43 protein-coding genes and 2 pseudogenes (2 of these 45 cut by a window edge) are annotated in these 57,671 nt (G+C 62.2%); 10 read left to right on the top strand and 35 right to left on the bottom strand.

Annotation, left to right across the window (positions count from 1 at the left end; genetic code table 11):
- Both hemE and J3P94_RS25295 read left to right on the top strand, forming a co-directional pair.
- Positions 1-879: the 3' portion of a uroporphyrinogen decarboxylase gene (gene hemE / locus J3P94_RS25300; protein ID WP_434570145.1), read on the top strand. Its footprint begins 189 nt before the window's first position; the window shows 879 of its 1,068 coding nt (coding positions 190-1,068); its start codon lies off the left edge, out of view; its stop codon occupies positions 877-879.
- Positions 880-1,159: 280 nt separating this feature from the next.
- On the top strand, positions 1,160-1,774 hold the full coding sequence (locus J3P94_RS25295) for a cytochrome b (RefSeq protein ID WP_434570143.1): 615 nt from the start codon (positions 1,160-1,162) through the stop codon (positions 1,772-1,774).
- Positions 1,775-1,800: 26 nt separating this feature from the next.
- Here the strand turns inward: J3P94_RS25295 and J3P94_RS25290 are convergent, their stop codons facing one another.
- Entirely contained in the window at positions 1,801-3,078 is a 1,278-nt protein-coding gene (locus J3P94_RS25290; protein ID WP_434570141.1) for an MFS transporter, read from the bottom strand.
- Positions 3,079-3,201: 123 nt separating this feature from the next.
- On the opposite strand from J3P94_RS25290, the gene J3P94_RS25285 reads away from it, so the two are divergent.
- Entirely contained in the window at positions 3,202-4,092 is an 891-nt protein-coding gene (locus tag J3P94_RS25285) for a LysR substrate-binding domain-containing protein (protein WP_434570140.1), read from the top strand.
- A gap of 89 nt (positions 4,093-4,181) precedes the next feature.
- On the opposite strand, the gene J3P94_RS25280 is transcribed toward J3P94_RS25285, so the two are convergent.
- From J3P94_RS25280 to J3P94_RS25180, 21 genes are all read right to left on the bottom strand, one after another.
- Positions 4,182-10,175 carry a M3 family metallopeptidase gene (locus J3P94_RS25280; RefSeq protein WP_434570138.1) on the bottom strand — a complete coding sequence of 1,998 codons (5,994 nt, stop codon included), beginning with the start codon at positions 10,173-10,175 and terminating at the stop codon, positions 4,182-4,184.
- 343 nt (positions 10,176-10,518) lie between these two features.
- Entirely contained in the window at positions 10,519-11,745 is a 1,227-nt protein-coding gene (locus J3P94_RS25275; RefSeq protein WP_434570136.1) for a beta-ketoacyl-ACP synthase, read from the bottom strand.
- Positions 11,745-12,473 (bottom strand): 3-oxoacyl-ACP reductase FabG, encoded by a 729-nt coding sequence (fabG, locus tag J3P94_RS25270; RefSeq protein WP_434570135.1) that lies wholly within the window; start codon positions 12,471-12,473, stop codon positions 11,745-11,747. Before fabG ends, J3P94_RS25275 begins: the two co-directional genes overlap by 1 nt.
- Positions 12,470-12,937, bottom strand: coding sequence for a hotdog family protein (locus tag J3P94_RS25265; protein ID WP_434570133.1), 468 nt, complete (start codon positions 12,935-12,937; stop codon positions 12,470-12,472). Before J3P94_RS25265 ends, fabG begins: the two co-directional genes overlap by 4 nt.
- Positions 12,934-14,130 (bottom strand): beta-ketoacyl-[acyl-carrier-protein] synthase family protein, encoded by a 1,197-nt coding sequence (locus J3P94_RS25260; RefSeq protein ID WP_434570131.1) that lies wholly within the window; start codon positions 14,128-14,130, stop codon positions 12,934-12,936. Before J3P94_RS25260 ends, J3P94_RS25265 begins: the two co-directional genes overlap by 4 nt.
- Positions 14,127-14,609, bottom strand: a complete 483-nt coding sequence (locus J3P94_RS25255; RefSeq protein ID WP_434570129.1) for a DUF3261 domain-containing protein — start codon at positions 14,607-14,609, stop codon at positions 14,127-14,129. Before J3P94_RS25255 ends, J3P94_RS25260 begins: the two co-directional genes overlap by 4 nt.
- Positions 14,606-15,334: a class I SAM-dependent methyltransferase gene (locus J3P94_RS25250; protein WP_434570127.1), complete on the bottom strand. Its 729-nt coding sequence runs from the start codon at positions 15,332-15,334 to the stop codon at positions 14,606-14,608. Before J3P94_RS25250 ends, J3P94_RS25255 begins: the two co-directional genes overlap by 4 nt.
- Before the next feature lie 10 nt (positions 15,335-15,344).
- A complete protein-coding gene (locus J3P94_RS25245; RefSeq protein WP_434570125.1) occupies positions 15,345-16,592 on the bottom strand; it encodes an NAD(P)/FAD-dependent oxidoreductase in 1,248 nt (415 codons plus the stop codon).
- Positions 16,579-17,736 carry a sodium:proton antiporter gene (locus J3P94_RS25240; RefSeq protein WP_434570124.1) on the bottom strand — a complete coding sequence of 386 codons (1,158 nt, stop codon included), beginning with the start codon at positions 17,734-17,736 and terminating at the stop codon, positions 16,579-16,581. The genes J3P94_RS25245 and J3P94_RS25240 overlap by 14 nt, the downstream gene beginning before the upstream one ends.
- The gene (locus tag J3P94_RS25235) at positions 17,733-20,072 is read right to left on the bottom strand and encodes an MMPL family transporter (protein WP_434570122.1); all 2,340 of its coding nucleotides are present in this window, start codon (positions 20,070-20,072) and stop codon (positions 17,733-17,735) included. Before J3P94_RS25235 ends, J3P94_RS25240 begins: the two co-directional genes overlap by 4 nt.
- Positions 20,056-20,649, bottom strand: a complete 594-nt coding sequence (locus J3P94_RS25230; RefSeq protein ID WP_434570120.1) for an outer membrane lipoprotein carrier protein LolA — start codon at positions 20,647-20,649, stop codon at positions 20,056-20,058. The genes J3P94_RS25235 and J3P94_RS25230 overlap by 17 nt, the downstream gene beginning before the upstream one ends.
- A complete protein-coding gene (locus tag J3P94_RS25225; protein ID WP_434570118.1) occupies positions 20,646-21,071 on the bottom strand; it encodes an acyl-CoA thioesterase in 426 nt (141 codons plus the stop codon). The genes J3P94_RS25230 and J3P94_RS25225 overlap by 4 nt, the downstream gene beginning before the upstream one ends.
- The gene (locus J3P94_RS25220; RefSeq protein ID WP_434570116.1) at positions 21,064-22,608 is read right to left on the bottom strand and encodes an HAL/PAL/TAL family ammonia-lyase; all 1,545 of its coding nucleotides are present in this window, start codon (positions 22,606-22,608) and stop codon (positions 21,064-21,066) included. The genes J3P94_RS25225 and J3P94_RS25220 overlap by 8 nt, the downstream gene beginning before the upstream one ends.
- A complete protein-coding gene (locus J3P94_RS25215) occupies positions 22,589-23,527 on the bottom strand; it encodes a glycosyl transferase (protein WP_434570114.1) in 939 nt (312 codons plus the stop codon). The genes J3P94_RS25220 and J3P94_RS25215 overlap by 20 nt, the downstream gene beginning before the upstream one ends.
- A complete protein-coding gene (locus tag J3P94_RS25210) occupies positions 23,524-24,258 on the bottom strand; it encodes a glycosyltransferase family 2 protein (protein WP_434570112.1) in 735 nt (244 codons plus the stop codon). The genes J3P94_RS25215 and J3P94_RS25210 overlap by 4 nt, the downstream gene beginning before the upstream one ends.
- A 143-nt stretch (positions 24,259-24,401) precedes the next feature.
- A complete protein-coding gene (locus tag J3P94_RS25205) occupies positions 24,402-26,084 on the bottom strand; it encodes an AMP-binding protein (RefSeq protein WP_434570110.1) in 1,683 nt (560 codons plus the stop codon).
- Positions 26,081-26,626, bottom strand: coding sequence for a hypothetical protein (locus J3P94_RS25200; RefSeq protein ID WP_434570108.1), 546 nt, complete (start codon positions 26,624-26,626; stop codon positions 26,081-26,083). Before J3P94_RS25200 ends, J3P94_RS25205 begins: the two co-directional genes overlap by 4 nt.
- On the bottom strand, positions 26,623-26,877 hold the full coding sequence (locus tag J3P94_RS25195) for an acyl carrier protein (protein WP_434570106.1): 255 nt from the start codon (positions 26,875-26,877) through the stop codon (positions 26,623-26,625). The genes J3P94_RS25200 and J3P94_RS25195 overlap by 4 nt, the downstream gene beginning before the upstream one ends.
- Before the next feature lie 9 nt (positions 26,878-26,886).
- Complete coding sequence (locus tag J3P94_RS25190; RefSeq protein ID WP_434570104.1) at positions 26,887-27,144, bottom strand: phosphopantetheine-binding protein; 258 nt, start codon at positions 27,142-27,144, stop codon at positions 26,887-26,889.
- Complete coding sequence (locus tag J3P94_RS25185) at positions 27,125-27,934, bottom strand: lysophospholipid acyltransferase family protein (RefSeq protein WP_434570102.1); 810 nt, start codon at positions 27,932-27,934, stop codon at positions 27,125-27,127. Before J3P94_RS25185 ends, J3P94_RS25190 begins: the two co-directional genes overlap by 20 nt.
- Positions 27,910-28,629: a beta-ketoacyl synthase chain length factor gene (locus J3P94_RS25180; protein ID WP_434570100.1), complete on the bottom strand. Its 720-nt coding sequence runs from the start codon at positions 28,627-28,629 to the stop codon at positions 27,910-27,912. The genes J3P94_RS25185 and J3P94_RS25180 overlap by 25 nt, the downstream gene beginning before the upstream one ends.
- Before the next feature lie 358 nt (positions 28,630-28,987).
- Between J3P94_RS25180 and J3P94_RS25175 the strand changes: the two genes are divergently transcribed.
- Positions 28,988-29,758, top strand: coding sequence for a ParA family protein (locus J3P94_RS25175; protein ID WP_434570098.1), 771 nt, complete (start codon positions 28,988-28,990; stop codon positions 29,756-29,758).
- Between the two features lie 125 nt (positions 29,759-29,883).
- Here J3P94_RS25175 and trxC read toward each other — a convergent pair whose 3' ends face one another.
- Both trxC and ycaC read right to left on the bottom strand, forming a co-directional pair.
- Complete coding sequence (gene trxC, locus J3P94_RS25170; RefSeq protein ID WP_434570096.1) at positions 29,884-30,306, bottom strand: thioredoxin TrxC; 423 nt, start codon at positions 30,304-30,306, stop codon at positions 29,884-29,886.
- Positions 30,307-30,470: 164 nt separating this feature from the next.
- Entirely contained in the window at positions 30,471-31,097 is a 627-nt protein-coding gene (gene ycaC / locus J3P94_RS25165; RefSeq protein WP_018603387.1) for an isochorismate family cysteine hydrolase YcaC, read from the bottom strand.
- Between the two features lie 285 nt (positions 31,098-31,382).
- Between ycaC and J3P94_RS25160 the strand changes: the two genes are divergently transcribed.
- On the top strand, positions 31,383-31,652 hold the full coding sequence (locus J3P94_RS25160) for a hypothetical protein (protein WP_434570094.1): 270 nt from the start codon (positions 31,383-31,385) through the stop codon (positions 31,650-31,652).
- A 295-nt stretch (positions 31,653-31,947) separates the two neighbouring features.
- Here the strand turns inward: J3P94_RS25160 and selO are convergent, their stop codons facing one another.
- The 5 genes and pseudogenes from selO to J3P94_RS25135 all read right to left on the bottom strand — a co-directional run.
- A complete protein-coding gene (gene selO / locus J3P94_RS25155) occupies positions 31,948-33,411 on the bottom strand; it encodes a protein adenylyltransferase SelO (RefSeq protein WP_434570092.1) in 1,464 nt (487 codons plus the stop codon).
- 37 nt (positions 33,412-33,448) lie between these two features.
- Positions 33,449-36,811 carry a mechanosensitive channel MscK gene (mscK, locus tag J3P94_RS25150; protein ID WP_434570090.1) on the bottom strand — a complete coding sequence of 1,121 codons (3,363 nt, stop codon included), beginning with the start codon at positions 36,809-36,811 and terminating at the stop codon, positions 33,449-33,451.
- 34 nt (positions 36,812-36,845) lie between these two features.
- Positions 36,846-38,588, bottom strand: a complete 1,743-nt coding sequence (locus tag J3P94_RS25145; protein WP_434570088.1) for a potassium/proton antiporter — start codon at positions 38,586-38,588, stop codon at positions 36,846-36,848.
- A 283-nt stretch (positions 38,589-38,871) separates the two neighbouring features.
- Positions 38,872-39,471 (bottom strand): annotated as a pseudogene (locus J3P94_RS25140) (methyl-accepting chemotaxis protein); the annotation flags it as partial.
- Positions 39,472-39,774: 303 nt separating this feature from the next.
- Positions 39,775-40,431 (bottom strand): annotated as a pseudogene (locus tag J3P94_RS25135) (MCP four helix bundle domain-containing protein); the annotation flags it as partial.
- Between the two features lie 323 nt (positions 40,432-40,754).
- Between J3P94_RS25135 and J3P94_RS25130 the strand changes: the two are divergent.
- Both J3P94_RS25130 and J3P94_RS25125 read left to right on the top strand, forming a co-directional pair.
- The gene (locus tag J3P94_RS25130; protein WP_305497293.1) at positions 40,755-40,985 is read left to right on the top strand and encodes a hypothetical protein; all 231 of its coding nucleotides are present in this window, start codon (positions 40,755-40,757) and stop codon (positions 40,983-40,985) included.
- Complete coding sequence (locus tag J3P94_RS25125) at positions 40,982-41,284, top strand: cell division protein ZapA (protein ID WP_305497292.1); 303 nt, start codon at positions 40,982-40,984, stop codon at positions 41,282-41,284. The genes J3P94_RS25130 and J3P94_RS25125 overlap by 4 nt, the downstream gene beginning before the upstream one ends.
- A gap of 216 nt (positions 41,285-41,500) precedes the next feature.
- Here J3P94_RS25125 and J3P94_RS25120 read toward each other — a convergent pair whose 3' ends face one another.
- Complete coding sequence (locus J3P94_RS25120; protein WP_434570085.1) at positions 41,501-43,303, bottom strand: acyl-CoA dehydrogenase; 1,803 nt, start codon at positions 43,301-43,303, stop codon at positions 41,501-41,503.
- Positions 43,304-43,548: 245 nt separating this feature from the next.
- Positions 43,549-47,502, bottom strand: coding sequence for a trifunctional transcriptional regulator/proline dehydrogenase/L-glutamate gamma-semialdehyde dehydrogenase (putA, locus tag J3P94_RS25115; protein ID WP_434570083.1), 3,954 nt, complete (start codon positions 47,500-47,502; stop codon positions 43,549-43,551).
- Positions 47,503-47,964: 462 nt separating this feature from the next.
- Between putA and putP the strand changes: the two genes are divergently transcribed.
- The 3 genes from putP to J3P94_RS25100 all read left to right on the top strand — a co-directional run bounded on the left by putP (position 47,965) and on the right by J3P94_RS25100 (position 52,739).
- Entirely contained in the window at positions 47,965-49,449 is a 1,485-nt protein-coding gene (gene putP / locus J3P94_RS25110) for a sodium/proline symporter PutP (protein ID WP_434570081.1), read from the top strand.
- Positions 49,450-49,738: 289 nt separating this feature from the next.
- On the top strand, positions 49,739-51,763 hold the full coding sequence (locus J3P94_RS25105; protein ID WP_434570079.1) for a type VI secretion system tip protein VgrG: 2,025 nt from the start codon (positions 49,739-49,741) through the stop codon (positions 51,761-51,763).
- A 136-nt stretch (positions 51,764-51,899) separates the two neighbouring features.
- Positions 51,900-52,739, top strand: coding sequence for a 23S rRNA (adenine(2030)-N(6))-methyltransferase RlmJ (locus tag J3P94_RS25100; RefSeq protein WP_434570077.1), 840 nt, complete (start codon positions 51,900-51,902; stop codon positions 52,737-52,739).
- A 76-nt stretch (positions 52,740-52,815) separates the two neighbouring features.
- Here the strand turns inward: J3P94_RS25100 and J3P94_RS25095 are convergent, their stop codons facing one another.
- The 4 genes from J3P94_RS25095 to J3P94_RS25080 form a co-directional block, all read right to left on the bottom strand.
- Positions 52,816-52,995, bottom strand: a complete 180-nt coding sequence (locus J3P94_RS25095) for a nucleoid-structuring protein H-NS (RefSeq protein WP_434574340.1) — start codon at positions 52,993-52,995, stop codon at positions 52,816-52,818.
- A 269-nt stretch (positions 52,996-53,264) separates the two neighbouring features.
- Positions 53,265-53,912, bottom strand: coding sequence for a peptide-methionine (S)-S-oxide reductase MsrA (msrA, locus tag J3P94_RS25090; protein ID WP_434574299.1), 648 nt, complete (start codon positions 53,910-53,912; stop codon positions 53,265-53,267).
- Positions 53,913-53,996: 84 nt separating this feature from the next.
- Positions 53,997-56,690 carry a putative bifunctional diguanylate cyclase/phosphodiesterase gene (locus J3P94_RS25085; RefSeq protein WP_434570075.1) on the bottom strand — a complete coding sequence of 898 codons (2,694 nt, stop codon included), beginning with the start codon at positions 56,688-56,690 and terminating at the stop codon, positions 53,997-53,999.
- Positions 56,691-56,884: 194 nt separating this feature from the next.
- A protein-coding gene (locus tag J3P94_RS25080; RefSeq protein ID WP_434570073.1) for an alkaline phosphatase D family protein crosses the window boundary here: on the bottom strand, positions 56,885-57,671 show its 3' portion. It continues 605 nt past the right edge of the window; 787 of the gene's 1,392 nt are visible here — the last part of the coding sequence; its start codon lies beyond the right edge, outside the window; it ends in the stop codon at positions 56,885-56,887.

The following is a 57,671-nucleotide window of genomic DNA, read 5'->3' as shown; positions in this document are numbered from 1 at the left end:
CTGGACCGCTACCCGCAGCTGGACGCGGCGATTCTGTTCTCCGACATCCTCACTATCCCTGACGCCATGGGCCAGGGCTTGTACTTCGAGACTGGCGAAGGCCCGCGCTTCAGGAAAGTCGTCAGCAGCCTGGCCGACATCGAGGCGTTGCCGATTCCCGATCCGCAGAAAGACCTCGGCTATGTCATGGACGCCGTCAGCACCATTCGCCGCGAACTGAACGGCCGCGTGCCGCTGATCGGTTTCTCCGGCAGCCCATGGACGCTCGCGACCTATATGGTCGAAGGTGGCTCGTCGAAAGACTTCCGCAAGACCAAGGCCATGCTCTACGACAACCCCGAGGCCATGCATTTGCTGCTGGACAAGCTGGCGCAGTCGGTCACGTCCTACCTCAACGGCCAGATCCTGGCCGGTGCGCAAGCGGTGCAGATCTTCGACACCTGGGGCGGCAACCTGTCGGCGGCGGCGTACCAGGAGTTTTCCCTGGCCTACATGCGCAAGATCGTCAGCGGCCTGATTCGCGAACACGAAGGTCGCAAAGTCCCGGTGATCCTTTTCACCAAGAACGGCGGGCTGTGGCTGGAAAGCATCGCCGATGCCGGCGCCGACGCCCTGGGCCTGGACTGGACCTGTGACATCGGCAATGCCCGCGAGCGCGTCGGTAACAGAGTCGCGCTGCAAGGCAACATGGATCCGACCGTGCTGTATGCCAAGCCAGAAGCCATCCGTGCCGAAGTCGGGCGCATCCTCGCCAGTTATGGCAAGGGCAGCGGGCACGTGTTCAATCTCGGTCACGGGATCACCCCGGAAGTCGACCCGGAACACGCCGGGGCCTTCCTGCGGGCGGTGCATGAGTTGTCGGCGCAATATCACGGGTAATTATCGCGGCATCCTGAAACCTGTCCGGACTTGTGCCGGGCAGGTTTTTTATGCCGATTGTGTTTAAGTTTCCTCACAACTTTTTCAAAGGTTAAGGGTTTCTATTTTTTAACGAAGTTCAAACAAGGAAAAATCCTTTAGCTAGTGCAGATTTTTCCTACAGAGAAAACGTCAATGTCTCTGTAAGGTTTCGCCTCCCGTGATAGGACGCGTAGAACAATCTACGCGACTCCAAGAACGACTTGATTGTCGTTCTTCTTGACGAGTGGTCTGAAACTTTATGAAAACCAGAATTTTAAAGGGAAGCGCGATCGCAGGATTTGATTCTTCGTTGCCCTTGTTTCCCGAATGCCCGCAGAAAAGCCCTCCGAGCTATTCCAAACCGCGGATACTACTGCACTGGATATCGGCCTTCATTATCCTGTGGACGCTGGTATCCGGTTTTTATGTGGCCTATGTCCCGGTGCCCGTCTTGATCAAACAATGGGTTGGGTCGCTTAATGTTTCACTTACAACGGTATTGATTCCGTTGTTTACCTGGCGACTCTGGTTGTTTTTCTCCAACCTTGAAATCCGGGCTGCGGCATCGTCCATCAATAAAAGCCTGGCGCTGGCGGTACATGCAGTGATCTACCTGGTCACCAGCGTCGTGCTGGTCACCGGCGTGCTGATGATGACAACGCCGATCAGCCTGTTCGGGCTCGTCCAGATCCCCCAGCCGCTGGATTACGAGCGACTGAACGACCTGGCGTTTACCCTCCACATTCTGTCCTGCCTGGCGCTTGCGCTGCTCGTCGCATTGCATATTTGCGCAGTGGTCTGGCATGAGTCTTCTGGCCGCAGGGTGCTACGGCGGATGACATTCAAGAAATCTGTAGGCGTGCTCATTCAGTGAGCGCAGGTGGTATTGCGTCAGTGAAGCTAGCCCTGGACGTTGCCGGGGAGCGGCGGCAGCTTCGCCAGTTTCACGGCTACCAGCAATGCCACCAAGAGCAGTGCGCCGATGAACAACCCGGTTCCGTTCCATCCTCCCAGGTGCCACGCGACCCCGCCTGCCGTACCGGCAATACTCGAACCGGCGTAATAGCTGAACAGGTACAACGACGAAGCCTGCCCCTTGGCCTTGAGGGCGCGGCGGCCGATCCAGCTGCTGGCCACCGAGTGCGCGCCGAAGAAGCCGAAGGTGAACACCAGCATGCCGATGATCACCAGCCAGAGCGGCGTGAACAGCGTCAACAGCAGGCCCGCCAGCATCAACGCGATGGTCGCCCAGAGCATTTTCCGCCGACCGAGCTTGTCAGCCATGGCCCCGACCTTGGCCGAACTGTAGATGCCGGACAGGTACACGACCGACAGCAACCCGACGAATGCCTGGTCCATATGGTAAGGCGCGGCCAGCAGGCGGTAGCCGATGTAGTTGAACAGCGTGACGAACGCCCCCATCAGTACGAAGGCTTCAAGAAACAGCAGGGGTAGCCCGGCGTCGCGAAAGTGCAGGGTGAAACCGTCCAGCAGGCTGCGTGGATGCAACGAGCGTGGGCGGAAGTTGCGCGATTCGGGAAGGATCCGCCAGAACACCGCCGCCGCAACCAGGGCCAGGCCACCGATCACCAGCATCGCGGTATGCCAGCTGACAAAGTCGATCAATACGCCGGTGATCAGCCGCCCGCACATGCCGCCGATGGCGTTGCCGGCGATGTACAGCCCCATCGCCAGCCCGATGTGCCTGGGATGGATTTCTTCGCTCAGGTAGGTCATCGCCACGGCCGCCAATCCGCTTAACGACAGCCCCACCAAGGCGCGCAAGACCAGCACGCCTTGCCAGGTGGGCATCATCGCGCTGGCGATCGTGCAAAGCGCCGCTGCGAACAGCGCAGCGACCATCACCGATTTGCGGCCGATGCGGTCGGAAATCGGACCGGTGATCAACAGGCCGACGGCAAGCAGGCCGGTCGCCACCGACAGGATCAAGCTGCTCTGGGCGGCGTTGATGGAAAATTCCGCCGACAGCAGCGGCATCATCGGTTGCACGCAATACAACAGCGCGAAGGTTGCAAAACCGCCGCAAAACAACGCCAGCACCGTACGCATGAACAACGGCGTGCCTTTTTCGATATAGATATCTTTCAGCTCGGCAGCGGCATCATCCTGGGGGCGCGGCGGGATTTCATGGGCCAGTGGAGCGGCAGCGGTTTTCACGATGGACCTCGGAGGGGAGCACGGCCTGGCAGGCAATGAAAAAAGCATATAGCCGGCTAATGTTTCTATCCAATATATTGTTCGACCTGTTTAAGACGTTGTAAGACTTATTGAGTAAGGTCCATGGAACTGCGTCATCTGCGTTACTTCATCGCCGTCGCCGAAGAGCTGCACTTCGGCCGCGCCGCCTTGGTGCTTGGGATCTCCCAGCCGCCACTGAGCCAACAGATCCAGGCGCTGGAGCAAGAGATTGGTGCACGCCTGTTCGAGCGCACCAACCGTCGCGTCGAACTGAGCGAGGCCGGAAGGCTGTTTCTCGAAGAGGCGCGCCGGGTCCTGGCCCAGGTCGACAAGGCTGCCGACGTAGCCCGCCGCGCCCAGTTGGGGGAATTGGGCGAGCTGAAAATCGGCTTCACCTCCTCAGCCCCCTTCAATTCCACCATTCCCCAGGCGATCTTCACCTTTCGCCAGCGCTTTCCCGCAGTCCACCTGAACCTGCGGGAAATGAGCAGCACCCAAGTGGCCGATGCGTTGCTCGACGAGGCCATCGACGTGGGCATCATGCGTCCGCTGCCACTTCCCGACGCCTTGAGCGAAATCGAACTCAGCCGCGAACCCTTGGTGGCTGTGCTCAGCTCCAAGCACGCGTTAGCCCAGGGCAGTGACGAAGGCCTGTTTCTCGCTTCGCTGGCCGAGGAACCGTTCGTGTTTTTCCCCCGCAGCTACGGCAGCGGTCTCTACGCCCAACTCCTGACGCTGGCCCGCGATGCCGGTTTCAGCCCGCACTTCGCCCAGGAAGCGGGCGAAGCCATGACCATCATCGGCCTGGTAGCGGCGGGGCTGGGCGTCTCGGTCTTGCCGGCGTCTTACCAGCGCATGCGTATCGACGGCGTGGTCTACCGGTCATTGCTCGACCCGGCGGCGGTCTCGGCGGTGTGGCTGGTCCAGCGCAAGGACCAGCGTTCGCCGATGGCAAAGGCGTTTGTGGCGCTGTTGACGGGCGCTCCGCAGTGATCCGGCTCTCAAGCCCCGCGCAAAAAGCCGGGCTGTGGGTAAAGGGCGCAGAGTAGCGCCTTTTACATTGGCGCCGCGTCTGGTTCGCCTCAATCTCCCCAGACGATTGCCTGTCGATTGGTGTGGTAGCTATAGAATCCCTGGAGCTCCCAAGTGTCCCCCTTGCGTTCAAACGCGGCGCGCCATGCGCCTCTGCCGCTACCAGGGTCCAACTGGGCCATGTCATACCAATAGAACTGGTTGATGCGCTTTGTGGTTGTTCTGCCGGTGCGGATGTCATCCATTATTTCGTTGATTTTTGCTCTGGCTGGTTCAGGGAAATTGTCATAGGAGAGTTGTGTTTCAGCCAGCGGGCCAATTTTCACCGTGAATCTATCTGTTCCGACAGGTACTTCAGGTTCTACGGGGGCTTGGATTTCGGCAGGCGTCGGGTGGGGTATCTTTTTTGAAGGGAGCCTCGTAACGATCTCTATCTCCGGTGCTGCGAAATATTTAAGACTTGACTCAAAGCTTTGGATTTCCTGCGCATTGATCAGGAAATTTTTCTTCTGGGATTTGCCCTTGTTGTAAACAAGATAACTCAAACGGTTGCTTCTGATTTCTGTCAGCAATCCAGGCGTATCGGTGGCTTTCATTCCATCCCTGATATGTTCGCGTATGATCTTCGCATATTCATTGGCGCCTTCGGGCGTATCAATGTATTTATCTGCCGCTGGGATATCCCCATTAAATTTCGCTCTCAGGGCATTCCTGGCTTGTTCCTCAGCTGTCTTATTCCTCTCCGAAACACGGTCCTGTATACCTTTCAGCGCGTTCATTTTTTGTCCTGCCGCGATCACGATAAATTTCGCGCCGGTCAAGCGATCCGATATCACCGAGAAAATTGTCTTGAACTTTATGTCGGTGGGATGGAGCTCCTTACGAAACCGTAGCAAGGAATCGAATATTTTTATTTTTTGCGAGGTGCTCAATTCGGTGCCCGTTATGTTTTGTTCGAAGTGGCGGGCGAAAGAGTCCACTGCCTTCCACGCTGAAAGTTTGTCGCGCAGGGCTAGTAGTGCGTTTTTGTGCGGTGCGGAAGGTATCGTGCCCTGATTCAGGTCATGGAGGAGAGAGCGATAGGCGGTGATGTGGCTGACGCCAACATCGTCCATGCTCTCCCTGAGGATGCGCTCCGTCAGTTCGGTAGGCATGGAATGGGCCGTATCCCTCCTGTCCCTGTACATGTCCGAGGTGGGGTTGGGGTGGCCCGCCAAGGCGCCTTCCACAAGAGCGTTGTGAGGAGTGTCCGGTGTTTTCAGCAGGCTTAGGATGGGACCTCCTCCGCGTAGTCGATCCCGTTCCTTGGCCTGCCACTGTCCGTCCACCCATTTCACGTTTCGCTGGTCTGCGCGGTTGGCCGGTGCATAGACAATCCTTTCACCGCCTTGCATCGCTGTTTTGTAGTAATCCCTGCCTTGCTTCAGATAACCCTGCCCGCCTGCATCCCTGAACAGGTCTCGGCCCTCAGGTATCAGCCCTTTTCCGTCCATCCCTTTCAGGCGTAACGGTTTTAGCTCCGAGGCCGGCATGGGCGGCAGTGTCGACAGGGGGCGGGTCTTGCGCCGCCGTTTGCTGGCGCGACTCATGATCAGGTCTTCGCCACCCTCCGCCAGCACGTCTCGCAGCCCACTGATGAAATCACCTGCCCATTGGTCGAGGCTGCCGTTTTCATCCTTTATGGCCGCCACCGCAGCGCCCCCGGCCATCACCGGCAGGATCGCGCGTCCCAACATTCCACCCAGCCGGCTCGCGGGAAACATCGACAGCATGCCCGTCAACAAGGAGATGCCTTCGCGGCGTCCCTCCTGGGCCGCTGTGCTGTCGCGTTCGGCGTTGGATACCGTCAGCGCATCCACAGCCTTGAGTGCGTGGGATACCTGCGTTTCATGCAGCGCTTCGAGTAGATGTGTGCCCACGACAGGAAAAGAGGCGCCTGAGGAAAAGCTGTCGACCGCCTTGGACTTGATAAACGAGAGAATGGATTGCGTGACATGCTTGATTTTTTCGTTCGTCGTGAGATTCGGATCGGTCGGCGCCATGCTGGCGACCTGAGCGGCCTGTTCCGCCAGCGGCAATCTGGAAATCAGCCAGTGGGTCATTTCTGGCGTACGGGTAAGCGCTCTCGCTACGGCTCGCGTCAAGTCCCGGCTTGCCCCGGCATGTACCTCGCGGAACACCTTGCCGTCCGGTGCCTGCGGGGTGTACAGCGTCAGTGACGGTCGGCTCGCCGGTGTCTTGACGCCGAACGCCAGCACATCGTTGAGTACGCTGTCGCCCCATTGAATTTGACACACCTGCGTTTCATGACCGTTGATCTTGCGGCGTCCCGCAGGCGTGGGGCTGTCGAGCACCGCTAATACCAGATTCAGCCCGGTATTGTGCCGATCGTAGGTCAGGTCGCCCGAGATATGGGCAGTCCACACCTGGGTCCGGAGCGCCTTGCCTTTCAAGGCCATCCAGTCGGCCTTCCGCTCGTTGGCCTTGAGCTGTAAAGCGGCGGGCAGGCGGGCGCCCACGTCAGCGCTGGCGATGAGATCCTTGATCTGGGCAAAGCTGAGCGGCCCGGCTTCACTGTGATGAAGGGCGTCGCGTTCATCGGGCATCAGGTTGGACATCGCCCATTTCGCCAGCGAGCGGCGGTCTTCGAAAAAACTCTTCACGGGGTCCAATACGATCCCGGACTCAAACGGCGATGTACCGTGTGGGGTGCGCGGATCGACTATCTGCTTTCGGATGCTCAAAAATATCTGGTCAGGGTCCGCAACCAGGTTTTTTTCGCGAATGAGACGGGCAAGCTCGGTGCGGGTCCAGTTCTCGATGGCTTCAGAAGTTGCCAGGGCCACCGGATCAGGCGGCAACAAGATCATGTCCTCCACGGTTTGCCGCCAGTCCTGCGTCGCCGCCCACCAGGCCAGGCGATCAGCACCGCTGACGTACCGGTAGCCGTGCAGCCAGTCATTGAGTTTTATCCGGGCACAGCGCAATTGGTAGGCGTCCATGGTCCACGTCAGGTCCAGGCTCTCTCCGAGGCCAACTGCCTGGTCGAGACGTTGCACCCATGTATCGAGCGGTTCTTGCGCCGCGTATTGCAGCACCTCCAGCACTGCCTGTTTCTGCTCCTCTCGCAGAGCGTTGGCCTGGCGGACGACGAAATTTTCCGGCAGGGGGGCAAGATGTACCTCCCCCTGTGCTTCACCGTTTTGCTGAAGGAGAGCAGTCAGCGCGACCAGGCTGTCGACGGCCTCCAGGGGCTCTCCCGGGCGCCACAGCGCAGCTGCGGCCAAGTCATCGCTGCCCGGTTGCGTCAGTATCACTGCATCGCGTACCGGTAGGCTGCCTTCCCATTCCGGCGGGGTGTATTGCACGGCGTATACACCCGGACGAATGCGTTCGAGCATTTCCTCTCGCGATGCTGCGTCCGGCGCCGATAGCGCGTAGTCCGTTATCGCCTTGTGCAACCGTGGGGTGAGTGTTGCGTCCAGCAGATGCAAATCCGCTTGCGTCATCAGTTGCCCACCGAGTTCATCCGCGAGCCAGTCGATGACATTGCGACCCGCACTGAAATCGGCCGGTTGTTCCCAAAACCTGTCCAATGCCTGCTTCAATTGCGATTCATACGCAATCGGGGCCGAGCCGAGCATCCGCTCGATGGCCGTCTTCGCGTCAGTGCTGTTAAGCCCGGCCGGTACTGTCGCGGTGGTGTCCGGCTCATGGACGATATCAACTTCCCCAAGATCCAGAAAAAGCTCACGAAGATTGGCCCGCCCGGTGGCCGCACGCCAGAAAAGTGCGTTGAGGGTCATGGCCGGCCCTTGTCGGGGCCGTACCCACAGGTCTTGCACGCTGAAGGTCTCGGCCAGGGTAGGGAAAGTGCTGGCGAACCAGTCGTTCAGATGTTGTTTCGCGATGGCCGACGGCACTGGAACGGCGTCGTTCAAGCGAATCATCCGTTGCTGGGCGACATCCAGCTGATGAATCAGCGAGGCACTTGGGTCCGGGGCGCTGTCGGCCTGTTCTGACTCGTCTGCAACTGGAGCAACCAGGCTGTCGACGGGATGCCCGAGGAACCCTTCCAGCGACTGGGTTAACCGACGGGTATCACCGTGGGTAAAAAATGCCTCTCGAAAAGCGCGGCCAGTTTCGCTATCGAACTCGCCGTTGGCCACAAACTGCCCATAGGCGGTCCTCGCGAGCTCATTCGCCCAGAAATAGGCGTAGGTCGCGGCCGCATAACGCGAAGCGTTGGTCACCCAACTGTTGAATGGGCGCGCGCCGACAGGCCATTGCAACTGTCCGACCTCAGTATTCAACGCGTCAAATATTTCTTGAGTGCTGCGCCCGTCGCCAGAGGTCCGGTGCACTTCGAGATCAAACAATACCTGGAGAAAATCATTTGCCGCAGCCCAACTGGTTTGCGTGCTGGTAGCCGTCAGCAGCCGATCCGCTTGTTCGGCAGGTAGTGGCTCGCCTGTTTGGTAATGGCTTGATACCCAGACCAGGAATTGTCGGGAAAAACTCCACTGCTCAAATACCTGGGCGGCAAACTCGGTTGCATCGAGGGCGAGGCCGTTCAATCCGGAAATATCCCGGTGCTGTGCGCGCGTCAAGAGTAGTTGCAGGCAGTGGCCGAGCTCATGCAGGAGGGTTTTTAGTTGTTCATGATCGAGCAAGGAGGGCATCTCTCCGACGCCCGGTGTGAGGTTGCCCTGCAGCACGGCGATGGGTAGCCGGGGCCGCCCTTCGGCGGTCACTCTGCGATTACGAAGTGTGCGCATCTGGCCCAGCACGCCGCTTGGTTCATGTCGATAAGGATCGACGTAAAGATAACCGATGGCCTGCCCATGCTCCTTGAGCTCGAAAAGGCGAACATCGTCATGCCAGGTATCAAAATGCGGGCGCTCGAGCAGTTCGACGCCAAACAGTTGCTGGATGAATTGACAGAGGCGGTTCAGCACGCCTTCCAATGGAAAGTACTCGCGCAGTTGCTGCTGCGAAGCGCCCTCCTGTCGGCGTATTTTTTCGGCCAGGTATTCATAGTCCCAAGGTTGCGGCTCAGCGATACCGTGCTGTAACGCCAATGCCTTGAGTTCCTCTGCTTCAGACGCAAAGAGGCTTCGATACCCATCAAGCGAGTCACGTAGGAACGCCAACACTTGATCGGTGGACTGCGCCATCTGCCGGTCAACGACCAACTCAGCGAAATTCCCATACCCGAGTATTCCGGCTTTTTCGTGACGAGCCTCCAGCAGTGCCCTAAGCACATCATCGTTGCCCGGCTGCGCGGCGAACGGTTCCTGGCCCGTCGCCCGCGCGTGGTAGGCGAGCCACATTGCTTGGCGCAGGGGACGATGTTCGGCATGGAGCATCACCATGCGGTACTGCTCATCGTCCAGGCGGACCTGCCAGCCCTGAAGGTTTTTCGCCCGGGCGTCGTTCGCCATCGATTGCTTCAGCGAATCGGGCACACCGGCCAGTAGCGATTCGTCCTCGATGTGCTTGCTCCAGGCTTCGCCGGCCTGTTCCACCCGCAACAGGAACTCACGTTCAAGTCGGCTGATGTAGACATTCAACTCGGCCAGGCGTTGTTGTGGGGCTTGTGCAAGGTGAATCCCGGCTAACCGGAACTCCTCCAGTATTTTGTCCAGCACTCTGCGCCGAGGACTGTCGAACAGCCTCGCCATCCGGCTATCGGCAAGCCTTCGGTACAGCTGGAACAGTTCCTTGTTTCCCCAGAGCAATGCCTTGAAGTCCGTGGCGAGCTCGATGCAGCGTGTCACTGCATCCCTCCATTCCTGCTGAGCGTTCACTGAGCCGAGGATGTCGATCACTTCCATAGTGCCCTCGAGCCGTGCCTTGACGGCATCCATCGCCAGCACCAAGTCATCCCAGGTGGGTAAAAGTGTTTGGCTGGCAATGATTTCGGCAATGGTCAAGTGGCTTTCGGCAATTATCTTTTCAATGGCCGGTACCAAATGTCTGACGCGAATGGTTGAGAAGGGCGGCAGATCATAGGTAGACAGCAAGGGATTGTTCGGCGGCATGGTCGCTTCCTGAGGAGTTTTCGGAAGCAAACGCTATGGGAGGCGCGGCAGGAGGGGGCGGTACATGATTACCGCACGCCGGAGGGGGAAGGCGTGTATGGGGCCTGGCCGATGGCGCTCAACTGCTGGTCGAGCGGGCGTGGGCTATCTGGAAGCCTCACGAGCAGGCTCACTGGATCACCTCGCAACCCAGCACAGCAAGACGCCGACCGCCAAGGCTTAACCCATTCCCAGATGGAGTTCGAAGGGCTTCAGGGCTGCTGCGCAGCCCGGCGGGAGCAAGCTCCCTCGCCACGGGAAAGCACTGAGATCAATTGCACGGATGGCGTTGACGATGACTGCTTCAACGCCAGCGCCGGAAAATCAGCGAGGTGTTGACCCCGCCGAAGGCGAAGTTGTTGTTCATCACGTACTCGTTGCTCATGCTGCGGAACTCGTTGCGCAGGTAATCGAGACGGCCGCATTCGGGGTCGACCTCGTCGAGGTTGAAGGTGTGCACGTAGCGGTCGCGGTTGAGCATTTCGATGCTGAACCAGGATTCCAGGGCTCCGCAGGCGCCCAGGGTGTGGCCGAGGAAGCTTTTTTGCGAACTGATGGGCATGTGTTCGCCAAACAGGCTGCTGGTGGCCAGGGTTTCGGCAATGTCGCCCTGCTCGGTGGCGGTGCCGTGGCCGTTGACGTAGCCAATGGCGGACGGCTCCAGGCCAGCATCTTCCAAGGCCAGTTCCATGGCGCGCCGCATGGTGCTCAATTCGGGACGGGTGGCGTGCTGGCCGTCGGCATTGCTGCCGAAGCCGACGATCTCGGCGTGGATCCGCGCGCCACGAGCCAGCGCGTGCTCAAGTTCTTCGAGCACCAGCATTCCGGCGCCCTCGCCGATCACCAAGCCATCGCGGCCCTTGTCGTAGGGTCGCGGGCTGGTTTGTGGGGCATCGTTTTTCAGGCTGGTGGCGTAGAGCGCATCGAAGACCATTGCTTCGGTCGGGCACAGTTCCTCGGCGCCGCCGGCGAGCATCAACGGCAGGCGGCCGAACTTGATCGCCTCGTAGGCATAGCCGATGCCATGGCTGCCGCTGGTGCAGGCGCTGGACGTGGGAATCAGGCGCCCGGTCAGCCCGAAGAAAATGCTGATATTGGCCGCCGTGGTGTGCGGCATCATCCGCACGTAGGAGTTGGCGTTCAAACCTTCGGCGACGCTGTTGAGCAGCATGTTGCCGAAGGCCTTGATCTCATCGGTGCTTCCCGTGGAGGAGCCGCACGACACACCCATGCGTCCATCCTTGATCGACGGGTCGTCCAACAGTCCGGCGTCGGCCAGGGCTTGTTCCGCCGAGCCCACCGCCAGGCGGGAAACCCGGCCCATGCTGCGCAGTTGCTTGCGGGTCCAGTGGGCCGGGACCTGAAAGTCGTCCACGGGCCCGGCCAGGCGGGTGTTCAATTCGCTGAAGCGGTCCCACTCGTGCATGCGCCGGATGCCGCTGCGGTTGGCGGCGAAGTTGGCCGCGATGGTCTCCCAATCGCTGCCCAGGGAGGTGATGCCGGCCATGCCGGTGACGACGACGCGCTTCATCAGCACAGGCCTCCGTTGACGGCCAGGACCTGCCGGGTGATATAGCCGGCTTCGGCGGACATCAGGAAATTCACCGCGCTGGCCACTTCTTCAGGCGTGCCCATGCGCTGGGCTGGGATCATTTTCATCAGTTCTTCCACGGGGACGTTTTCATCGAGCATGGCGGTATCGATCAACCCCGGCGCGACGCAGTTGACGGTGATCTTGCGCTTGCCCAGCTCGATTGCCAACGCCTTGGCCGCACCGATCAGGCCCGCCTTCGAGGCGCTGTAGTTGACCTGGCCACGGTTGCCGATCAGGCCGGACACCGATGTGATGCAAACGATTCGTCCGGCGGCGCGGCGGCGAATCATCGGCATCATCACCGGGTGGAGCACGTTGTAGAAACCGTCGAGATTGGTGCGCATCACGCTGTCCCAGTCGTCCTCGCTCAGGGCGGGGAACGCGCCGTCGCGGGTCAGGCCGGCGTTGAGCACCACGCCGTAGTAGGCGCCGTGGGTTTCCACGTCGGCCTCGAGGATGGTCTTGCAGGCGGCGCGATCGGAGACGTCGAATTGCAGCACCCGGGCATTGCGGCCCAAGGCCTGGATTTGCACCTGGACGGCTTCGGCCTCGGCGCGACCGCTGCGGCAGTGCAAGACGATGTCGTGGCCGGCCTGGGCCAGGCGCAGGGCGATGGCGCGGCCGATGCCACGGCTGGAGCCGGTGACCAGTACGGATTCAGTCATGGCTGGTTTCCTGTTGCGGACGGTTCATTGAGGTACTGGGCGGCATGGGGCGGGCGGAACACGTTCAACCGTGCGCTGGCATGGATGCCCGGCGCGCGGATGTGGCATTCGAACACACCCATGCCGTTGTCGTCTTCCAGCGATCGGATGCCGTGCAAGATCAGCTCGGTGCCGAGGGGGAAATATTCGACGTTGCATTCGAACTTGCGGGTACCGAGCAAAAAGCCCAGCTCCACGGCATCGCCGCGTTGGCGTGCGTGGCAACCGGCAAACGCCGCGACGCTCTGGGCCATCAGCTCGATGCCGACCCAGGCCGGCAGCGCGCCGTCGTCGCGGTTGAACAGACCGCCGGGCCTGACGGTGGCGAGGGTGTGGATCTGCTCGTCATCAAAGGACAGGATCCGGTCGATGAGAATCATGTCGCCGGCGTGGGGCAGCAGTTCGGCGAGCGGCCAGTCAATCATTGCGCGTCTCCGATAATCAGGCTGACGTTGTTGCCGCCGAAAGCAAACGAGTTGCTCATCAGGCGACGGGGCAGGTCCGGATGCAAGCGGGTGTCGGACGTTACCCAGTCCAATGCCGGCAACTCGGGGTCGGCCTGGCCGTCCCAGACGTGCGGCGGCAGGGCCTGTGCGGTATTTTCACCGGACAGGGCCAACCAGCAGAACGCAGCCTCCAATGCACCCGCCGCGCCGAGGGTGTGGCCGGTCATCGGCTTGGTCGACGAGCAGGACACGCCCGCCGGGAACAGGCCGGCCACCGCGTGGCTTTCCATGGCGTCGTTATGTTGCGTGGCGGTGCCATGCAGGTTCAGGTAGTCGATCTGGCTGGCGTCCAGGCCGGCGCAGCGCAAGGCTTTTTCCATGGCCTGGCGGGCACCCCGGCCGCTGGGTTCCGGCGCAGAGATGTGGTGCGCATCGGAACTGGCGCCGTCGCCGAGCAGGGCAATCGAGTGCCCATCCGACGGCGTCTTGCTCATGAGAAACAGCACCGCCGCTTCGCCGATGTTGATGCCGCTGCGGTTCACCGAGAACGGATTGCAGCGCTCGCCGGAGACCGCTTCCAGTGCTGAAAAGCCGTTGAGGGTCAGCTTGCACAAACTGTCCACGCCACCGCAAAGCACCGCGTCGCACAATCCCAGGTCGAGCAGGCGGCGAGCGCTCATCAGGGCCCGAGCGCTGGAGGTGCAAGCGGTCGAGATCACGTAGGACGGGCCGCTCAGGCCAAGCCAGTCGGAGAGAAAGTTGGCGGGCGCGCTGAGTTCCTGCTGCTGGTAGTCGTAACCTTCGGGGAATCGTTGTTCGCGCAGATAGTGGGCAATGCCCTGGCTGGCCTCGTCGATGCCCGAAGTGCTGGTCCCCAGCACGATGCCGATGCGCGCACGACCGTAAGCCTGGATGGCCTGATCGATCTCGGGACGAATCTGCAACCCTGCTTCGAGCAGCAGCTGATTGTTGCGGCTGCGTTGCGCCGCCATGGATTCAGGGATAGCGGCGAGCTCTCCGGTTACGCAAGCCACCGGCAATGCCCGTTCGGCCACCCAGCCGGCTTCGACGCGCACGCCTGAGCAGTCGCCGGCAAACAGGTTGCGGGCAACGTTTTGTTTGCCTCGACCCAGGGCGCAAACCACGCCCAAGGCGTTCAAATAAGCGGTCATCGTGCGCTCTCGCTCAACGGTGTAATGCGATAATTCGGCCCCTGCGGCAGGCTCAATTGAAAATCCAGCGGTTGCCTGTAGCGCACCTGCCAGCGGGTATCGAGCGTTCGTCGGGCGTCTTGCTGCCGGGCGGCCGGGTAACGGCCGGCCAGTTCCGCCTCGGGGGTCAGGGCAAACAGCAGGGCGGCGAACAATTCCCGGGCTTCGGCATTGGGCGGCAGCAGGCCGTCGGCTTGCCATTGGCTGTCGACCAGGCGCTGGCGAGCGACGGGAATGCCCAGCGGATCCATCATCGACCAGCGGATGCCGGCGCTTTCGCGCTGGATCACCAGCAGCCAATCCTGGCGCTGGCCGTCCAGTTGCCGTTCGACGTGCAATTGCAGCGGCAGCGCCAGGGTCGGCATGCGCTCGGGCAGTGGTGCCTGGCTGGCGCAGGCGCTGAGCAGCAATAGAAAACCTGCAAGCAGACCACGGATCATCCGGCGACCCCTTCGAGCGGCTTGCGGGCCACCACGTTGACCAGGGTTTCCTCGCGCTCGCCAAACGGCCTGGGCCGGCGCAGGCCCCAGCGTTCCAGCAGGCCGAAGTCCCTGGCGCGGCTCCACCACAGGTACGGATAGGAGATGTTGCAGTCTTCGAAGCGGAACCCTTGATTGGCGATCATCGCTAGGTATTGCGCCGCGCTTTTCTGCACCTGCATCGGGTGGCGGAACAGCCAGCGGATCACCCAGGTATCGATGTAGGCCTTGGTGGATTCGGCAAACAGGAGGTAGCCGCCGGGCTTGAGCACGCGATAGAACTCGGCGAGGGCTTTTTCCTGTTCCACCAGGTGATGGAAGGTCTGGTGGCAGAACAGCAAATCGACGCTGGCATCGGGCACCGCCAATGTCGCGCAGTCGCTGCCGATCAGCTCCACGGCCATGCCCTGGCGAGCCGCTTCCTCGTCGCTCAGATTCAGGCTGTGAGGGTCGGCGTCGACGCCAATCAGGCGTTGCGGCGCGAACACCTGGCGCAGATACCGGAACGATTTGCCCTGGCCGCAACCGGCATCCAGCAGCACCGGATTTGCCGGCGGCGAGGAGCTGAACAGGCTGCGCAGATCGTCGATGGCCACGCGCAGCACATGGTGCTGCCAGGTGTGGCTGCGCAGGAACCAGAAACCGAAGCGGGTTTCTTCGACGTAGTTGTCGCTCAGGTAGCTCATGGTTGCTTGCTCATGGCGCCGGGCTCGCGCAGATTTCCGAAAGCATGCGCAAGCGCCGTTTGGGTTCGCTGACGAACGGGTTGCGCTGGTCCCAGGCATAGCCGGCGAGGATCGCGCTGATCATGCGGCGAATGTCGGCGGAGCCTTCGCTGTAGAAAATCACATCCTGGAAAGTACCGGCGTACCAGCCCTCGACGTAGCAGCGGAAGGTATCGACGCCGCGCTTGAGCGGTTCGGCGAACTCGCTCTGCCAATCCACCTGTTCACCTTGCAACTGACGATGCAGCACGCCGGCGGCCATGCTTGCCGAGCGCATGGCGATGGTCACGCCGGAAGAAAACACTGGGTCGAGGAATTCCGCGGCGTTGCCCAGCAGGGCGAAGCCAGGGCCGTGGAGAGTCTTGACGTTGGCCGAGTAGCCGCCGATGGTCCGTGCCGGCGTGTCCCACACGGCATTGCCCAGTACGCTGGCCAGGCTTGGGGTTTCGTTGATAAAGCCGCGCAGGCAGGCATCGAGGTCGTCGGTGCGGCCTTCGAAATGCTCCGCCGCGGCGACCACGCCGACCGAGCAACGACCGCCGCTGAACGGAATGGTCCAGAACCACACGTCACGCTGGGTCGGATGGGTGGTGATGAGGATTTTCTCTCGATCAAATGCCGGGCTGTCGATGCGGTCTTCGATGTGGGTGAACACCGCCTGGCGCGGCGGGAAGTTCGACGGCGCCTCAAGGTCCAGCAGGCGCGGCAGGACCCGGCCGTAGCCGCTGGCGTCAAGGACGAAGTCTGCCTCGACGCGGTACTCGCTGCCGTCTTCGCGCTGCACGCCCAGTTGCGGTTTGACCAGGCTGAAATCGGCGCTGGCGATGGCCTGGCCGTAGCGGATTTCCACGCCTTGCAGCGCCGCCTGATCGGCCAGCAACTTGTCGAAGTCGGCGCGCTGGACCTGGAACGTGGTGGGCTTGCCTTCGCTGAAGGTGTCGCCGAAATCGAAGGCGCTGTAGCGCTCGCCCCAGGCGAATGCCGCGCCATTCTTGCGCTGGAACCCGGCGGCGTTAACCGCCTCGAGCATGCCGGCTTCTTCGACGAAATCCAGGCAATGGGACAGCAGGCTTTCGCCAATGGAGAACCGTGGGAAATGCTGGCGCTCGATGACCAGCACATCGTGGCCCTTGCGCTTGAGCAGTGCGGCGGCGATGGCGCCGGAAGGGCCTGCGCCGATGATGACGACCTGTCGACGTTCCATTTCAACTGTTGACACGGGGGCTCCTCGCCGGGACGGCAATCGAGGGAATACGGTGAAAGCCGGCCAGGGCCGGCAGCAATGTGGCGAACAACCCCATCAGCATCAGTGCGAAATACAGCGCCGGGCTGATGAGTTGTTGTTGCAGCAACAGATTGAGAAAGACGATTTCACTCAAGCCGCGAATATTCAGCAGGATGCTTTCCCGAAAGCGGCTGGCACCGGCGAACGAGGCTCCGGCCCAACCCAGCCCCAGCCAGTTGCCCAGCAGTTTGCTGGCAATCGGCAACAGCAGCAACGCCGCCAGCTGGACCCAGCCGAGGCTGTCCAGGGCGCTGTGCACATTGATCTGCACAATGCCGAACGTCAGGATCAAGGGAATGGCCAGGTAGGTCTGCAACCTGTGCATCCACTCCGCGCCGAGCGGCAATACCAGCGGCACTTTGAGCGCCGCCATGCACAGCAGATAGCCGATGCCGGTGATCAGCGCGTTGAGCCGGTAATGCTCGGCCACCACCAGCAGGGCAAAGAACAGGCCACTGTGCAGCAAGGGTTGGCGCAGGCCCGCCAGGCGCAGCAGCAACGGCACGCCGGCGGCGGCCAGCGGCAGCAGCAGACTGGCCAGGTGCAGGCTGCCCTGGGCCAGGGCGAACAGGCTCCAGCAGATCAGGTCGATCAGGATCGCGGTCTGCACCAGGCGGCGGGTCGCGTCGGGCGGGTAGGCGATGTGGCGCAGATACAGATACAGCACAGGTATCGCCGTGATCGCGAATAGCAGCCCCACCGCCAGCGAGCTGATCCACGGTTGCGGCGGCAGCAGCCAGAACGCGGTCGCCAGGCCGCAGGCAAACGGCACGCCAAAGCTCGGCAAGGCGATTTTCACGCTCTGGCGGTCGAGGCGCAGGTCGATCACATCGCTGAGGATATGCCCGAGCAAGAGGGCGAACGCCAGGCTGTAGAGGTTCTTCAACCACACCGGCGAGACCAGTTGCGCACCGCTGAGGTGCCAGCCCGGTTCGATCCAGAAATACATCAGCAAGGGCAGGCCGAACGTCGCCAGCAGCAACTGGCTGACGATCGGGATCAGTCCGCAGCGCCGCCCGACAATCGTCGCCACGGCAAACAGCGCCAGGGCCATCAACCAGAACAGCGGGGTCATCATTGCACCGGCTCCGTAGCGGCATTCGCATGGGCCTGCTGCCCGGCCCACGGCGCCAGCATGAAGCTGAACGCCAGCCCCAGGCTCACCGCGAGACCGAAGTTGCTCACGGCCGGCGTGCTGGACAACGCCAGCAGGCCGAACGACAGCCAGGTGGTGATCGCCGCCAGCAGCGTGCCCAGCAGGCTCACGGCGGCCCCACCGATCCGTTCACGCATGAGGATGGCGTAGTCGACCCCGATGGCCGTCACCAGCAACAGGCCGAACAGACTGAACAGCGTCAACGGTTGCCCCAGCCAACCGAGGCTCGCCAGGCTGCACAGCGCGGCCAGGAGCGGCAGGGCGACGACGCGCAAAGCCCCGCCGACGCCGAACGGCCAGATCAGCACCAGCACGATCAGCACGCAGGACGCCAGCTTCAGTTCGGCGGCGCTGACCTGCGTGGCGGCGAAGACGCGGTTGAGGTCGCCGAGGCGATCCACCAATTGCACGCCGGGCAGATCCACCGCCTGCACGCGGAGCAACGCGGCATCGTTCAAGCCTTGCAGGCTGACCACCGCCGCCACGCCTTGGCCCGTCGGACCGAGCCAGAGCATGCGGTAGGGTTCGGCCAGCGGCCCGCTCAATGCGGCATCGATGTCGGCGGTTGGCAAGGCCTGCAACTGCTTCAACTCCGCTTGCAGCGCGGCGAGCGGCACGCCCAAGTCCAGCAGCGGTTGCCAGAACGCCGGCAACCGCGCCAGGGCCGCGCGGAGTTTTTCCTGTTCGGCGGGTGGGCTGACCAGTTGATTGAGGGACAGGTAGCCCTGGAGTTTTTCCAGGCCGATCAACTGGTCGAGCCGCTCGTTGAGGGCGGTCTGGCGTTCGAGCAACTGCGCTTGATCATCGGCACGGATCAGGAAGAACTGGCTGGTCGGCTGGAAGCCGGTGATGCGCGCGACATCGCGGGCTTCGTCGGTCAGGTGCTGGGGCGTGCCGATCCACTGGCGGATGTCGTTCTTGCTGGTCAGTTGCCAGAGACCGCCACCACAGAAGGCCAGCAACAAGGCCAGCAGAATCGGCGTGCGCACCCGCGCCAGCAGCACTTCGCGACACCTGAGCAGGTTATCGCAGAGGCGTAGCGGCCATTGCGCCGGGCGCAGGTCGGCGTGCTTGAGCAGGGCCGGCAACAGGCAGACCGCCGACAGATAGGCGCCGACCAGGCCGGCGGCAGAGAAGATAGCAATCTGGGTCAAGGCCGGGAAGGGCGTCCAGGCCAGCGCCAGATAGCCGATGCAAGTGGTTGCCAGGCTCAGGCTCAGGCCCGGCAGGGTCAGGCGCAGGGCCAGCCAGCTGCGCCATGGCTTGAGGCTCCAGCTTTTGGACAGGTAGTGCAGCGGGTAATCCACCGCCACGCCGATCAGGCTCGAACCCAGGACCAGGGTCATCACATGCATGCGCCCGAACAGCGCCACGCACGCCACTGCGCCGAACAATATGCCGACCAGCACCGGCACGAACGCCAGCCACACGGCAAAGCGTCGGAACGCCAGCAACAGTAGCAGCAGGATGCCGACCGTCGCGCCGCCGCCGACCCAGGTGATCTCGCGCGAAGCCTGTCGCTGGCCACTGGCGGCATACAACAGGCCGCTGGCCGCCAGCAATTGGCCCTGGGCCTGGCTGGCTTGATCACGGCTGCGTTGCAGCAGATCGGCGACTTGCAGCGGCAGGTGCATGTCGAAGGCGTTACCCTGGGTACGTGCCCGCAGCATTACCCAATGCTTGCCATCGGCTTCGGCGACCAGCGCGCCGCTGCCCATTTCCAGTTGTATGGCGCCGCGTTGTGGCTGGCTATTCTGGATGCGCCCGGTCAGGCCGAGCCAGTCGTCCTGGCTGGGCACCAGGCTGAAGCCGCTGAACGGGTCGAACAGGGCCTGTACCCGCTGCTGGATAAACGCCTGGGGCTGCTCGATCAACTGTTGCCGGTCGACTGCCGAGAGCATCGCCAAGCGGCCATCCAGCAACTGCGAACGAAGCGCCGGCAAGTCGGCCTGGAGCGTCCATTGGACCTTGTCGAACAGCCCGCTGGCCTGCCATTGCTCGCCGAGGGCTTGCGCCAGGGCGATGGCCTGCTGGCGATCGGCGTGGCCGACCAGCACCAGGATCTCGCGATTGAGCGGTTCCTGCATGCGCTGTTCAGCGACAAGCTCCAAGGCGTCCGGGGATGTGCCCGGGACCAGTTCCATGAGGTTGGCCGACAGCGGCGCACCGTTGCGCCATTGCCAACCGGCGAGCGCGAGCACCGCCAGCAGCAGGACCAGGAACAGCCTCGGTAGCCTGCGTTCACTCGGCAAAGTCATGTTGCTCCGCTTCGCTCAAGGGTTGCGCGCCGGTAGCGTCTTGCATCCGCAGTACAGTGCTGTCGCCCTGGGTTTCCAGCAGTTCGATGCGCTGGACCAGTTCGCCGCCGTCGATATTGATCTGCTTGAAGACTTGTTTGAGCAGCACCGAGCGTGGGGTCAGGGTGAGTTTCCACTGCTGCGGCTGGCCCGACAGGCTCAGCTCGAAATCCCGCTGCAAGCCGCTGCTGTCGCCCTGCAACACCGCCAGGAACAGGCGGTTCTGCTCGGCGCCGGCGCTCTTGTTCGGCAGCATCTGCCAGGCGTTGCCATCGCGCCGGGCGATACCTTTGGCCGTGATCCGGTAGTCCTGTTGCAGCGGCGTTTGCAGCAGCCACAGCAGGCCGTGGTTTTTCGCCAGCACGAAACGGCCCTTGCTGATCAGCGGCTGGGGCAGGGCGCGCAGATGTTTTTCCTGGATGAACTGGCCGTGGATCACCTCCGGGCGCGCCAGTTGCTCGCTCAATTGCTGCAGGTCGAACGCCTGGGCCAGCGGCGGCAAGCCACACAGGAGCAGCCAGATGAACAGGCGTTTCATGACAGTTTCCTCTCGACGGCTTCGACAAATACCCGAGGCGAGGCCAGCAGCATTTCACGGCTGGCCATGTCCACGGCGACCTGCACCGAACTTGCCCGGGTCAGGCGTTCGTCGGTGGCGGCGTCGCTGATCAGGTAATTGATCTTCAGCCGGTTTTCCCACTCCACCAGGCTGGCGCGCACGGTCAGGGTCTGGCCGAACACCGCGCTGCGCACATAGCGTAACTGCAAGTCGATGATCGGCCAGGCATGGCCGGACTCGAGCATGTCGTTGTAGTTGTGGCCGATCAGGTCGAGCAAGGCGCAGCGGGCCACTTCGAGGTATTTGACGTAGTGGCCGTGCCAGACCACGTTCATCGAGTCGACGTCGAAAAACGGCACCACGATCCGGGTGTCAACGTGCAGAACGCCCTGGCTACGCATGCAGCCTCCAGTGTTGCTCGGCGATGCGTTGCAGGCACAAGCGCAATTCGCCTTCCAGGGCGCGATCTTCGATGACCGGCGGGAAGTCTTCGGCCAGTTGCCGGTGCATGGCGGCCAGCGCTGGCGGCAACGGTCGCGCGTCGTCGACACGGCTGCGCAGCCACACGCCTTGGTTGGCCGCCAGCAAGGTCGCGGCGGCCACCTGTTCGGTCAGCTCCAGCACACGGATCGCGTCCCGGGCGGCGATGGTGCCCATGCTGACCTTGTCCTGGTTGTGGCATTCGGTGGAGCGCGAGAACACGCTGGCCGGCATGGTGTTCTTCAAGGCTTCGGCGGTCCAGGCGCTGGTGCCGATCTGCACGGCCTTGAAGCCATGGTTGAGCATCGCCCGCTCGGCGCTGGCGCCGGACAGGTTGCTCGGCAGGCCATGGTTGTAGCGCTCGTCCACCAGCAGTGCGAGCTGGCGGTCGAGCAGGTCGGCGACGTTGGCCACCAGGTTTTTCAGACTGTCCATGGCAAAGGCGATGTGCCCGCCGTAGAAATGCCCGCCATGCAGCACGCGCTCGGCTTCGGCATCGATGATCGGGTTGTCGTTGGCGCTGTTGAGCTCGGTTTCGATGAACGAACGCAGCCAGCCCAGGCTGTCCGCCAACACCCCTAGTACGTGGGGGGCGCAGCGCAGGGAGTAGCGATCCTGCAGGCGATGCAGCGGCGCTGTCGGTGCGTCGATGGCCAGGTCCTTGCGCAGCCACGCGGCGACCTGCATCTGGCCCGGGTGTGGCTTGGCGGCGAACAGGCGCTCGTCGAAATGCTCCGGGTTGCCTTGCAGGGCGACGACATTCAGCGCGGTGATCCGGGTCGCCAGTTGCAACAGGTAATCGGCGCGGGCGAAGGCCAGGCAGGCGAGGCCGGTCATCACTGCGGTGCCGTTCATCAGCGCCAGGGCTTCCTTGGGCCGCAGCACCAGCGGCGTCCAGCCCAGCTCGCGGTGCACGTCGGCGGCCAGCCGCTTTTCGCCACGGAATAGCACTTCGCGCTCGCCGGACAGCGTGGCGGCGACGTAGGACAGCGGCGTCAAATCGCCGCTGGCGCCCACCGAGCCTTCTTCCGGAATCAGCGGCAGGATGTCGTGTTCGAGAAAGGCCTGGAGTCGCTCCAGCAGCTCCACTCGCACCCCCGATACGCCGTGGCACAGCGACTGCAAACGCGCCGCCAGCACGGCGCGGGTAGCCTGGGCATCGAGCAGCTTGCCCAGCCCGCAGCCGTGGAAGGTGTACAAGTGTCGCGGCAAGGCTTCGACATGGTGCAACGGCACGGCCACCACGCAAGAGTCGCCGTAGCCGGTGGTCACGCCATAGATGACGCCTTCCTTGTCCAGCAACGAGTCGAGGAATTGCGCACCCTTGGCAATGCGCTGGCGGAACGCCGGGTCCGCCTGCAGTTGCGTCGGCGCCTGACGGTTGGCCAGGGCCAGCACGTCTTCGATGCGCAAGGCGTGTTCGCCGAAGGTTACCGGCTCAGGAATGGGCTTGGTCATCGGTCTTCCAGAAAGGGTAAAAGTTGAACCACTGTTGTGGCGCCTGGAGGCAATATTGCGCCAGACGGGCGGCGTACAGGCCGGCCCAATGGGCGATCACCTGTTCGCGCTCGTTGCGTTTCCAAACCACGGCATCGACGAACGGTTCGAGGGTGACGCGATAACGTCCCTCGTGCTTGAGGCACATCAGCAGGTTGACCGGGCATTTCAACAGACCGGCCAGCAGCCAGGGCCCTTGCGGGAAGGCGGCCGGGTGCCCCATGAAATCCACCGTCACGCTGCGCCCGCCATGCAGCGGCACGCGGTCGCCGGCGATCGCCAGCCATTCGCCGCGCTCCAGGCGTTCGCTCAGTTGCAGCATGATCAGCGGGTCCAGCTCGCTGACCTGGATCAACCGCAGGTGCGTGGCGCCGGCTTCGCCGAGCAAGCGATTGAACTGCTCGGCGTGCTTGGTGTGCACCAGCACGTTCATGGTGACTTTCTCGCCCAGTTCGGCCAGGGCCCGGCACATTTCCAGATTGCCCAGGTGCGCGCCCACCAGCATTTGCCCACGGCTGTCGCGCAGGTGATTGCGCAGCAGTGCCGGGTCGACGATTTCGATCTGCTCGATGCTCAGTTTGCCGTTCCAGACGTCGAGTTTGTCCAGCAGCGAGTCGGCAAAAGCCATGAACTGTCCGAACACTCGCCGGTGCGTCGGGCGCAGCTCGGGCTGGCGGCTCCAGTCGGCGAGCCGCTGCTGGTATTGCCGCGCCGCTTGCCGGGCACTGCGGCCGAAAACGAAGAAATACAGGACGATGCCGTACAGCACCGGCGTGAGAAGCCTTCGGCCAAGGACCTTCGCAGCAAACGCGGTGAGTTTCATCAGCCAGAAACTGCCGCGTTCCTGGCGGTCTGCCCAGTGCTGTTTGTCTGTGCTCATGCTCGCCACCGCCGCCAGAGAATCACCGGCAAGCGCATCAGCATGCCGAAGAACAACCGAGTATGCATGCGTGAAATCAGCACGTTGTCGTGGAACAGGCGAAAGTGCGAAACCCCGTCCAAAGGGTAGTGCACGCGGGTGCGCAACCAGTGCATTGGCTGGTTGCGCCAGGACAGGCGCACCAGGATGTCCGAATCGAAGTCCATGCGCTTGCCGATGTTCGCCGAGTCGATCAGTGCGAGGGTGGGGGCCAGGGGATAGACCCGGAAGCCGCACATCGAATCGCGGATCTGCAGGGACAGGCTGTTGATCCAGACCATCACGTGAGTCAGGTAGCGCGCGTACAGACGGCCCTTCGGCACGCTGGCGTCGTACAGCGGATAGCCGCAGATCAGCGCGTCCGGGTGGGCGCGGGATTGCTCGATGAAGGTGCGCACGTCGCCAAGGTCGTGTTGCCCGTCGGCGTCGACCTGCAAGGCGTGGCTGAAGCCCAGGCGCGAAGCCTCCCGCAGGCCGGTCATCACCGCGCCGCCCTTGCCTTGGTTCACCGCCAGCCGGACCAGGTGAACCCGCTCATGCCCGGCCAGTTGCTCCAGCACAGCTGCGCAGGCCGGGCTGCTGGCATCGTCCACCAGCACGCAGGGCAAACCGTTGCCGAGCAACGTCTGGACCACCGTCGCGATGGCGGTTTCGTGGTTGTAGACCGGGATGACGGCGCAGGGGTTATGCATGCGGTATGTCTCGGCGGCTGAGGAGCATTTTGTGGCGAGGGAGCTTGCTCCCGCTGGGCTGCGAAGCAGCCCCTGATTTTTCAAGAGCGAGCGCTTCGCACTCGAGCGGGAGCAAGCTCCCTCGCCACAGGACAGCGGTGCGGTTAGTCATCGGCCACCCCCAGAACAATCCGCCCACTGGAGCACGCCGCGGTGTCATTGCGATAGGTGAAATACAACTTGCCGCGCTCGCGATCGAAGCGCAGGTGTAGCTGGATTTCATCGCCGGGGCGCACCAGTTGCTGGAATTTCAGCACTTCCATGCCGACGAACCGTGGCGGCAACTCCATCAGTTGGCGGCCCAGGTTCAAGGCCCAGTCCACCTGCACCACGCCGGGCAGGACCGGCGCGGTGGGGAAGTGACCGCTGAAGTACGCCAAGTCTGGCGGCACGGCCAGACGCAGGTTCCATTCGCCGTCGGTCTCGCCTTGGTCGAGCACTTCAGGCGCCTTCGGACGTGGCGCCATCAACAAAGTTTCGACCTCGGCCTGGGCCAGTTTGCCCTGGGCGTTGAATGGCAGTTGCCGCAGCCAGCGCCAGCGTCGTGGCAGGGCCAGGGTTTCGCAATGTCCGCTCAGGTGCTGTCGCAGGGCCTCGGTCATGGCTCGTCGGCCCAGGTTGCGCAAGGCATGCAGGCCGGTTTCGCTGAGCACCAGCAGTGCGCCGAGAGAAGCACGATTTTCCTGGACCACCCCCAGCCGCGCTTCGCTGACCCAGTCGTGGGCCGTCAGCGCCTGCTCCAGCATCGGCAACGAGATACGTTTTTCTTCAAGCTTGACGATGTGATCCAGGCGGCCGAGCAATTCGAAGCGCCCGTCCTCAGTGATACGCGCCGCGTCGGCGGTGTGCTCGACATGGCCGCTTGGGAGATAAGGAGAAGCAATCAGCAGGGCGCCGTCACTGTCCTGGCCCAGTTCGACGCCGGCAAAGGGTTGCCAGAGGTCGCCGCCCTGACGCCAGGCGATACCGCCGGTTTCCGAACTGCCGAACACTTCCGTTGGCCATTGTCCCAGGCGTTGCCGAAGGCTGCGGGCTGCTTCGGCCGGCAGTGCGCCGCCGGAGGAGAACACCCGGCGCACGCTGCTCAAGGCCGGCCAATCGAGATTGTCGCCCATGCGCTTGAGCAGCGCCGGGCTGGCGACCCAGGCAAATGCCGGATGCTCGCGACTGGCGCGCTGAAGGTCTTCCGGGAAAGCCAACTGCCGGCGCACAGAGGTGCGTCCGGCGCATAACGGCCACAGCACCCGGAACAGCAGACCGTAGATATGCTGGGTGGCGACGCTGCCGATCATGCAGGCCTGCGGACCGAGGTCGGCGCCCCACAATTGCTCCAGCGCCTGGACTTCATTGCTCAGCTGGCGCAGGGTTTTCTCGATGCGCTTGGGCTCGCCACTGGAGCCGGAGGTGCACAGGGTCAACCAGCACTGATCGAGGTCCAGTTCGGCAGCCTCCAGCGGCGCCTGGCGGATCTCGTCGAGTCGGGCGTCTACGGGCAGGTCGGTCAGCCACAAGTCGACGTCGGCCGACCAGCGCTGACGGGTTTGCGCTTGCAGGTCGGCGGGTAGCAGCACATGCGCCCCGGCGCGCCAGGCGCCGAGCAGGGCTACCGCGAGGTCGGCGGCATCTTCGAAATGCACGGCCACGCGCCGGATGCCCCGGGCTTGCAGGCCCGCGGCCAGGCACAGCGCGTCGTCGCGCAGTTGCGCGTGATTTATAGCCGGGGCGACTGCAACAACGCGGTCCGGCTGGGCCTTGAGCAGCATCTGCTCAAGTGTTATCCAATTCATGGGCGGCCTCTTACCCGTTGTCGTATGAGCCATTCAATGGCAAACATCAGGCCCATCAGTCCGTAGGAAATCAGGCCGGCGTACAACATCCACCAGCTCAGCGGCGCCCAAAGCGTCAGGACCGCAGCAAGCACACCGTTACACAGGAAAAACACACTCCAGGCCACTGTCACCTGGCGGGTATAGATCACCGCCCTGGCCGGCAATTGCGGTTCCCGCAGGCGGGCCAGGCGTTCAACCATCGGCGGGCCATATTTCAGGCTCAGGGTGAACAGCCCGAGCATGAACGCGCTGATCAGCACCGGATACCAGCGCAGCAGGAGCGGGCTGTCGAACACCGCGAGCAATACACAAAAGGTAATCGCCGAGGCCGCCATCCAGCGATTGCCGGGGTTGCCTTTGCCGAGCAACGCCCGGGCCAGCCACAGGCCACCCAATAACAGCCCGAACTGCCATGGAGCAAAGTGCTCCATGCCGAAATACACCGCGAAGGGGTACAGCAGGCCCGCCAGCAGCAGGCCGAGGCCAATCAGCCGGCTCATGCGGCCGGTTGGACCAGTCGATAGACCGCCTCGACCACGTCGTTGACGGTGCGCACCGACTTGAATTCTTCGGCGGCAATCTTCTTGCCGGTCTGGCGCTTGATGTGGTCGATCAGGTCGACCGCATCGATGCTGTCGATTTCCAGATCCTGGTACAGGTTGGCTTCCAGCGTCACGCGATCGGGCTCCAGCTCGAAGAGCTCGACCAGGGCAGCACGCAGAATGTTGAAAATGTCGTCGCGAGTTTGCATGGTCCGGTCTCAGGGGCGTTTTGCAGTGACGAAGGCCGCAAGGCTTGCCACATTGCTGAAATGGTTACGGGTGTCCTTGGCGTCGGCGTCGATCTTGATGCCGTACTGCTTCTGAATCGCCAGGCCGAGCTCCAGGGCATCCACCGAATCCAGGCCCAGGCCTTCGCCGAACAGGGTCTGGTCGTCGCCGATGTCCTCGACGGCGATGTCTTCCAGGCCAAGGGCGTCGATGATCAGCTGTTTGATGTCACGGTGCAGATCGCTCATCTTCGGCGAGCTCCTTGATGTAATAGTGATGCAGAAAATCGTTGAGCCGGCGCGAAGCCTGCGGCGGGGGGCCAAGCGCGGTGAAGGCTTGTGGGTCTATATCGGCCCCAACGCGAAAACTGAAGTGCACGCGCCGCTGGGGGATGCGATACCAGGGTTCGGCCTTGGTCAGGGTGGTGGGGCTGACCTTGATCGTCACGGGTGTGAGGATCTTCGCGCCCCGCAGGGCGATGGCCGCGGCCCCGCGATGAAAGGCCGGGGCCTGGCCTGGCTGGGTGCGCGTACCTTCGGGAAAGACGATCAGGCACTGGCCGTCTTGCAGCGCGTCACTGGCAGCATCGAGCATGTCCATGCTGCCATCGTTGCTGATGTATTGAGTGGAGCGCAGCGGGCCACGGGTGAAGGGGTTGGTCCAGAGACTCTGCTTGACCACGCAGTTGGCGTCGCGCACCAGCCCGATCAGGAACACCACGTCGATCAGCGAGGGGTGGTTGGCGATGATCATCTGCCCGGGCCGGCCGAGTTTCTCCGCGCCGTCGATTCGATAGGTGAGCACGCCGGTACGGGCCATGAACCGGATGAAGAACCAGAACAGACGTCCAACCGTGCGGCGTGCCCGTTGCCGATGGGCCGTGGGATCGCCGGGTAACGCACTGAGCAACGGGAACACCACCAATCGCAGGCACAGCCCGCCCAGCCCGAAGAGGGCGAAGCTTGCAGCGGTCGCGAGCAGGCGCCAATAGTAGGCGTCGCGATGTTTACCGGTCACCGGTTGCGTTGCCAGGTCCATAGACGATTCTTCCAGGCATGTTGGCAGGTGGTGTCGTTTTCCAGCAGCTTACGCAGCAGATCCAGGGCATGGGGCCAGTCGCTGCCGGGCATGGGTGCCGGCGGGCTGGATAATTCAAGTTGCCAGTCGTCGCCCGAAGTCAGCAGGAGCCCCAGTGCGTAGGGAAACGGCACGTCGTTGACCCACGGCGCGTACACCTGCGGTGGTTGCTCTTCAGTGATCACCAGCAGTACCGCCGGCGCACCCTCGTTCAGCAGTGCGGCGGCCTCCAGCATGCCGTGCTCCAGGCCGTCGCCGGTAGCGGCGAGGGCGGTCATCTCGCTGGTTTCGCCGCGCATGATCGACCACAGGCCGATGACGGCGTTATGCACCGACAGGCTGAACTGTGTCGGTGATAAAGGCTGATCGGCTGCCAGGTCTTTGAGAATCTCAAAAGTGCGCGGGGTTTCGCCGTGACGGGAAATAAAGACCAACGGCAGGTCCGGTCGACCTTCGGCCAGTGGCCAGGCGACGCTGAACGCCATGCGCGCCAGGCGGCTGAGTCGGCGGCGCTGCATGGCAGGCAGGAAAGACACGTCAGGGGCCGCATCGCTGATGGGCGGCACAGCCGGTTGTCGGCTCCATGCCTGCCAATCGTCCACGCTTTCGAGCCCAGGGGCCCATGCGCGCCATTGGGCGATGTTGAAATTGATCACAGACTCATCCCACCCCTGCGGGCTTTTTCTTGTCACGGTTCAGTGGCTTGACCCGCGTCCAACCCTGCATGGCCTTGCGACCCAAGTGGCGCGCATTATCCCGGTGCGGTTGGCTTGTAGCAAATGCTGGTTACATTTTGTCCAGGGAAATCCGTCGGCTGGTCAGGCCCGATTCGGGCATGGCCATTATTGCGGTTGTGTCGAGGCTGTCTGTCGGACGCTTCTGTCACTTGGTCGGGGTATTGACGCTCGGTTGTCCGAAAAAGCCACCGACACTGTAATCCGTCCATGACCGAGGTAGCGAAGCGGCGCCTTGGCCAACTACACTCGGGAATCTTTGATACACGGAGGTTTTGTCATGCGGCGTGTGGTGTTCAATCAGAAAGGTGGCGTGGGCAAGTCCAGCATCGCCTGCAATCTGGCGGCGGTCAGCGCCAGTGAGGGTTATCGCACGCTGCTGGTGGACCTGGATGCCCAGGCCAACTCCACTCAATACCTGACTGGCCTGACGGGCGAGGACATTCCCATGGGAATCGCCGACTTCTTCAAGCAGACCCTGTCGTCGGGGCCCTTCTCGAAGAAGAGCAAGGTCGATATCTACGAGACGCCGTTTGACAACCTGCATGTCATCACTGCCACGGCGGAATTGACGGATCTGCAGCCCAAGCTTGAGGCGAAACACAAGATCAACAAGCTGCGCAAGCTGCTCGAAGAGCTCGACGAGGACTACGACCGGATCTACCTGGATACTCCGCCAGCCCTCAATTTCTATGCGGTTTCCGCGCTGATCGCGGCGGATCGGGTACTGATCCCTTTCGATTGCGACAGCTTCTCCCGCCAGGCGCTGTATGGCCTGATGGCGGAAATCGAAGAGCTGAAGGACGACCATAACGAAGGCCTGGAAGTCGAAGGCATCGTCGTCAACCAGTTCCAGGCCCGCGCCAGCCTGCCGCAGCAGATCCTTGACGAATTGATAGCCGAAGGCCTGCCGGTGTTACCGGTGTACCTGAGCAGTTCGGTGCGCATGCGTGAGTCGCACCAGGCGAGCCTGCCGCTGATCCACCTGGACCCGCGGCATAAGCTGACCCAGCAGTTTGTGGAATTGCATAATCTGCTGGAAAACGCCTGATTTACAGGCATAAACCAAATCCACCTGTGGGAGCGAGCCTGCTCGCGATAGCATTCTGGCAGGCGATGAAGTAACAACTGTCACACCGCCATCGCGAGCAAGCTCGCTCCCACATGGGGTTTGAATCAAATACCCTGGCCGCGCAACCAACTCATCAGCTGTGGCAAAGGAAACGCCCCGCTCTGCCTGGCAACCTCCCGGCCATCCTTGAACAGAATCAGGCTGGGAATCGAGCGAATCCCCAGCTGGGCCGACAGTTGTTGATTGGCCTCGCTGTCGAGCTTGGCCAGTCGGCATTTACCCGCCAACTGCGCGGCGGCCTGTTCGAACACCGGCGCAAAGGACTTGCACGGACCACACCAGTGCGCCCAGACATCCACCAATAACGGCAGGTCGCCCTTGATCTGGCTGGCGTAGTCGCCTTGCTTGAGTTCGAACGGTTTGCTCAATAACACCTGGGCCTTGCAACGTCCGCACTTGGGCTGGTCGCCCAGGCGTTCGGCGGGGATGCGATTGAGGCCGTTGCAATGAGGGCAGGGGATCAGCATCGGGTCGGTCTCCTGAAAATTGTTGGCACAACACTATACGCAAATCACAAAAAAACCTGTGGGAGCGAGCCTGCTCGCGAAGGCGGAGGATCAGTCAAGAATAATCGACTGTCGGACCGCTTTCGCGAGCAGGCTCGCTCCCACAGGGTATATCGGTGTGGCCGTTACTTCGCGTTGGTCAGCGTGTTGTAGCTGGTCATGAGGTTGCGATAGTCCGGGATGTGGTTGGAGAACAGGGTCGCCAGACCTTCCACATCGTTGCGCCAGTCGCGGTGCAGTTCGCAGGCCAGGCCGAACCACGTCATCAATTGCGCGCCCGAGGAGGACATGCGGTCCCACGCCGATTGGCGGGTCAGTTCATTGAACGTACCGGACGCATCGGTCACTACGAACACCTCGAAACCTTCGGCCAGGGCCGACAGGGCCGGGAAGGCTACGCAGACTTCAGTCACGACACCGGCGATGATCAATTGCTTCTTGCCGGTGGCCTTGATCGCCTTGACGAAATCTTCGTTGTCCCAGGCGTTGATCTGGCCAGGACGAGCAATGTAAGGCGCGTCCGGGAACAGCGTCTTGAGTTCTGGCATCAGCGGGCCGTTGGGGCCGGTTTCGAAGCTGGTGGTGAGGATGGTCGGCAGTTGGAAGTACTTGGCCAGGTCAGCCAGGGCCAGCACGTTGTTCTTGAAACGGTCCGGGTCGATGTCGCGCACCAGCGACAGCAGGCCAGCCTGGTGGTCCACCAGCAGAACGGCGGCGTTATCTTTGTCGAGACGGTTGTAGGAAGTAGTCATGGCGTAGTCCTCTAAGTTTTGGTGGCCGAACGTTTCGGCGTGAGTAAGGGTTTCTAGATGTCGGTAAATCGGTGATCCATCTGGCCGAAGCGCCGGCTTCAATCCGTGTTGCGTTTCGATGGGTAAAGATTAAAACCGACACCTTTGTCGCGCCAGACTGCAAAAATCAGCCTTAGCGTTCTATTTGAGGAACGATGCGCTGCGCCATTCATCAGATGAGCCGCACCCTGAGCCCGCCAGACCCTCAAAACACCACAACGTAATTTTTGCGAACCCGGAGGTCCCATGAGCAATCCTCAAGACCCAACCCTTCCCCAGACGCTGGACAACCCCAACGACGACGGCTTCGTGCTTGGCACCGCCGGCCGCGACGAAGACCCGAACGCCGCCACGGCCTATGCGACCGATGACCGCCATGATCGCGATGAGCTGACCCCGGAAGACGCCCGCGGCATGCCGGGGTATCCCGACGAAAAAAAACCGGCGGAACCGGCGGCGGAAGAAGCGGAATCGGGAATCGAGACGCCTGAGCAGGGGAACGATAAGGCGGGGTGAGCGGGTAGTCTGGAGGTCGGCGGTTGATTGAAGATCGCCATCGCGAGCAGGCTCGCTCCCACAGGAGTTTGGTGTTGTGGTCTATATCGCGATCACATCGCTCCCAATGTGGGAGCGAGCCAGCTCGCGAACTCTCTCTCCCGGACAATCTGAACCCGTGGCGAGGGAGCTTGCTCCCGCTCGGCGGCGTAGCCGTCGTTGTTTACCTGGACGACTGCGTCGGTCTTTCAGGACTGCTTCGCAGCCCAGCGGGAGCAAGCTCCCTCGCCACGGGGGCCATGTGTCTGGCAGGTCGTTACGACGAGCAGCTGATCTCCAGGTGCTTGCCCCATTCCGGCGGCCTTTCGGCGTAGCTGTCCATGCCCGGTTGTTCCTCGAACGGACGGGACAGTACGCCGTGGAGGCGGCGGACTTCTTCGTAGTCGCCTGATTCGGCGGCGTCGATGGCTTTCTGCGCCAGGTAGTTGCGTAATACATACAACGGATTGACCGCGTGCATGCGGGCTCTGCGCTGGGCTTGATCGACAACGCCCTCGCGATTGACCCGAGCGAGGTAAAGCTCGCCCCAGGCATCGAAACCCTTGAGATCGACAAAGTCATCGCGCAAGCGGGCGACGGCCTGTTCGGGCGCCTGTTCGCCCAGGCGACGGAAAAACAGGCTGTAGTCGACGCCGCTGTTCTGCATCAGTTGCAGCAGGCGCTCCACCAGTTTCTGGTCATCGTCCTCGGCGCGGGTCAGGCCGAGGCGGCGGCGCATCAGGTCCAGGTAGTGGGCCTGGTACAGCGGCAGATACAGACCCAGGGTCTCGCGCAGGGCGTCGACGCTGATGAAGGGGGTCAGGGCCTGGGCCAGGGCGCTGAGGTTCCACTGGCCGATGGGCACCTGGTTGCTGAATGAATAGCGGCCCTGGTCGTCGGAGTGGTTGCAGATGAAGTTGGCGTCGAAGTCATCGAGGAAGGCGAAAGGGCCGAAGTCGAAGGTGATACCCAATATCGACATGTTGTCGGTATTCATTACCCCGTGACAGAAGCCGTAGGCCTGCCATTTGGCAATCAACTCGGCGTTGCGTTCGACAATCTCCCGATACATCGCCAGGTACGGTTCCGGCTGCTCCCGGCATTCAGGGAAATGCAGGTTCAGCACGTGCTCGGCCAGGGCCGCGTGCAACTCCGGTTTCTTGGTGTAGTAGAAGTATTCGAAATGTCCGAAGCGCACATGGCTCGGCGCCAGGCGCAGCACCATGGCGGCGCGCTCCTGCTTTTCGCGCCATACCGGGGTGTCGGAGCCGATCACACACAGCGCGCGCGTGGTCGGGATGCCTAACGCATGCAAGGCTTCGGAGGCGAGGAATTCGCGGATCGAGGAGCGCAGTACCGCCCGGCCATCGCCCATCCGCGAAAACGGCGTCTGGCCGGCGCCCTTGAGGTGCAGGTCCCAATGCTCGCCGGCCTCGTTGTACACCTCGCCCAGCAGCAGCCCGCGGCCGTCACCCAATTGCGGATTGTAGTGGCCGAACTGATGCCCGGAATACACCATGGCCCGAGGCTCGGTTTCGGCCCAGAGTTTGTGGCCGCCGAAAATTTCGGCAAACAGTGGCGTCTGTGCTTCGGCCGGATCCAGGTCAAGCAGCGCCATCGCGGCCGGGCTGGCAACCACCAGGCGCGGATTGTCGATGGGCTCCGGCAGCACGTGGGCCGAGAAACCGTCGCCCAGGCGGGCGAAGCGGTTATCCAAAGTCAGCGTTTCCAGTGTTTTCATGGCCATCTCCGACGGGGCGCCCGCAGGCATCCCGCGATCAGTCGAGTGTCTGTTGCGGTGGCTCCGGAACGGGCTTGATGCTGGCTACGGTCGAGGGCACAGGCCCGAGGGTCTTGTGGTCGGGCTCGGCGGGCACCAGTTTGTATTCCTGGCCTTGCAGGTTCTTCAGATAGATCTCCATCTGACGGAACGAGATGTTGATATGTTCCTTCTTGAATTCCCGGTTGATGAACCGGTTGATCTCGTCCAGCACCGGGTTGCGGTCGCCGAGGTCGCGCACGTGCATGCGTAACTCGTGGTCCAGGGTGCTCTCACCGAAGTTCAGGAAGTACACGATCGGCTCCGGCTCCTTCAACACACGCGGGTTGTCGCGGGCAGCCTTGAGCAGCAGTTCGCGAACCCGATCCAGGTCCGAGCCGTAGTCCACGCCGAGTTTCAGGGTTACCCGGGTCACGGTGTCGGTCAGCGACCAGTTGATCAATTGTCCGGTGATGAAGGTCTTGTTCGGGACGATGATGTCCTTGCGATCGAAGTCGGTGATGGTGGTCGCGCGAATGCGGATCTTGCTGACCGTGCCCGACAGGTTGCCGATGGTGATGGTGTCGCCGATCCGTACCGGGCGCTCGAACAGGATCATGATGCCGGAGATGAAGTTGGCGAAAATCTCCTGCATGCCGAAGCCCAGGCCCACCGACAGCGCGGCCACCAGCCATTGCAGCTTGTCCCAGCTCACGCCCAGTGTGGACAACGTCGTGACAAAGCCGACGCCGGCGATGACATAGGACAGCAACGTGGTGGTGGCGTAGGCGCTGCCCTGGGCCAGGTTCAGCTTCGACAGCACGAACACTTCCAGCAGGCCAGGCAGGTTGCGGGCCAGGGCGAAGGTGATACCGATGATGATCAGCGCGCCAAGCATGTCGCCGATGCTGATGGGCACCATGCTCATGTTCACGCCGGTGCCGCTGGTGTATTCGTATAGGGTGATGTTGTCCAGGTAGGAGAACACGCTGATCAGGTCTGACCAGACCCAGTACAGCGCGGCCATGAAACCGCCCAGCAGGGCCAGGCGGATCAGGCGCAGGGACTGTTCGTTGACCTTCTCGATGTCCAGGGTCGGCTCCTCGACCACCGTTTCACCGTCGCCGACCTCCTTGGCCGCCTGACGCTTGGCCAGGGCGCGCTGGTAGGCCAGTCGCCGGGCCGCGACCGACAGGCCGCGCACGAATGTGGCTTCGATTACCAGCCAGAACATCAGCAGGTACAGGGTATTGATCAAGCGATCGCTGAGTTTCAACGCGGTGTAGTAGTAGCCGAAGCAGACAGCGACGAACAATGCGATCGGCAGCGCGGTGAACAGCACGCCGACGGCCTTGCGAAACAGCGAGGCGTTGGTGTGCGTCGGGCTGCTGAGCAGCAGTCGGCTGAGCAGCCAGGCCATCGAGGCGTAGCAGGTCAACACCACCGGCATGCCGAGTACGTCGTCGGCCAGGGCCGACGGCTGCAACTCCGCCACGGCAACCACCGCCACCAGGGCCAGCACCACCAGGCCAAGTCGACGGATCCAGGCCTGGAGGAATTCCACCTGGGGTTTTTCCCAGCGGAAATGCAGCTCGGCGACGCCTCCGGGAGAGAGAATTCGATAGGCGGTATAGAACACCAGCCAGGCTTGGCCGATCTGCAGTAGCGCGGCGCCGAGGTTAGTGTTCTGGCCGCGGGCGTCGATCTGCAAGGCATAGCCGCACAGCGCGAGTGCCAGGGCCACCGGCATCGCCAGCAGAATGTTGATCAGGATCGCCTGGGGGGTGTGCCACTGGCTGTCGCGCTTGAAGTGGCCGACATCCTGGTGAACCTTGTTCAAGCGCGCATAAAGATTCTTGCGTCGCCACAGCAGCGCACCGATCAGCAGGGCCAGGGGCAGGAACAGCAGCGGCCGCTGGGTCAGGCCGTCAGCCAGCTCACTGAGGCTCGACGCCCAGGGCAGCGAGTCGACCTGCTTCTCCAGGCGGGCCGGCACGCCACGCATCCATTCGAAATCCAGCGGTTTGTTGCTGGGAATCCAGAACATCTGCTCTTCGAGCGTTGCCCGCAGGTTCTGGGCGGTACTGAGCAGTTGCTTCTGGTTGAGCTGCAAGGTGATGGATTCGTTGAGCACCGCGCTCAACTCACGGTTCAGCCGTTCCAACAGGTCGACCCGAGTCAGCGCCAGCTCCAGCAGCGTCTTGCGCAGTTGCGGCGTGACTTGCTCCGACGGCTGGGACGCCAGCAGGCTGTCGACATAGGCGCCGGGATTGTTCAACAGCTCGCGTTGCTGGCTGACCTCGAACTGGTACAGGCGGATGTCGGCGATCTGGTCGGCGAGGTTCTGGTCCAGTTTCAGGTGTGGCAGGGTCTGGCGCTGCTTGTAGAGAATCTTGGAGAGCAGCAGGCTGCCCTTGAGCACGCTGATCTGCTCATCCAGGGCGGCGTCGGTCTGGGTGACGCTATCGAGCAACTGCTTGGTTTGCAGGTTCTGCTGGGTGACCTCGTTGAGCCGATCGGTGCTTTTGAGCAGGTAATCGGAGAGCTTCAGGTTGGCCGAACTTTCGGTCGCCAGCAGGCTGCTGCCGCCGGCCTTCTGCGCTTCGATGGATTGCTGGGTCACCGTTTCCTGGGACTGGGCCAGGCGCTTCTGGTTGATCAGGTTCTGCAGATCCTGGATCTCTCGCTCCATGCGGTCGATCTTTTCCGACAGCAAATCATGCTGGCTGTTGCCCAGGTCTTGCAGCTGGCTGTTGCCGGCCAGCTCCTGGCGGCGCAATGGAATCAGCGCATTGAGGGCCGCCAGTTCAGCGTTGAGCTGGTCGCGCTGTTCGGCGCTGAGGGCCTTGCCGGCGTCGCGGCCGGCCTTGAGGAGGGTGTTGATCTGCTGGATGCGGGTCTGGCTGGCGGAGATTTCCGCCTGGGCGCGCTCGGGGCGGGTCTGGGCGGTGATCACCAGGCTGTTGGCGTCGGCCAGGGCCTTTTGCAGGTCGCTCTGCTGGGTGGAGCGCTCCGTCAGCATCTGTTCGAGCTGAGGGATGGGCAGGTTAGCGTAGCGCTGCGCCACCGGCACCACATTGGTGCCCTTGAGCCGCGCCAGCTCGCGCTGGTTCTCGATGTTCTGCTTGGGGGCGTTGGCCAGTTGCTGCTTGAGGGCTTGCAGCTTCTGTTCGTAGTCGGCCTTGTTGCTGAGCTGGGTCAGGGTGTTCTGCAACACGGCCTGCAAGGCTTTCTGGTCGGCCTCCGGCAGTTTGCGGTCGGCGATCTTGTCCAGGCTGGCCTGGACCGAGGCGCTGGTAGGCGGTTCGGCGGCGTGCACCGTGCAGATGGAAAGACTCAGGCCGAGCAGGGCAATGGCGAAAAAGGAGCGCAGGGTAGGCATAAAGACCGGTCAAGCAAGTGAGAGTGGGAGCAGTTTAGAGGAACAAGCCGGGGCCCGGGCGACTTCCTTCGGGGAATCTGACGCCCACTTTGCCGATCTTGTTCCCGTCCATGGCCGCGACCGTCCATAGGGTACTGTTCCACTCCACCTGGTCGCCGACCACCGGAGCCCCCCCGACTTTCTGGGCAATGAAGCGGCCCAGGGACATGTCCGGATCGATGCCGTCGAGCTGCAGCCCGTACAGCGCCGCGACCGCGGCCAGCTGGGCGTCTCCTTCGAGTACGAAGTCGCCGAAAAAGCGCAGATCGAGGCCCCGTTGCGGCGCTTGGCTGAACAGTTTTCCCAGGGCTGGCAGGTCGTGTTCATGGCCGATTACACACAGCAGATCACCGACTTCCAGGACCGTACTACCCGACGGATGGAGTAGTTGCTGGCCACGAAACAAGGCCGCAATACGGGTTCCGTCAGGCATTTTCAGATCCCGAAGCGGCGAGCCGATGCACCACTTTTCCGCACCGAGGCGATAGATGAACAGCTCCCACTCGCTGGTGACGTGAACCTCCAGCGCTGCCCGGGAAATCGGCAGAGGTTCTGGCGGGACGGTCACGTGCAGAAGCTTGGCGACCCACGGCAGGCTTGTGCCTTGCACCAGCAGCGACACCAGCACGATAAAGAATGCCAGGTTGAAATAGAGCTGTGCGTGAGGCAAACCGGCCATCAGCGGGAACACCGCGAGGATGATCGGTACCGCGCCACGCAGGCCGACCCAGGAGATGAACACCTTCTCGCGACCGTGGAAAGCCTTGAACGGCAGCAGGCCGACCATCACCGACAGCGGGCGCGCGAAGAGGATCATCCACAGGGCCAGGCCCAGGGCGGGAAGGGCGATCGGCAGCAGGTCATGGGGCGTGACCAGCAGGCCCAACACCAGGAACATGCCGATCTGCGCCAGCCAGGCCATGCCATCGAGCATATGCAGGATGCCGTGGCGACTGCGTATCGGGCGGTTGCCGATTACCAGGCCACACAGGTACACGGCCAGGAAGCCGCTGCCGTGCAGGGCGTTGGTCAGGGCAAACACGGCCAGGCCGCCGCTGATCACCAGGATCGGGTAGAGGCCGTTGGCGAGGTTGATGCGGTTGACCAGTTGCAGCATCAGCCAGCCGCCACCCAGGCCGATCACGGCGCCGATACCGAACTCGCGCATCAGATGGCCCAACAGGCTCCACTGCAGGCCAGTTTCGCCGCTGGCGAGCATGCCGATCAGGGTAACGGTAAGAAACACCGCCATCGGGTCGTTGCTGCCGGACTCGATTTCCAGAGTGGCGCTGACCCGTTCGTTGAGGCCTTTGCCGCCCAACAGCGAAAACACCGCCGCAGCGTCGGTGGAGCCGACGATCGCACCGATCAGCAGGCCCTGGATCAGGTTCAGGTCGAATAGCCACGCCGCCGCCAGGCCGGTCAGCCCGGTGGTGATCAGCACGCCGACGGTGGCCAGCGACAACGCCGGCCACAATGCCACGCGAAAGCTTGAGACTCGCGTGCGCAAGCCGCCGTCGAGCAGGATGACCGCCAACGCGAGGTTGCCGACCAGGTAGGCCGTGGCGTAGTTGTCAAACAGAATACCGGCACCGTCCACGCCGGCGACCATGCCCACGGCGAGGATGATCACCAGGATCGGGATGCCCAGGCGCGACGAAAGAGAACTGACCAGAATGCTCGCACTCACCAGCAACGCGCCGATCAAGAACAGGCTGTTGATGGTCGTCGCAGTCAAAGGCAGTACTCCGGAATCTTGAGGGGGCAGGCGCAAACTGACCATGCAGTCTGCGTGCCAGCGATTCTAACCTGTTGAAATGTGATGCTGTCAAAAAAGGTTGGGATCGGCGTATGTGCACCGGATCCAGAGAGGGAAACACCGTGGCGAGGGAGCTTGCTCCCGCTCGGCTGCGAAGCAGTCGTCGCTTTTAAAGACGGGGCCGCTGCGCAGTCCAGCGGGAGCAAGCTCGCTCACCACAAAAGCGTGGGTCGCGCACAGTCTGTGAGCGACCCACGGGCGGTCAGAGGCTGAACCGCCCGACCATGCTGTTCAGGTCCACGGCCAGGCGCGACAGTTCGGCGCTGGCGGCGGTGGTCTGGTTGGCGCCGGTGGCCGATTGCACCGACAGGTCGCGGATGTTCACCAGGTTGCGGTCGACTTCACGGGCCACCTGGGCCTGCTCCTCGGCGGCGCTGGCGATCACCAGGTTGCGTTCGTTGATCTCGACGATGGCGGTGTTGATGGTGTCCAGGGACATCCCGGCGCCGCGGGCGATGTTCAATGTCGACTCGGCGCGCTCGGTACTGTTGCGCATCGAATCCACGGCCTGTTCGGTGCCGCTCTGGATGCTGCCGATCATGCGCTCGATCTCGCTGGTCGACTGCTGGGTGCGATGGGCGAGGGCGCGTACTTCATCGGCTACCACCGCAAAACCACGACCGGCTTCACCGGCGCGGGCCGCTTCAATGGCGGCGTTCAGTGCCAGCAGGTTGGTCTGGTCGGCCAGGCCACGGATCACGTCGAGCACTTTGCCGATATCGCGGGACTCATCGGCCAGGTTGCCGATCAGCGTGGCGGTGCTCTGTACGTCGGCGCTCATGCGTTCGATGGCGCTGACGGTTTCCTGCACCAGGTCGCGACCGTCACCCGCCGAAGTGGTGGCGTTCTTCGACGCTTCGGAAGTGCTGACCGCGTTGCGGGCCACCTCTTCCACGGCGCTGGTCATCTCGTTGACCGCCGTGGCGGCCTGTTCGATTTCGTTGTTCTGCTGGGTCAGGCCACGGGCACTTTCGTCGGTGACGCTGTTGAGCTCTTCGGCGGCGGAGGCCAGTTGGGTGGCCGAGCCGGAGATCCGCTGCAGCGTGTCGCGCAGTTTCTCCTGCATGGTCGCCATTGCTCGCAACAAACGGCCGGCTTCGTCGCTGCCATCCACGACGATCGGCCGGGTCAGGTTGCCCTTGGCGATTTCTTCGGCGGCATCCAGGGCGTTGGCGATTGGCTTGGTGATGCTGTTGGTCAGCAGCCAGGCGAACAGCAAAGTCAGGCCGGTGGCGATGACCAGTAGGGTAACGACCCAGTTGAACGCGGTTGAGGCCTGTTGCGCAGCACTTTGATTGAAGGCTTCTGCCTGCTTGTTGTTAATGTCAGTCAGGCGAGCCAGGACCGCGTTGACAGCTTCCGAATTGGTTTGCAGATCGTTACCGAGCAAGGTCCGCAGTTCATCGACCTGGTTATTGCGCGAAAGGGTCTTCATGCGCTCTTCAAGCTGACGATACTGATTCAGCAACTGCACGTACTGGTCATAGGCGGCCCGTTCTTCCGGAGCGCTGATGAGCTTTTCATAAGCGCTTTGGGCCGTGCGGATCTGCTGGTTGCGTTGCTCGAACAACTCGAAGGTTTTTTGCTGGGTGTCCGGTTCGCGGTTGGTCAGCAAGCGATAGGACAGCACGCGCAGGCGCAGGGTCAGTTGGGTGAATTCGTTCAGGGCCTTGATGCTCGGCACGCTGTTTACGACGATGTTTTCGCCGGACGTGCGGATCTTGCTCATCTGGCTCAAGGCAAATACGCCCAATGCCAGCATCAGGGCGCCGATCAGGGCAAACCCCAGGAACGCCCGCGGCGCGATGTTCATATTACGTAGGGACATGGAAGTTACCGTGAAAAAGCGCGTCCGTGCGGAGCTGTGACTGGTTTCCAGGCTTATCGGTCTGGCGACTGAAGTCTTGAGGGCGCTGCGTGCTTTTGTCGCACGCCATCGGGGTTGGCGCGACGAAGGGTCGGAACCAGATTTCCCCATCACAGTCTTTACAGCTCGCGAGCGGGATACCGCTGCCTTCTGAGTCGTGGCGCCGACGGTGAGTTTTCTTTATCGTACGCGCCCCCTTGAAAAGCCTGGAATTCAATATGTTGGAAACATCCCTCAGCCAGCTGGAGCAACTGGTCAACGACCTGGTGCAGCAGAACCGCCACCTGACCGGCCTGAATGAAAGCCTGAGCGCCGAACTGGCCAAGGCCAAGGATGAAAACGAAAGCCTGCAGCTGAACCTGATGGAACAGGAAGAATTGCACGGCACCACCGCCGCACGGATCCAGGCCCTGATCGAGCGCGCCAGCACCGCAACGGTCGGCGCATGAAGCAGGGTGCCGATGGGGTGACGGTCGTCTCGATTCTCGGAGAGGAATACTCGATCAAGGCGCCGGCCGGGCAGGAGCAGGCGCTGCTGGACGCCGCTTCGATGCTCAAGGCGGCCCTGGCCGATACCAAGCGCAAGTTCCCGACGTTGATCGGCGACCGCCTGCTGGTGCTGGCGGCCATGAATCTATGTTCGCAACAGATTGAAATGCAAAAGCAGCACCGCGCGGAGCTCGACCGCTACGAGGAGCAGGTCAGCGCCACGGTCGAGGTTATTGCCAAGACGATCCAGCAGGCTTGAACCTTTAGCGAATGTTGGCTGTGGTGCCCGTGTGGGAGCGAGCCTGCTCGCGAAAGCGTCGGATCAGGCAATTCAGCTTTAACTGACAGACCGCTTTCGCGAGCAGGCTCGCTCCCACAGTAGATCTATGGTGAACGCAGATGTTGCGTTCACTTGAGCCCCCTGTGGGAGCGAGCCTGCTCGCGAATGGATTTCAGCCGCGCAGCAAGCTCCGGCTCAAAACCATTCATCCCGCATCCCCAGGCACGTATCATCCCGCGCTTCAAGCAACGCCAGTTCATGCTGGCAACCCGGTACTTCCCAGGTCAGGAAATAGCGCGCCGCTTGCAGCTTGCCCCTGTAGAAGTCCACATCCGCCGCATTGCCCCTGGCCAGCCCTTCCTCGGCGCGAATCGCCTGTTCCAGCCAGCGCCAGCCAATCACCATATGGCCAAACACCTTCAGGTACAGCGCCGAATTGGCGAGGCTGCTGTTGACCTTGCCCTGGGCGAGGTCCGTCAGCAGCCCGAGGGTGACCGATTGCAGGCGCGCCACCAGGGCTTCCAGCGGCTGGCGCAGGGGCGTCAACGAATCGTACGCCTGGGCGCGCTCGCTGGTATCGGCCACCAGACGGATCAGTTGCTTGAGACCGGCCCCGCCGTTCTGTGCCAGTTTGCGTCCCAGCAGATCCAGGGACTGGATGCCATGGGTACCTTCGTGGATCGGGTTCAGGCGGTTGTCGCGGTAATACTGCTCCACCGGATATTCACGGGTGTAACCATGGCCGCCGAGAATCTGGATCGCCAGTTCGTTGGCTTTCAGGCAGAACTCCGAGGGCCAGGATTTGACGATGGGGGTCAGCAGGTCCAGCAACTCATGGGCGCGGCGGCGCTCGGCTTCGCTCTCAAGCGTAGTGGTGTCGTCGAACAGCCGCGCCGCGTACAGGCCCAGGTCGAACGAACCTTCCACGTAGGCTTTCTGGGTCAACAGCATGCGGCGTACGTCGGCGTGCTGGATGATCGGTACAGGCGCGGTGCCTGGATCCTTGCTGTCGGGTACCCGGCCCTGCGGGCGTTCGCGGGCGTATTCAAGGGAATACAGGTAACCGGCGTAGCCCAGCATGACGGCGCCCATGCCGACGCCGATCCGCGCCTCATTCATCATCTGGAACATGTAACTCAGACCGTGGTGCGGTTTGCCGACGAGGTAACCGACACACTCACCGTTATCACCGAAGTTCAGCGCCGTAGACGTAGTGCCGCGCCAGCCCATCTTGTGAAACAGCCCGGCCAGCAGCACGTCGTTGCGCTTGCCCAGGCTGCCATCTTCGTTCACCAGGAACTTGGGCACGATAAACAGCGAGATGCCCTTCACGCCCGGCGGCGCGTCCGGCAGTTTGGCCAGGACCATGTGAACGATGTTTTCCGACAGCGGATGGTCGCCACCGGAAATGAAGATCTTGTTGCCCTTGAGTCGATAAGTGCCGTCGGACGCCGGTTCCGCGCGCGTACGAATATCCGCCAGCGAAGAACCCGCGTGAGGTTCGGTCAGGGCCATGGTGCCGAAGAAACGGCCGTCGATCATCGGTCGCAGGAAGCGCTGCTTCTGCTCATCGCTACCAAAGCTTTCGATCAGGTTCGCCGCGCCCATGGTCAGGAACGGGTAAGAAGTCGAAGCGGCATTGGCCGACTGGAAGTGCGCGAAGCACGCCTGGGACAGTAGCGTCGGCAGTTGCATGCCGCCGGCGTCGAAACTGCGGGCGGCGTTGAGAAAGCCCGCCTCCAGGAACGCATCCACCGCAGGTTTCACTTCCGGGATCAGGATGGCCTGGCCATCTTCATAGCGCGGTTCGTTTTCGTCGTTCTTGCGGTTGTGCGGCGCGAAATATTTTTCGGCAATGCTGCGGGCCGTACCGATGGCCGCGTCGAAGGTTTCGCGATTGTGCTCGGCAAACCGTTCGCGCTGGGTCAGGCCTTCGGCATCAAGGACTTCATACAGCTCGAAAGCCAGATTGCGGGAACTGAGCAGCGTCTCGGACATGGCGGCCTACCTTTTCTTGGAATGGGCCGAGTCTAGGCGTGCTGATAAAGGCTGAACAGGATGATTGATGACAGTGATGCAGAGGCGGGGGCGACACTAATCAAAATGTGGGAGCAAGCCTGCTCGCGTAAGCGGTGAGTCAGCAACATTGAGGTCGACTGATACGCCGTCTTCGCGAGCAGGCTCGCTCCCACATTGGGTTTCGATTGCCAGGCACCTATTGCGGGTGCCTGGCCTACAGGGTTTTAGCCGATCGTCATCAGACTGGCGTTACCACCCGCCGCGGCGGTGTTGACGCTCAGCGCGCGTTCGATCACCAGGCGTTCCAGGGCGATATTGGTTTCGCCCTGGGACAAGCCATGCACCCCGACGATCGCCCCGGCGCGCTTGGCCACTTGCTGGCACACGCCGCGCAACTGGTCCGAGTCGCCGTGGTGCAGGACCGCGTCGAACAACACGTCGTCCTTGGTCCAATCGGCAACCCGCTGGATGCGCGCCTGAATGTCCTTCGGCAAGCGTGCGAACAACGCCTTGCTGGTGTCGGTTTCCGGCCACACGGCCGAGCCGCCTACGGCGAATACGGCCGCCAGTTGCGTCAGCAGGTCGCCTTCCACGTCCGCCAGGCACAACACGTGCTCGCGGGGCAGGATGGCGTAGCTGTTGCGTTCGCCGGTCGGGCCGGTCAGCTGGCGGGTGATGCCGCTTTGCGACTGGGCGGCGAACTGCACGCACAGGGCGCTAAGTTCGGCGAGCTTGTGGCTGTCGGCCCAGGCTTGCAGGGCGGTCAGCGGTTTGCTCATGGCGTCGCGCAAGCGCAGGTCCGGTGCCGACAGGGCATCGCCACGTACGAAGGACTGCTGGATCGCATCGGTAGGACGAGTCGACAACAAGCGGTACAGGTACAGCGGGCCGCCGGCCTTCGGACCGGTGCCCGACAGGCCTTCGCCGCCGAATGGCTGCACGCCGACCACGGCACCGACGATGTTGCGGTTTACATAGACGTTACCGGCATGGACGTTGTCGATCACCTTGGCGATGGTTTCATCGATGCGCGTGTGCACGCCCAGGGTCAGGCCGTAGCCGGAGGCGTTGATCTGACCGATCAACTGGTCCAGCTCCTTGCGCTTGTAGCGCACCACGTGCAGCACCGGGCCGAAGATCTCGCGTTGCAGCTCGTCGAAGCTTTCCAGCTCGATCAGGGTCGGCATCACGAAGGTGCCGCGCTTGCACTCGTCGCTGTCGGCGATTGCCATCTGATACACGGTGCGACCTTTGTCGCGCATGGCCTGGATGTGTTTCTCGATGCCGGCCTTGGCTTCGGCGTCGATCACCGGGCCGATGTCCACCGACAGGCGCTCGGGGTTGCCGAGGCGCGATTCGGCCATGGCGCCCTTGAGCATTTCGATGACGCGGTCGGCGGAATCTTCCTGCAGGCACAGAACACGCAGGGCCGAGCAACGCTGGCCGGCGCTGTCGAAAGCCGAGGACACCACGTCGATGACCACTTGTTCAGTCAGGGCCGAAGAGTCGACGATCATCGCGTTCTGGCCGCCGGTTTCGGCGATCAGCGGGATCGGCCGGCCCTGGTTGTCCAGGCGTCCGGCGATATTGCGTTGCAGCAGGCGCGCGACTTCGGTTGAACCGGTGAACATCACGCCTTTGACCCGATCGTCACCCACCAGGCGTGCACCAACGGTTTCGCCACGGCCTGGCAGCAATTGCAGGACGCCTTCCGGAATGCCGGCTTCAAGCATCAGGCGCACTGCCTGGGCAGCCACCAGAGGCGTCTGCTCGGCGGGCTTGGCCAGTACCGGGTTGCCGGCGGCCAGTGCGGCGGCGACCTGGCCGCTGAAAATCGCCAGCGGGAAGTTCCACGGGCTGATGCAGACCACCGGGCCCAATGGACGGTGGGCATCGTTGGTGAAATCGTTGCGCGCCTGCACCGCGTAGTAGCGCAGGAAGTCCACGGCCTCGCGTACCTCGGCGATGGCGTTGGCGAAGGTCTTGCCGGCTTCGCGGGCCAGCAGGCCCATCAGCGGCTGGATCTCGCCTTCCATCAGGTCGGCGGCGCGCTCCAGGATCGCGGCGCGTTCGGCCGGTGGCGTGGCTTGCCAGATCGGCGCGGCGTTGAGGGCGCACTGGATGGCGTTGTCGACATCGGCGACGGTAGCCTCCTGCACGTGGCCCACCACGTCACGGTGATCGGCCGGGTTCAGCACCGGTGCCGGGGCTTCTTCACTGGCGGCGCAGCCGAGCATCGGCGCAGCTTTCCAGTCGTTGTGGGCGGTGGCCAGCAAAGCGCAGGACAACGAGGCCAGGCGATGTTCGTTGGCCAGGTCGATGCCACTGGAGTTGGCGCGTTCGCTGCCATACAGATCGCGTGGCAACGGAATGCGCGGGTGCGGCAGGCCGAAACCGCCTTCCAGCGTCGCCATCTGCTCGATGCTCGCCACTGGATCGGCGACCAGTTCCTGGATGGAAATCGACTGGTCGGCGATGCGGTTGACGAACGAAGTGTTCGCGCCGTTTTCCAGCAAGCGACGCACCAGGTAGGCCAGCAGCGTTTCGTGGGTGCCGACCGGCGCGTACACGCGGCACGGACGGTTCAGCTTGCCTTCGGAAACCTTGCCTACAACCTGTTCGTACAGCGGTTCGCCCATGCCGTGCAGGCACTGAAATTCATACTGGCCCGGGTAATAGTTCTGACCGGCGATGTGGTAAATCGCCGACAAAGTGTGGGCGTTGTGCGTGGCGAATTGCGGATAGATGACTTCCGGCACCGACAGCAGCTTGCGGGCGCAGGCGATGTAGGAAACGTCGGTGTACACCTTGCGGGTGTACACCGGATAGCCTTCCAGGCCTTCGACCTGGGCGCGCTTGATCTCGCTGTCCCAGTAGGCGCCTTTCACCAGGCGGATCATCAGGCGGTGACGGCTGCGACGAGCCAGGTCGATCACATAGTCGATGACGTACGGGCAACGCTTCTGGTAGGCCTGGATCACGAAGCCGATGCCGTTCCAGCCGGTCAGCTGCGGCTCGAAGCACAGGCGCTCGAGCAGGTCCAGGGACAGTTCGAGGCGGTCGGCCTCTTCGGCGTCGATGTTCAGGCCGATGTCGTATTGCTTGGCGAGCAGGGTCAGCGACAGCAGGCGCGGGTACAGCTCGTCCATGACGCGCTCGTACTGGGCGCGGCTGTAACGCGGATGCAGGGCCGAAAGCTTGATGGAAATGCCCGGGCCTTCGTAAATCCCACGACCGTGAGAGGCTTTGCCGATCGAATGGATGGCTTGTTCGTACGAGGCCAGGTACTTCTGGGCGTCATGTTCGGTGAGCGCGGCTTCACCGAGCATGTCGTAGGAATAACGGAAACCCTTGGCTTCGAACTTGCTGGCGTTGGCCAGGGCTTCGGCGATGGTTTCGCCGGTGACGAACTGCTCGCCCATCAGGCGCATGGCCATGTCGACGCCCTTGCGGATCATCGGCTCGCCGCTCTTGCCAATGATGCGGCTCAGCGACGAAGTCAGGCCGGCTTCATTATGAGTGGCGACCAACTTGCCGGTCAGCAGCAGGCCCCAGGTGGCGGCGTTGACGAACAGCGACGGACTGTTGCCCAGGTGCGGCTGCCAGTTGCCGGTGCTGATCTTGTCGCGAATCAGTGCGTCGCGGGTGCCTTTGTCCGGGATGCGCAGCAGCGCCTCCGCCAGGCACATCAGCGCTACGCCTTCCTGGGACGACAGGGAAAATTCCTGCAGCAAGCCCTGAACGATACCGGCACGACCGCCGGCACTCTTCTGGTTACGCAGTTTTTCAGCAATGGAAGCCGCCAGCTTGTTGGTGGCTTCGGCCATCTCAGCCGGCAGGCGGGCCTGCTCGATCAGCATCGGTACCACTTCCGGCTCAGGGCGACGGTAGGCGGCGGTGATGGAGGCGCGCAGGACCGATTGCGGCAGAATGCTTTCGGCGAACTCCAGGAAGCACTGGTGAGCGTGATCGGGCTGGACTTCACCGGCATCATCGCTATCGGCGCGGGTCGAACCGTTCAGCTCGGTCAGGGTTGCACCACCCTCAAGTTTTTCCAGGTAATTGAAAATTGCCTGCTTGATCAGCCAGTGCGGCGTGCGATCAATCGAGGTTGCGGCCGCCTTCAGGCGTTCGCGGGTCGGGTCGTCGAGTTTGACCCCAAGGGTGGTGGTAGCCATATTTTTATCCTCATGTTTACCACGTATGGCGTGGCATCAGCTGGCGGCAAGATTAGCTGCGAGCCGATAGAGGTGCAACCGGGTGCAACCTATTTTTTGTCGAAATATTGAGCAGCTCATCAGGTTGCATTGGACCCTAAACAGGTCCTGCACTTTATTGGTGCGCGGGAAAGTCGAAAAGCAATCTCATTTGCACCAATAGCGTGCGGAAAGTCGCCTTGCGTACGAATATTCCGACTAGGTGCAACTTATTTGAACGAAACTGGTTGCACCTTATTTGATTTGTTGAATAGCATTCGCGGCCAAGGTGCAACCGGCTTCGCGCCGAGCTGCATCGGCTGGTGGCTTTCCTGGGGAAACATCAGTCATAAATTCGCGGGTCCACAAAACGTCGGTACAACGTCTGCGTTGTCCGGGTTTTCAACTGCCACCGCACCATAAAAACAAAGCCAGGGCGTACTCATGAGTTTCAGCAATCCTACCCTGATCACTTTCGTGATCTATATCGCAGCCATGGTCCTGATCGGCCTGATGGCTTATCGCTCCACCAACAACCTTTCCGACTACATCCTGGGCGGTCGCAGCCTGGGCAGTGTCGTGACAGCGCTCTCTGCCGGTGCCTCCGACATGAGCGGCTGGCTGTTGATGGGTTTGCCCGGCGCCATCTATATGTCCGGCCTGTCGGAAAGCTGGATCGCCATTGGCCTGATCATCGGTGCCTACCTGAACTGGCTGTTCGTCGCTGGTCGCCTGCGGGTCCAGACCGAGCACAACGGTGATGCGCTGACGCTGCCGGATTATTTCTCCAGCCGTTTCGAGGATACCAGCGGCTTGCTGCGGATCATCTCCGCGGTGGTGATCCTGGTGTTCTTCACCATCTATTGCGCTTCCGGCATCGTGGCCGGTGCCCGTCTGTTCGAAAGCACCTTCGGCATGTCCTACGAGACTGCCTTGTGGGCCGGCGCTGCCGCGACCATTGCCTACACCTTCATTGGTGGTTTCCTGGCCGTGAGCTGGACCGACACCGTACAAGCGACCCTGATGATCTTCGCGTTGATCCTCACGCCGATCATCGTGCTGCTGGCCACCGGCGGCGTCGATACCACTTTCCTGGCTATCGAAGCGAAAGACCCTACGTCGTTCGACATGCTGAAAAATACCACCTTCATCGGCATCATCTCGCTGATGGGCTGGGGCCTGGGCTACTTCGGCCAGCCGCATATCCTGGCGCGCTTCATGGCGGCGGATTCGGTCAAGTCGATTGCCAAGGCGCGTCGTATTTCCATGGCCTGGATGATCCTGTGCCTGGGCGGCACCGTTGCCGTCGGTTTCTTCGGTATCGCCTACTTCTCGGCGCACCCTGAAGTGGCCGGTCCGGTAACCGAAAACCCTGAGCGTGTGTTCATCGAACTGGCGAAACTGCTGTTCAATCCATGGGTTGCCGGTGTCCTGCTGTCGGCCATCCTGGCGGCGGTCATGAGCACTTTGAGCTGCCAACTGCTGGTGTGCTCCAGTTCCCTGACCGAAGACTTCTACAAGACGTTCCTGCGCAAGAGCGCTTCCCAGCTGGAACTGGTCTGGGTAGGTCGTTTCATGGTGCTGCTGGTAGCGGTCATCGCCATCGCCCTGGCCGCCAACCCGGAAAACCGTGTACTGGGCCTGGTGAGCTACGCCTGGGCCGGTTTCGGTGCGGCATTCGGTCCTGTGGTACTGATTTCGGTGATCTGGAAAGACATGACCCGTAACGGCGCGCTGGCCGGGATCCTGGTGGGTGCGATCACCGTAATCGTCTGGAAGCATTTCGAGCTGCTGGGGCTTTACGAAATCATCCCTGGCTTCATCTTTGCCAGCCTGGCGATCTACGTGGTCAGCAAGATGGGTTCGCCAACCGCCGGCATGCTGCAGCGCTTCGAAGCGGCCGAGAAGGATTTCCGCTTGAATCAATAAGCCACTCGGCGAGGCCGTCATGGCTCGTCTGAAGGTTTGAAAAACGGCTCGTCTCTCATGGAGGCGGGCCGTTTTTTTTGGCGGCGCCCCGGCCCGATTGTTGGAGAGACTCCGCCGTTACCTCACTTTGCCTGCCAGGCTCTGCCAAACCGCGATGTCAGGCGATACGTTTGTTTTGTGCAACTTTTGCCCCGTCGTCTGTAAGGCAAATCTGTTTTTTCCGCTGATCGGTCCAATCCGCCATGGCTCATGCAGAATCGTTTGCCTCCCTTTCGCAGAGGCACATCGGATGTTCGCGCCTGCCAACTCGCCACGTTTTACGCTGACATTCGACAGCGGCCCGAATGAATTGCAGGTCCTTGAGTTCAAGGGCACGGAAGCCGTCAGCCAACCCTATCGCTTTGATCTGGAGCTCGTCAGCGAGCGGCCCGACCTGGTGCTTGAAGATCTGTTGCATCGTCAGGCTTATCTGCGCTTCGGTCACCAAGGTGGCGGGATACACGGCCAGGTCTATAGCGTCGCCCAAGGCGATTCGGGCGAGCGGCTGAGCCGTTATCAGGTCAGCCTTGTGCCTCGCCTGGCTTACTTGCGCCATCGCATCAACCAGCGGATTTTCCAGCACTTGAGCGTGCCGGAAATCATCTCCCGCGTATTGAAGGACCACGGTATCCTCGCCGATGCCTGCCAGTTCAGTCTTGGCGGGCAATATCCCGAGCGTGAATATTGCGTGCAGTACCACGAAAGCGATCTGGTTTTTATCGAACGGATTTGCACCGAAGTCGGCATCCACTATCACTTCCGACACAGCCCTGACGGCCACCTGCTGATATTTGGCGACGACCAGACGGTGTTCCTGCGCCTGCCCGAGTCCACTTTGTATCTGCCCGGCAGCGGCATGGCTGCCGCCGAGCCGGCTATCAAGCGCCTGGCCGTGCGGTTGCAGACCCACACCAACGCCGTGATGTTGCGCGACTACGATTTTCGCAAGCCGGGCCTCTCGTTGCAGGCGGACATCGACAATCAGCAACTTCCCGTTCTGGAGAGTTATCTCTACCCCGGCCAGTTCACCGACCGCGACGATGGCCAGCATCTGGCCCAGCATGCTCTCGAACGGCAGGCGGGCGATGGGTGCCTGGCGGAGGGTGGCAGCGATGACAGCGCCTTTGCCAGCGGACATTTCATGTGTATCAAGGAGCATCCCCGGGCGCAATGGAACGACCTCTGGTTGCTGACGCAGGTTGACCACCATGGCCGCCAGCCGCAGGTGCTGGAAGAAAACGCTTCTGTCGGCGCGGATGAGTTCCAAGGCTACTGCAATAGCTTCCTCGCCACGCCGTGGGGAGTGTTCTTTCGACCGCCGTTGCAGCACAGGAAGCCGTCCGTCAACGGCTACCAGCCCGCGGTGGTGACCGGCCCGGCGGACAGCGAGATCCATTGCGACGCGTTCGGGCGGGTCAAGGTGCAACTGGTCTGGGATCGCGACGGTAAGCGTGACGAGCATTCCAGTTGCTGGCTGAGGGTGGCGAGCGGCTGGGCACACGATCACTACGGCGGCGTGATGATTCCCCGAGTCGGCATGGAAGTGCTGGTGGGGTTCATGGAGGGCGACGTGGACAAGCCGCTGGTGGTGGGCTGTCTGCCGAACGGCGCCAACCCGGTACCGCTGGACCTGCCGGCGGACAAGACCCGCAGCATATTGCGCAGCCAGAGCAGTCCCGGTGGCGGTGGCTACAACGAGTTGCGCATCGAGGACCGCAAGGGTGCCGAGGAAATCTACCTGAGGGCCCAGCGCAACTGGACGCAGCACGTGTTGCACGACCAGCGCGTGCAGGTCGATCACGAGCGCAGCATCGTGGTCTCCGGCTTGTCGCGGCATGAACTGCAGGATGACGAGCAGCGCATCACCGCAGGTCGGCGTCAGGTCGAGGTCCGCCAGGATGATCACCTGCTGGTCGCGGGCGATCGGCATATCCGCGTGGCCAACCAGGCCATCAGCGCCGTGGGAGGCTTTCATGTCAGTGCCGGCCGGCAGATCGTGCTGGAGGGTGGCGCCAGCGCGACCATCCAGGCCGGTGGGCACTGGATCAATATCGGTCCGGGCGGAATCTTCAGCAGCGTGCCGATCCAGGTCGGTGGCGCGCCGATGGCAGTCATGGGGGCCGAAGCCATTGCGCCCGGCGCGGCGGAAAAACTCGCCGCCGCGCCGGCCTCGCCCCTTAGCCATGCGCAAATCGTCAGCCTGAAAAGCCCCGCGCCGTTCTGCGAGGAATGCGAGCGCTGCAAGGAGGGCGCCTGCGATCTGTTGGCGTGTTGAGGCTCGTTGTAAGGGGCTGCTGCGCAGCCCAGCGGGAGCAAGCTCTCTCGCCACGGGTCTGTTCGTCCGCTCGGCTGCGAACCCCTGACGTTCGGCACGCTTCAAGGTAAACTCGTCGGCCTTCGCAGGAGCCGCCATGAATTATCGCCATGCCTTCCACGCCGGCAATCACGCCGATGTGTTCAAACACCTGACCTTGACTCGCCTCATTGCCCTGATGTCGCGCAAGGAGCAGCCCTTCGCTTACCTGGATACCCACGCGGGCATCGGGCTGTACGACTTGCAGGGCGACCAGGCCAATCGCACCGGCGAATACCTGGAAGGCATCGCGCGGTTGTGGGGCCAGGATGACCTGCCGCCGCTGACCGCCGAGTATATGAATGTGCTGCACGAGATGAACCCGGACGGCCAGTTGCGTTATTACCCGGGCTCACCGGAACTGGCGCGGCGCCTGACCCGGGCGCAGGACCGGGTGCTGCTCAACGAGAAACATCCCGAAGACGGCGTTCTGCTCAAGGACAACATGAAGGGTGACCGTCGCGTGGCGGTGCACCTGGGCGAAGGCTGGCATGTGCCGCGGGCTCTGCTGCCGGTGAGCGAGAAGCGCGGGCTGATGCTCATCGATCCGCCCTTTGAACAGCTCGACGAGATGCAGCGCTGCGCCGCTTCGCTCAAGGAAGCCATCGGCCGGATGCGCCAGACGGTTGCGGCAATCTGGTACCCGGTGAAGGACCAGCGCATGTTGCGTCGCTTCTATCAGGACCTGGCCGGCACCGGCGCGCCGAAGCTGTTGCGGGTGGAATTGCTGGTGCATCCGCTGGCCACGCCGAACAGCCTGAACGGCTCCGGCCTGGCCATTGCCAATCCGCCTTGGGGGCTTGAGGAAGAACTCCGGGAATTGCTGCCGTGGTTGTCCAGGAAGCTCGGGCAGACCCAGGGTGGTTGGCAGATGGATTGGTTGATTGCTGAAGCTTGAGGTGTTGGTGACGTCTGTAAGGACGCCATCGCGAGCAGGCTCGCTCCCACAATGAAACCGGGTACCCCCGCGAGAATCAGGCCGCCTTGCTTTTGATCTTGATCTTGATCTTGATCTGAGGCGCCCCGTTAACCACGCTGGCCGAACGCAGGCATTGTGGAGTGGGCATCCCGGCATGGATGCCGGGATAGCCGCGCTGGGCCAGGGACGGCCCTTCGCGGCGGGCCCACGGAGCAATGCCGGAGTGAGGGGACACCGAGCCTTGGCGAGGTGCCGAGTGGTGGGGCAGAAGCGTTTTGGTTACTTTTGCGCTTCTCAAAAGTGACCCGCTGTAAAAGCGGAACCATAAGCCGCCGTTACCGCAGCAACGGATATGTACCCGGTCAACAAACCCCCTGGCCGACTGTCAGGCCGCATTCACGAGCAAGCTCGCTCCCCCAGGGCTTGGGGTGTACTCACTATATGGGTTCGACCCCGGCCATTGTGGGAGCGAGCTTGCTCGCGATGCTTTTCAGGGCCTGACGATCAGATCGGGCAAGTCACGCCCGTACCGCCAATCCCGCAATAACCTTCAGGGTTTTTCGCCAGGTATTGCTGGTGATACGCCTCGGCAAAGTAGAAGGTCGGCGCTTCGTCGATTTCGGTGGTGATTTCTCCCAGCCCGGCCTTGGTCAGTTCAGCCTGGAATAGTTCCTTGCTCTTTTTCGCCGCTTCCAGCTGCTCGGGCGTGGTGCAGTAGACCACCGAGCGGTACTGGGTGCCGATGTCGTTGCCCTGGCGCATGCCCTGGGTCGGGTTGTGCAGTTCCCAGAACATCGCCAGCAGTTCGTTGTAGCTGACTTTCGCCGGCTCGTAGACCACCAGCACCACTTCGCTGTGGCCGGTCAGGCCCGAGCAGACCTCTTCGTAAGTCGGGTTTGGCGTAAAGCCGCCCGCGTAACCCACCGCCGTGCTGACCACGCCTTCACGTTGCCAGAACTTGCGCTCCGCACCCCAGAAGCAACCCAGGCCGAAGATCGCGAAGTCCACGTCCATGGCAAACGGGCCCAGCAGCGGCGCGTCATGGACGAAGTGTTTTTCTGGCACGGTCATCGGGGTTTCACGGCCAGGCAGAGCTTGTTCTTGAGTAGGAAGCACGTTTTTGTTCACCAGGATTTCCGAGCGCAAGACCATCATCAGTCCTCTCAGTCAGATTGAATTGAGCGAAATAGACCGTCAGTGTGCCTCAGAAAAGCCGCTGCTCGCTATAAGCGGCTGTCAGACAAGAGGGCCGCGCGGGTAGCGCTTGAGCTTCTCGACAAGCTCTGCACCGGGAATCGGCCGGTCGAACAGGTAGCCCTGGCCGACGTCGCAGCGGTGGCGACGCAGGAACGCCAGCTGCTGGGCGGTCTCGATGCCTTCGGCGACGACCTTGAGTTTCAGGTTGTGGGCCATGGCGATCACGGCGGAGGTGATTTCCATGTCGTCCTGGTTGTCCGGGATCTCATGGATGAAGCTGCGATCGATCTTGATGATGTCGATCGGGAATTTCTTCAGATAGCTCAGGGATGAATAACCGGTACCGAAATCGTCCATGGCCAGGGTCAGGCCCAGGCGCTTGAGCTGGTCGAGTTGCAGGTGCGTGTCTTCGGTGGCTTCGAGCAGCAAGCCTTCGGTCAGCTCCAGTTCCAGCAAGCGGGCGGGCAGTTGCTCTTCCTTGAGGATGCTGGCGATCGAGGCCACCAGGTCCGGGTCGGAGAACTGCTTGGGCGATAGGTTGATCGCCACCTGCAGGTTGCCCAGGCCGGCTGCGGTCAATTGCTTGCTCATGCGGCAAGCCTGGCGGGCGATCCATTTGCCGATGGGGATGATCAGGCCGGTTTCCTCGGCCACGCTGATGAACTGGTCCGGACGGATCATGCCTTTTTCCGGGTGGTTCCAGCGCAGCAGCGCCTCCATGCCCAGCAGGCGACCGCTGCGCAGGCACAGCTTGGGCTGATAGAAAACGTCCAGTTCATTCTGGGTCAGGGCGCGGCGCAGGTTGTTTTCCACGAACAGCTTGTAGCTGGCCTCGGCGTTCAGCGCCTCGGTGAACACCTGGACCTGATGCTTGCCGTTGGCCTTGGCCTTGTGCAGGGCGAGGCCGGCGTTGCGCATCAGCGTCTGCGGGTCACGCCCATGCAACGGTGCGCAGGCCAGGCCGACCGAACCGGTCACGCTGATCAACTGGTTGTCGACGAACATCGGCTTGTCGAGCGTCATCAGCAATTGGCTGGCGATCTGCTGGCCGGCTTCCAGGCCGGTGTCATCCAGCAGCACGGCGAACTCGTTACTGGCGAACCGCGCCAGGCTGCCGCTTGGGCTCAGGCTGTTGCGCAGGCGTCGGGCCAGGCTGATCAGCAGCTTGTCGCCGGTCTGGTGGCCGAGGCTGTCGTTGATGCGCTTGAAGTTGTCGATGTCCACCAGCAACAGGCTGATGGGCGAGTCGCTGTCCCGGGCGAAGCGTTCATCGAGATTGCGAATGAACGCCGGGCGGTTGCCCAGGTTGGTCAGGTTGTCGGTGTAGGCCAGGCGTTCGATGCGCTGCTGGGCCAGTTTGGTCTGGGTGATGTCTTCGTAGATGCCGATGTAGTGGGTCAGTTCGCGGTTGTCGCCATAGACCTTGGAAATCGACAGCTGGCCCCAGTAGGGCTCGAGATTTTTGCGCCGGCTCTTGAATTCCCCCTGCCAGCTGTTGCTCTGGGCCAGGGCCGACGGCGCGTCGAAGAGCAGTTCGCTGAGATTCTCCAGGGCCGGCAGCTCGGACAGGCGCTGACCATGGACTTCTTCAGTGGTGTACTGAGTGATGGCGGTGAAGCTCGGGTTGACGTATTCCACCACGCCGTCGCAGTTGACCAGCAGGAACGCGTTTGCGCTCTGTTCCACCGCACGCTGGAACAAGTGCAGGGCACTGGTGGCGGTGCGCCGGTTGTGGTTGTTGATGACCTGGGCGAACTGGTCCGCCAGTTCGCCGGCAAAGGCGATTTCATCCGATTGCCAGGCGCGGGTGGCGCCTACTTGCTCCAGGCACAGGACGCCTACCACCTGGCCGTCGATACGGATACTGGCGTCGAGAATCGCGTTGACGTCGCGGATGCGCAGGTTCTCGGCCATCTCGCGGGTGCGCGGGTCGCGCATCGCGTTGTGAGCGTCAATGGCGCGGCAGGTCTGCAGCGCTTCCATGTAGGTTGGAAACTCGCTGGCGTTGATTACTTCCGGCAGGAAATAGTCCTGGGAGGCGCGGTTATAGGCCGAGATCGGCAGCAGCTTGCCGTCCTCCAGATTCCAGATGCTGGCGCTGTCGATCTGGTAGATATCGCAGGCGCTGCGGGTAATCAGCTCGGCGGCTTCCTGCAAGGAATTGTTGGCGCTATAGCGCTGGCGGGTCAGCAGCAGGATCAGGTCTTGTTGGGCGCGCACCCGGTCCAGGTGCTGGAGCTGCTCCTGCTGGGCGCGCTGGTTCAGTTCCAGGGCGATCTGCAGGCGCGAGTTCTGGGTTTCCAGATCGAGCGCCGGCACGGAGGGCTCGGTTGGCACCAGGCTGTCCACCACTAACAGATAGCCGCGCAGCAAATGGCGGTTGTGCTGTTTGTAGGTTTCACCCGTTTCCAGGAGGTTCAACGGGCCCCTGGCGGTGTGCAGCGTGTAGCGGATCTGGTAATGAGGGGCCTGGGTCAACTGCTGCTGGATCGCGTCGTGCAGCTGGTAGCGTGCTTCCGGCTCCATGAGGCTGGCATAGGGTGAACTCACCAGCGAGCACAGCTCGACGGCCGGCAGGCCAAAGTAACGTTCGCAGTTGGGATCGAGAAACAGTAGCGCCCAGCTTGCTTCATTCAGCCGTTCGAAACGCAGCATACCGAGCCGCGAGGGCACCGGTAACTGCGTCACTACCTCGGCCGCCATACGGCTGGCGGCATCGGGTTGGCTTTTCATGAGGGAAACTCGCTTCGAAGATGCTGATCGCGCCGGGCTGACGCCCTCGTTATTACGGATTGCCGCAAGGTTGCATCATTGCGGCACTGGCTGACAAGAGACATGAAGGCCAAGTGCTATAAACCTTTTATCGGCCGATCAGCGGATTTCTCCAGTGGCCAGCCGATCAGAGGCATTCGTGGTGCCACCGCAGGTCAGCGCAACGGTATATCGACGACCTCCAAGGGGTCGCCGTCACGGTCATGAAAGGTCACTTGAATGCTCTGGGTCGTTACTCGCAGCTGAGCGAAATTGTCCTGGCTGATGACCTTGCTGGTCAGTTCATATCGATACTCCCCGCCCGCTGCCTTGGCCATGGGCTCGCCGATGATGAAACTCGAGGCTGTGGCATAGGGCAGCAGCAGGCTGTTGCACAGCGGCGAGGAAACGATGGTGTGGACTGCGAAATCAGGATCCTGGTTATGAACCAGGCGGCTGGTCAGGGAGCCGTGCACGTCGCCGGACACAAAAATCACGTTTTTGATCCGGTGCGTGCGGATGGCTTCGATCAGGCGCAGGCGTTGGTTCGGGAAAGCTTGCCAGGCGTCTCCGTCGTCCAGTTTGCGATCGGGATAGAACATGACGCTGGTTACGACAAGCTTGACCCGGGCAGTGCTACCGATGAGCCATTCGAGCAGCGCCTGCTCCTGTTCCTGATCAAGGATGCGCCGGTCAGCCGCCGACAGGTTGCGTCGGGTCCGGCTGTCGGTGACGAACCATTGGATATCGCCGTGAGCGAACAGGTACCAGAATCGTCGCGGCGGTCGGCCTGGGCTTGCGTCGTCCAGGTCTTCGCCAGCCGGGCCATGGCTGGCCTGATACAGCGCATAGGCATCCAGGGCGTTGGCGTATAGACGCTCATCGTCCGGTTCTTTATTGGCGGGCCAGTTGTCCTCTATTTCATGGTCATCGAGGATCATGTAGGTCGGTACGCTGGACATC

The sequence above is a fragment of the Pseudomonas sp. Z3-8 genome (assembly GCF_051131975.1).
GTDB lineage: Bacteria > Pseudomonadota > Gammaproteobacteria > Pseudomonadales > Pseudomonadaceae > Aquipseudomonas.
The sequence above is the reverse complement of the archived record's forward strand: the minus strand, read 5'-3'. Positions and strand labels throughout refer to the sequence as shown.

Bases quoted from the DNA above. Each gene is read 5' to 3' on its own strand.
- J3P94_RS25100 (WP_434570077.1), top strand. From the start codon at position 51,900: ATGAATTATCGCCATGCCTTCCACGCCGGCAATCACGCCGATGTGTTC.
- msrA (WP_434574299.1), bottom strand. From the start codon at position 53,912: ATGGTCTTGCGCTCGGAAATCCTGGTGAACAAAAACGTGCTTCCTACT.
- J3P94_RS25195 (WP_434570106.1), bottom strand. From the start codon at position 26,877: ATGCAAACTCGCGACGACATTTTCAACATTCTGCGTGCTGCCCTGGTC.
- J3P94_RS25190 (WP_434570104.1), bottom strand. From the start codon at position 27,144: ATGAGCGATCTGCACCGTGACATCAAACAGCTGATCATCGACGCCCTT.
- J3P94_RS25295 (WP_434570143.1), top strand. From the start codon at position 1,160: ATGAAAACCAGAATTTTAAAGGGAAGCGCGATCGCAGGATTTGATTCT.
- J3P94_RS25085 (WP_434570075.1), bottom strand. From the start codon at position 56,690: ATGAAAAGCCAACCCGATGCCGCCAGCCGTATGGCGGCCGAGGTAGTG.
- putP (WP_434570081.1), top strand. From the start codon at position 47,965: ATGAGTTTCAGCAATCCTACCCTGATCACTTTCGTGATCTATATCGCA.
- J3P94_RS25105 (WP_434570079.1), top strand. From the start codon at position 49,739: ATGTTCGCGCCTGCCAACTCGCCACGTTTTACGCTGACATTCGACAGC.
- J3P94_RS25160 (WP_434570094.1), top strand. From the start codon at position 31,383: ATGAGCAATCCTCAAGACCCAACCCTTCCCCAGACGCTGGACAACCCC.
- fabG (WP_434570135.1), bottom strand. From the start codon at position 12,473: ATGACTGAATCCGTACTGGTCACCGGCTCCAGCCGTGGCATCGGCCGC.
- J3P94_RS25265 (WP_434570133.1), bottom strand. From the start codon at position 12,937: ATGATTGACTGGCCGCTCGCCGAACTGCTGCCCCACGCCGGCGACATG.
- J3P94_RS25230 (WP_434570120.1), bottom strand. From the start codon at position 20,649: ATGAAACGCCTGTTCATCTGGCTGCTCCTGTGTGGCTTGCCGCCGCTG.
- J3P94_RS25130 (WP_305497293.1), top strand. From the start codon at position 40,755: ATGTTGGAAACATCCCTCAGCCAGCTGGAGCAACTGGTCAACGACCTG.
- putA (WP_434570083.1), bottom strand. From the start codon at position 47,502: ATGGCTACCACCACCCTTGGGGTCAAACTCGACGACCCGACCCGCGAA.
- J3P94_RS25225 (WP_434570118.1), bottom strand. From the start codon at position 21,071: ATGCGTAGCCAGGGCGTTCTGCACGTTGACACCCGGATCGTGGTGCCG.
- J3P94_RS25275 (WP_434570136.1), bottom strand. From the start codon at position 11,745: ATGAAGCGCGTCGTCGTCACCGGCATGGCCGGCATCACCTCCCTGGGC.
- J3P94_RS25260 (WP_434570131.1), bottom strand. From the start codon at position 14,130: ATGACCGCTTATTTGAACGCCTTGGGCGTGGTTTGCGCCCTGGGTCGA.
- J3P94_RS25285 (WP_434570140.1), top strand. From the start codon at position 3,202: ATGGAACTGCGTCATCTGCGTTACTTCATCGCCGTCGCCGAAGAGCTG.
- ycaC (WP_018603387.1), bottom strand. From the start codon at position 31,097: ATGACTACTTCCTACAACCGTCTCGACAAAGATAACGCCGCCGTTCTG.
- J3P94_RS25250 (WP_434570127.1), bottom strand. From the start codon at position 15,334: ATGAGCTACCTGAGCGACAACTACGTCGAAGAAACCCGCTTCGGTTTC.
- J3P94_RS25215 (WP_434570114.1), bottom strand. From the start codon at position 23,527: ATGAGCACAGACAAACAGCACTGGGCAGACCGCCAGGAACGCGGCAGT.
- selO (WP_434570092.1), bottom strand. From the start codon at position 33,411: ATGAAAACACTGGAAACGCTGACTTTGGATAACCGCTTCGCCCGCCTG.
- J3P94_RS25200 (WP_434570108.1), bottom strand. From the start codon at position 26,626: ATGAGCCGGCTGATTGGCCTCGGCCTGCTGCTGGCGGGCCTGCTGTAC.
- J3P94_RS25205 (WP_434570110.1), bottom strand. From the start codon at position 26,084: ATGAATTGGATAACACTTGAGCAGATGCTGCTCAAGGCCCAGCCGGAC.
- J3P94_RS25240 (WP_434570124.1), bottom strand. From the start codon at position 17,736: ATGATGACCCCGCTGTTCTGGTTGATGGCCCTGGCGCTGTTTGCCGTG.
- J3P94_RS25210 (WP_434570112.1), bottom strand. From the start codon at position 24,258: ATGCATAACCCCTGCGCCGTCATCCCGGTCTACAACCACGAAACCGCC.
- J3P94_RS25235 (WP_434570122.1), bottom strand. From the start codon at position 20,072: ATGACTTTGCCGAGTGAACGCAGGCTACCGAGGCTGTTCCTGGTCCTG.
- J3P94_RS25175 (WP_434570098.1), top strand. From the start codon at position 28,988: ATGCGGCGTGTGGTGTTCAATCAGAAAGGTGGCGTGGGCAAGTCCAGC.
- J3P94_RS25185 (WP_434570102.1), bottom strand. From the start codon at position 27,934: ATGGACCTGGCAACGCAACCGGTGACCGGTAAACATCGCGACGCCTAC.
- J3P94_RS25125 (WP_305497292.1), top strand. From the start codon at position 40,982: ATGAAGCAGGGTGCCGATGGGGTGACGGTCGTCTCGATTCTCGGAGAG.
- J3P94_RS25120 (WP_434570085.1), bottom strand. From the start codon at position 43,303: ATGTCCGAGACGCTGCTCAGTTCCCGCAATCTGGCTTTCGAGCTGTAT.
- J3P94_RS25255 (WP_434570129.1), bottom strand. From the start codon at position 14,609: ATGATCCGTGGTCTGCTTGCAGGTTTTCTATTGCTGCTCAGCGCCTGC.
- J3P94_RS25280 (WP_434570138.1), bottom strand. From the start codon at position 10,175: ATGCCGCCGAACAATCCCTTGCTGTCTACCTATGATCTGCCGCCCTTC.
- trxC (WP_434570096.1), bottom strand. From the start codon at position 30,306: ATGCTGATCCCCTGCCCTCATTGCAACGGCCTCAATCGCATCCCCGCC.
- mscK (WP_434570090.1), bottom strand. From the start codon at position 36,811: ATGCCTACCCTGCGCTCCTTTTTCGCCATTGCCCTGCTCGGCCTGAGT.
- J3P94_RS25220 (WP_434570116.1), bottom strand. From the start codon at position 22,608: ATGACCAAGCCCATTCCTGAGCCGGTAACCTTCGGCGAACACGCCTTG.